The sequence below is a fragment of the Mangrovitalea sediminis genome (assembly GCF_002514725.1).
GTDB classification, from domain to species: domain Bacteria; phylum Pseudomonadota; class Gammaproteobacteria; order Pseudomonadales; family Oleiphilaceae; genus Mangrovitalea; species Mangrovitalea sediminis.
On the sequence record NZ_NTLB01000005.1, the window covers coordinates 519,043 to 576,713 of the forward strand.

Consider the following 57,671-nt stretch of genomic DNA (forward strand, 5'->3'; position numbering starts at 1 on the left):
GATCTTCCGTCCGACGCCAGCAGTCGCGACATCAAATTGTTCCTCGACTTCGTCGGCCCCACCGGCTTTATTCTGCCGCCCCTACCCAACACTGTTTTCACCCGTGACACCAGCTGCTGGATTTTCGGTGGCGTCACCCTGAACCCGATGTATTGGCAGGCGCGCCGGCCCGAAACGCTCCTCACCGCAGCCATTTACCGGTTCCACCCAACCTTTGCCGATTCCGGCATGCATTTCTGGTGGGGCGATCCCGAGATCGATCATGGACCGGCCACCCTGGAAGGCGGCGATGTCATGCCATTGGGCAATGGCGTGGTGCTTATCGGTATGGGTGAGCGCTCCTCCCGGCAGGCGATCGGCATGGTCGCCGACTCCCTGTTCCGCCATGGTGCGGCCAAGCAGGTTATCGTTGCGGCTCTCCCCAAGGCCCGTTCTGCCATGCACCTGGATACGGTGTTTACCTTCTGCGACCGGGACCTTGTGACCATCTATCCGGAGGTCGTTAATCATATTCAGGCGTTTTCCCTGCGGCCGGGCGACCGGGAGGGACATCTGGACATTCGACGCGAAGACAAGCCCTTCCTCGACGTCGTTGCCAAGGCACTTAACCTCAAGTCGCTGCGAGTTGTCCAAACCGGCGGCGACCGTTACGAACAGGAACGCGAGCAGTGGGATGACGGTAATAATGTCGTCGCCCTGGAACCTGGCGTCGTCATTGGCTACGACCGTAATACCTGGACCAATACCCAACTGCGCAAGGCCGGCGTCGAAGTGATCACCATCACCGCCGCCGAATTGGGCCGGGGCCGTGGCGGCGGCCACTGCATGACCTGCCCCATCCTGCGCGACCCCGTCGAATACTAGGAATACGCAAGGCCGCAACACTGCAGCCGATCAAGAGGATATCGAGATGGCTTTTAACGTTCACAATCACCACCTGCTCACCTTGCTCGATTTCACACCCAGGCAGCTCCGCTATCTTCTGGACCTGGCCCGTGACTTGAAACGCGCCAAATACACCGGCACCGAGCAACCGAAACTGTCGGGCAAGAATATCGCGCTGATCTTCGAGAAAGCCTCGACGCGCACACGCTGTGCCTTTGAAGTCGCCGCCCATGACCAGGGCGCCCACGTCACCTATATCGATCCATCGGGTTCGCAAATCGGCCACAAGGAATCCATCAAGGACACGGCGCGGGTACTGGGACGCATGTTCGACGCTATCGAATACCGCGGGTTCAGCCAGCACAAGGTGGAGGAGCTGGCGAATTATGCCGGTGTCCCGATCTACAACGGCCTGACCGATGAATACCACCCGACCCAAATGCTGGCCGACGTCATGACGATGCGCGAGCATAGCGACAAGCCCCTGCACGACATCGCCTATGCCTACGTCGGCGATGCCCGTAACAATATGGGCCATTCTCTGATGATCATCGGCTGTAAGCTGGGCATGGACGTCCGCATCGGCGCGCCCCGCGAACTGTGGCCGGATGATGAACTCGTCAAAACCTGCCGGGAGATTGCTGCCCACACCGGCGCCCGCCTGCAACTCACGGACAATCCCCGCGATGCGGTCAGCGGCGTCGATTTCATCCACACCGATGTCTGGGTGTCTATGGGCGAACCGATGGAAAAATGGGGGGAACGCATCAAGGTGCTGCTTCCCTACCAGGTCAACACCACTCTGATGCAAGCCGCGCGAAACCCCCGGGTGAGATTCATGCATTGCCTCCCCTCCCTGCACAATGCGGAAACCGAGGTCGGCAAACAGGTTTCCGGTCAATACGGCCTTCATGACGGCATAGAAGTGACGGAAGAGGTTTTTGAGTCCGAAGCCTCGATCGTCTTTGAGCAGGCAGAAAACCGGATGCACACCATCAAAGCCATACTGGTTTCCACACTGGGGAGCTGAGATCGCCATGCGTATCGTCGTCGCCCTGGGTGGAAACGCCCTGCTTCGCCGCGGTGAACCCATGACCGCGGACCAACAACGCAGGAACGTCGGTGTCGCCGTCAAACACCTGGCGCGCATACAATCGGGCAATGAGCTGGTCATCGCCCACGGCAATGGCCCGCAAGTCGGGTTGCTCGCCCTGCAGGCTGCAGCCTACGCTCCGGTGAGCCCCTATCCTCTTGATGTACTGGGTGCCGAGAGTGAGGGCATGATCGGTTACCTGATCGAACAGGAGCTGGGTAACGCCCTGCCGACGGAGACGCCCATGGCCACCCTGTTGACGCAGGTTGAGGTCGATCCGGACGACCCTGCCTTCCAGCACCCCACCAAGCCCATCGGCCCGACCTATTCCAAGGAAGATGCCGAGCGCCTGATGGACTCGCGGGGCTGGCAGATGGCACCGGACGGTCCTTACATGCGTCGCGTGGTCGCCAGTCCCCGGCCTCGACGCATCTTTGAGATCCGGCCGATAAAGTGGTTGCTCGAACAGGGTACCGTGGTCATTTGCGCGGGCGGCGGCGGTGTACCGACCTTTTACAACCGGGACGGGAAATTGCAGGGTATTGAAGCCGTTATCGACAAGGACTACTGCGCCGCCCTTCTGGCCCATGATCTGGATGCAGATTGCCTGATCATCGCAACCGATGTCGACGGTGTTTACGAGGACTGGGGTAAACCGACACAGCGCCTGATCGAACGGATCCGGCCGGCTGATATCGACCCTACCGGTTTTCCGGCAGGTTCCATGGGACCGAAGCTGGGCGCCGCCCTGGATTTCGTGAGCAGAACCGGGAAAACCGCGGTTATCGGGTCCCTGGAAAATATTGATGCCATGCTTGAGGGAAAAGCCGGGACCCGTGTCACGCCCTGACGCCCGGGATTGGGCCGCAACAAGTAAGAGGACAACATCAGGGGCTTGCCGATCACCGTCGTTCAGCCCCTGGTCAGGAAGATTCCCACGAAAAATCGGGGGACGTCAGGACGCCTTTGGCGCAGGCTGTAGCGTTACCTCCCGATCAGGCTGACGAATCAGTTGCCAGACCTGATAACTGCGCCACCCTAACATCGCGCAGGCCGTCATCACGCCCCCCATCAAGGCTCCTCCCACACCCGCCGTAACGACGTCGGAACCGGTCAGGTAAAGATCGCGAACTGGGGTGATCGGATGCAGCCACCCCTGTTCGAAACGTTGCACATCGTGGTCGATACCATAGATCTCACCCTCTTCGTTATGCTGGAACCAGCGCGTGGAGAGCGGTGTAGACAGTTCATAGTAGTCAAGCGCGTCCCGCAGCTCGGGATGGTGCTTGAACAACACCTCGAGTAGCTCTTGCGCGATCTGCTCCTTGAGCACCTCATAGTCTTCCCCCCGATGATTCCAGGTCGTCCCCATCCACTTTTCGAAAAGCCGGTTATTGGTCGGCGCGACAACCTCCACCGTGGCCCGGTCCGGATAGCGTTCATCCCAGGCGGGGTCCTTGGCCGACGGAAACGAGATATAAACCAGGGGCATTGGCGCATCAGGATTTTCACGAAACGCCGCCACATTGGCATCGTGATCGAAAGAGGGGTAGATCCAGTCGTTGGTTTTCGGTATTCCCAGTGCGCTGGCAGAGCCCTTGAGACCCACATACAGACAGACATGGGAGGCCGATAAGCGAACGCCTTGCAGATGACGGTCCAAGCCATGACGGCGCACCACCGACTCCGGCAGCAACCGCTTCACCGTGGGGACAATGCCCACGCCGCTGACCACCGCATCCGCTTTCAATTCGTCCCCATTGGCCATACGCACACCGTAGGCCCGATTACCCTTGATCAACACCTGTTCGACGCTGGCATAGGTGAAGACTTCCCCGCCAGCCGCCCGAATAACCGGGATGATGGTCTCGGCGATACTCGACGCCCCTCCAACGGGATAGTTACCACCCGTCAGGTAGTGCTTCGCCACCATCGCATGCATCAGGAACGATGACTCCGAAGGCGGAAGCCCGTAGTCACCCCATTGCGCCGTGAGCACGCCGATCAACGCCTGATTCCGGGTCAACCCTTCAAGCGCCTGCCGCGTGGACTGGAAGCAGTACGCCGGCAACAGGCGCCGCCGGACCTTCTGATAAAGCCGCGCGACCGGTCTTGGCAGCGCCTGGCCGGCAAAGAATGCCGGCACCTTGGAACTGACGGTCTTGATGTAATCGACATAGCGCTCGATCGCCTGTGCCTCATCCGGAAAACGCGACGTGAGTGAAGCCTTGAACGAATCTTCGCCGGCAACGAAATCGTATGTTTCATCCCCAATCATAACCCGGTCATACAGGGGGTCCATCGGCGCCCACTTCAGGTTTCCATCGCTAATGGTGTCGAAGACCCGCCGGATCATGGACCAGGGCTTATGCACCTCTCCAATGTAATGTACCCCGACATCCCACTCATACCCCGCACGCTCATAGCTGTGGGTATAACCCCCGGCGGTGTAGTGTTGCTCAAGGACACACACTTTCCTGCCGAGCTTGGACAACAAAGCCGCTGTGCATAAGCCACCGATGCCGGAGCCGATCACGATGACATCATAATGGCTGTCGGCGCGGTTGGTACGATAGCGACGTCCGGTGCGGGGCATGACGATTCTCCTTATGCAATTTATTGCATAATATTGAGGCGCACAGAGTTATGCAACAATTTGCATATCAGGTACACTAGACTCCAGATATTCGACGGAGTCGTCATGTCACTCAAACACGCCATTCTCGTCCTCCTGGAAACCGAGCCCGCCAGCGGCTACGACCTCTACAAGCAGTTCAAGCAAAGCCTTGGCTATTTCTGGAACGCCAGTCACCAGCAGGTCTACCAGCAACTCAAGCGGATGAGTGAGGACGGCTGGCTGGACTACTCTGCAGAAATCCAGAGCGACAAGCCGGACCGCAAGGTTTATCGCATGACGGACAGGGGCCGGGAGGCCCTGCTCACCTGGCTCAATGCGCCGGTCAAACCCAATAAACTTAATGATGCCCTTTTGGTAAAACTGTTTGGCGGCGACAGTCTGCCCCCTGATGCACTTATCGAGGAGCTCGACCGCCATACGGCCATCCATCGTCATACCCTCGACAAGCTGCTGGCCATCCAAAGCCAGTACGAACGCCTGCCCGAAAACCAGCGGCGCCCATGGGAACTGCCCTTTCTCACGCTGAGACGCGGTATTCTGGGCGAACAGGCCTGGATCGACTGGGCACAGGAAACGCGCGCTGCCCTGGAAAAACGTCGCAATGAGACAGCGGACAAGCGGTCTGATCCACTCGATACCGCAGGGACCGGCAGCGCAAGAAGCGCCGCAGAAAGCTGACCGGGGAATCGTCAGTGAGGGAGGGAGATCCGTGAAAGGTCGGGGCGGACCTGAGACCCGCCCCGAAACCCTTTACACCCGGAAGCGGGCGACCTTGTCATGAAGGGCGTTGCCGACTTCTTCGATCTTGGAGCTGTAGCTGTCGTTTTCCGTCGCAGCCTTAGCCGCCAGCTGGCCCTGATCGGCAATCCGCGTAATCGAGGAGTTCAGTTCCTCCGTAACCGACGTCTGCTCTTCGGAAGCCGTGGCGATCTGGCTCGTCATATTGCTGATGGCATTGATCGACTCGGCAATCCGCTTGAGCGCATCCATCGCATCCTGGGCCTTCTCCATACTGACATTACTCACCGCCCGTGACGCCTGCATGCCCTGCACCGCGTCATGCGCGCCTTTCTGCAGGCGCTCAATCATGCCATTGATCTCTTCGGTGCTATCCTGGGTCCGTTTCGCCAGGTTTCGCACCTCGTCCGCGACAACCGCAAAGCCACGACCGGCTTCACCGGCTCGAGCCGCTTCGATCGCCGCGTTGAGCGCCAGCAGGTTGGTTTGCTCGGCGATACCTTCAATGACTTCCAGGACCGAGGTAATGGACGCCACATCATTGCCGAGACGGTCGATGACCTCCGCCGCCTGACCGACTTCATGGGCAAGTCGTTCCACCGCATCCCGCGACGCCTGCACGGTATTCAGCGAAGCGTTGGCATCCTTATCCGCCGCATTGGCAGAATCCGCCGTCTGTTGTGCGGACTGCGCGATTTCGTTGGCTGCCGCAGACATCTCGTTGATCGCCGTCGCCACCATATCGATCTCGTGCTGTTGCGTCTCGACGCTGTCGCGACTGATCTTGGATGTTTCCTTGAGGGAGTGCACATGGCCGCGTAATTCACCGCCACTTTCCTGCGCCTCACTGACGACGCCACGAATGTTGGCCACGAAGCGGTTGAAGTCTCCCGCCAGCTGCGCAAATTCATCGGAACCCTCGACCGAAAGCGTTTTTGTGAGATCCGCATCGCCGGAGGCAATATCCCGCATGGCATCGCGCAGGCTATAGACAGGACGCATCAGGACCTTGAGCCCGATCTGAAGAATAATCAATGCCACCAACAAGCCAACAACGGCAATGATCAACCCGGTCCAGCGAGCCTGATTAACCGGTGCCATGATCTTGTCGCGGTCGACGAAAATCCCCAGGTACCAGTCAACGCCCCGTGCGGCCGTGATCTTGTTGAAACTGACCAGCCAGGGTGTACCATCAATCTGGTAGGTATGGGTCTCACCATCGAGATTGGCGTCGGCCTTGAGCAGCGTCTGGATATTTTTCCCGATCAATGCCTTGTCGGGATCGAACAATATGGTCCCCGAGGCACTCACCAGCATGGCATAGCCGCTACCGCCCATGGTGATATCGGACAGGACCTGGTTAACCTGGTCCAACGTGATATCGCCAGCCACAACGCCTTGATAGGTACCGGTAGAAACCGGCGCCAGCGACGAGATGATCATGTTACCGGTCGAGGCGTCCTTATAAGGCTCCGTATAGGAAGCGGCCTGTTTCGACATGCCCAGTTTGTACCAGGGCCGGCTTCGCGGGTCGTAGCCCGCCGGCAGCGTGGAAGCCGCTTCAGCGGACTCCATCAACATCTTGCCGGAACCCGTCCCCACATAGACGTCCTTGAAACCACCACCCGTAGTGGCAGTCATAAACAGGCGCTGGGCCTGATCGTCCGTGGTCACTCCCTTCAACTGGTCCGCTACACCCTGAGTAATGTCCAGACGGGTATTAAGCCACTGGGCGATACTGGTCGTACTCTGACGCACCACTTCCTGTTTCATGGCGTTCAGATAATCCTGGGTGGTCGAAGAAAGACGGCGATCATTGATCACCACGTAGACCGTAATCAGTATGATAAGCAACAGCGCAAAGGCTGATAGCAGTTTCTGACCGAACGACAGCTGACGCATGAAAGTTTCTACCTGCAGAAAAAAGTTTTTGTGACGAGCATGAACAACATTTCATGTTGTTAAGTAAACATAGTCCACGCAGGGAAAAACGGTACTCCCTGGACGGCCTATCCACTTAACGGACATACATAAAGTATCGGCAGGGAATCTGTTATTCTGAGAGGAATTTGCCAGACCAGCGCACTATCGAAGGAACTCGTGCGCAAGCCACAACAGCGAGGAGTCGACAATGGCCCATGAAGAACTGCACCTGACGCTTCGAAACCTGACGCTGGACGATTACGATCAGCTCAAGACGCTGATGGACCGGGTCTATGACGATATCGGCGGCGCCTGGCCAAGAGAGACCATCAAGCTCCTGGTCGGTCAGTTCCCGGACGGCCAGATCTGCATCGAAGATCATGGAGAGCTTGTCGCCGTCGCCCTAACGGTACAGGTCGCGTATGAACGTTTCAGTGATCCACACACCTACGACGACCTGATCCTGCGCAACCAGCGCATCTGGCACAACCCCAAGGGCGACGCCCTGTACGGCCTGGATGTCTTTATCGACCCTGAATACCGGGGCTACCGGCTGGGGCGCCGCCTGTACGAAGCCCGTAAGGAGCTGTGCCGTTCCCTGAACCTGCGGGGCATCCTTGCCGGCGGAAGGATCCCCAACTACTCCGAATACGCCGACAACCTGACCCCCTCGCAATACATCGAGAAGGTCGACCGCAAGGAAATCTACGATCCGATACTGACCTTCCAGCTATCGAATGACTTCCAGGTCAAGCGCCTGCTTCACAAGTACCTGCCCGAGGACAAAAAGTCGATGGGCTACGCAACGCTATTGGAATGGAACAATATTCTGTACATGCCGCCGACACCGGTGCTGGCGACGCGCAAGACGCAGGTCCGACTGGGCTCGGTGCAATGGCAGATGCGCGCCTTCGAATCCGTTGAGGAGGTCTTGCGCCAGGTAGAATATTTCGTTGATGCGCTGTCCGACTACAAAAGCGATTTCGCGCTTTTCCCCGAGTTTTTCAACGCACCGTTGATGGGACTGACCGATCAGGTGGACCAGAACAAGGCGATCCGCTTTCTCGCCGGTTTCACGGAGCAGTTCCGGGACAGCATGTCGGATATGGCGGTGAGCTATAACATCAACATCATTACCGGCTCCATGCCACTCCTGGAAGACGGCAAAGTCTACAATGTGTCCTACCTTTGCCACCGGGATGGACAGGTCGACGAGCAGCGCAAAATCCACATTACGCCCCACGAGCGACGCGACTGGGTTATTGAGGGTGGAGACAGCATGCCGGTTTTCCAGACCGACGCCGGCCGTATCGCCATCATGGTCTGTTATGACATCGAGTTTCCGGAACTCGGGCGTCTCGCCGCCGATCAGGACGTCGATATCATCTTCGTCCCGTTCTGGACCGACACCAAGAACGGCTACCTGCGAGTCCGTCACTGTGCCCAGTCCAGAGCTATTGAGAACGAATGTTATGTGGCAATCACCGGCAGTGTCGGCAACCTGCCCCAAGTTGAAAACCTCGACGTCCAATACGCTCAGTCGTCGGTTTTCTCGCCATCCGATTTTTCCTTCCCCCATGATGCCGTGATGGCGGAAACTACCCCGAACACGGAGATGATATTCTTTGCGGACCTCGATCTGGACAAGCTCAAGTTGATTCGTAACGAAGGTTCTGTCACCAACCTCAAGCATCGCCGGCGCGACCTCTACGGTCTTGAGTGGATTAATGGCGGTCAATCGTCAGAAGACACCGCAGCCGGCACCCGATCCGGTAAACCGGTACTGGAAGAGAATAAATGAGCGTGGCAGGATCTGCCCTGAACGAAACGCGCTTCGGCGAGCTTTCGCGCTTAAATCGATAAACAGGTACTCGGAGAACTATGGGACACCATCACGCACATCCCGACGGTCAGTCGCATCATCATGAGCACGGCCACGGGCACGACCATGCACATGGAGCCGCGCTATTAGAAGGCAACGGTCGAGCCTTTGCGATCGGTATCGGGCTGAATACGCTGTACCTGGTCATCGAAACCTTCTATGGCCTGGCCACCGGCTCGATGGGACTGTTGGCCGACGCCGGTCACAACTTCAGTGACGTCCTGACCCTGTTGCTAGCCTGGGGCGCGGCCATCATGGCAAAGAAGAGCGCCACATTCACTCATACATACGGCTTCCGGCGGGGCACCGTGCTCTCCGCGCTGCTCAGTTCCATCTTACTGTTGCTGGCCCTTGGCGCCATCACCCTCGAAGCCTTTCAGCGCCTACTCTCACCCCACCCAGTCAGCGGCCTCGTGATGATCGTCGTCGCCGGCGTTGGTGTCGTCATCAATACGGCAACCGCACTGCTGTTCATCAAAAGCCAGCACCATGACCTGAACATGCGAGGAGCCTTTCTCCACATGGCCGTCGATGCGGCTGTCTCTCTTGGCGTTGTGATCGCCGGTTTGGGCATCTACTTTACCGGCTGGCTTTGGCTGGACCCTGCGATTAGTCTCTTGATCGTCGCGATTATCTTCTGGGGGACCTGGGACATGTTCCGGGAATCCTTGAACCTATCGGTCGACGCCGTGCCGCGAAAGATCGATATTCGTGCGATCAGTGAATATCTGGCGACAGTGCCTGGCGTAACCGGTGTGCACGACCTCCATGTCTGGGCTCTCAGCACGACAGATGTCGCCCTCACCGCCCACCTCGAAGTTCCATCGGATTTTGTCGCACCGGACCGATGGCTGGCGAATATTATCGAAACCCTCGAAGACCGCTATGACATCGGCCACGCGACGGTTCAAGTGGAGCGCGCCGACATTGGATGCCGGCAGAGCCAATGCTGCTGATCGCCGGCTTTTCAAATCAGGCCAGATTCAAGGCATCTAGCGACAACTCCCCGAGCCTCGGCCTGCCGGCCGCGGGACGTTCGCCCATCGCGCGATTGATCGAGAAATAATATTGATATCAAAGCGTTGAGAGATAATTTTAAAGTTACAGGAACTGCAATATCCGGATATTGCTTACCTTTCATTTCATCATCTCAGCTTATCAACATAGTCGCTTGATTAAATTGCCTTTTCAGGAAATGCTGTCTACAGTTTGTACACCAAGCCCAAGAACTGAATGCGACAATCGACTGTCACTGGGGCACTCAGTTTGACGTAAGGACATCATCGGAACGCAGTATGGAACACTTCAGGATCGATCCTTCGTCCCCGGTTCCCGACCTACTGGCCCGATTTACGGTCAAGCGCGGTTTTTTGCGACGAGACAGGGTCGAGGCCCCGGTTTACAGTCTTCAACAACAGGGCTGTGTCATAAAAAGCGACGAAATGTTTAATCCGGGCGACAACGTTCATTTGGATCTCGTACTGGATATGCCTTTCGAAAACATCGAAGCCTCCTCACTGCTTGGGCATGTGACCGAGGTTAGAAAGTATTGCAGCAATTTCTTCTATACCATTGAATTCCATGAATTCTCTTCTGATAAGACCGTCTCCGATCGCATCTCTCGCCTTACTAACGTCATCAAACGCAAGCGGGCGCTTCGGCGAAGACGGAATGGAAAATCGCAGGCAGACAGTATCGAATCCTTACCTGGCGGCCAGGCATTCACGTCGTCAGGATTCTGAAAGGCAGCTATTCTGGCTATCGGACCAGGCGGTACATGTAGGCGTGCAAGTAGGGTAATAAGTGCGGCACCGTAGTTGTAGGGCATTTCATTAAGGACAGGGAACCGGAGACTCAACATCATGGCAAAGAAAGAAAAAATGGGCGTGGACAAGATCGTCAAACGCGTCAACAAGGAATTCGAAAAAACCTCGAATCAGATCGAGTCGCTGCTCAGCGATGCATTGCGGCAGTTGGATACGTTGCAGAACCAGATTCAGGAGCCGCTGCGCAAGTTGGTTGACGACATGGAACGCATTCGTGAACGTGAAATGAAGCGTTTTCAGGACGAGTTCGACCGTCGCATGAGCGAATTCCACGAGCTGCAGCAAACCGTTCTCGACAAGCTCGGGCTCGCTGGCACTCGGGACAAAACGTCCGCACAGACAGGCAAGGCTGCCAAGCCATCCACCAGTGCCGCAACCGCCAAACCCGCAGCACCGAAAGCCAAACCCGCTGCCAAGGCCGCGACCAAGACAGCCAAGGCGCCGGCAAAATCCAAAACTGCAGCCGCCAAACCGGCGAGCACCGCGAGCAAGGCTTCTGCAGCCAAGAAGACACCGGCTCCCAAGAAGGCCGCTGTCAACACTTCGAACCTTGGGCAAATCAAGGGACTTGGTCCTGCAACCGTCAAGAAGATGAAAGAGGCCGGCATTACATCGATCGAGCAAATCGCAAATCCGTCAGCCGAAGAAAAGAAGAAGCTCGACGTGTTTTCCACCATGAAAGGTTACGAAACCTGGCAGGCGCAGGCTCGCAAATTGCTGGGTTAATAACGCTATTGAGATAAACCAAGAAGGGCTCTGTACTTCTCACAGGGCCCGTCATTTTTTGGCCGGAGCGAGATTTACATTTCCTAACAGTGAGTTACAATTTGCAAACCGTAAAATCGCTGTCATATCCCCTTTGAAATGTGACGCAGTTCCACTCGAATGCAGTGCCCTAATCTAAGCTGGCTATACAGTAGGACCAACATCGTAGTAGGAGCGAGCTAGCGGTCGAAATGAGCTAGTTGTAGTAGTAGTAGTAATAGTAGCGGCATCGAATCACGTAGCCGCCAAACAGATTTTGCTGAATAACAAGAACAATACGTACGCAGAACGATCCACTCGTTCATTTCCCTCTTATGTCGTCCTTAGTGCGGAAACAGCTTAATGGCGTTACTGGGCAACGGTCTGTCCGAACAACTTGAAAGCGCCTTTCCCTGGCTCGGTCATGCCGGAAGCGGTTGGGCTCCTGTCGCGGCAGGGTTCGCCCTATTAAGCGTTGCTATCGTCCTGTTTATGCTCGTTCTCGTCTTGAAACAGCGCCTTGCTGACAGCGTGAGGCGGCGCAACGAGGACCGCTATAACCTGGCAAAATTCTCCAGCGCCGTTATGAACAGTGGCTCAATGATCGCAATAACGGATTGCGAGGGACGTATTGAATACGTCAATGAGCGGTTCTGCGCCATTACCGGCTTTGATCGTAGCGACGCCATTGGCAAGCCCCTCAATATCCTGCGCCCTGCGGCCTCGCGCAACGGTAACCCCGAAAAGCGCGGAAACGACATTCTCGACTGCCTTCAACCCTCCTGGGAAGGTGAAATGCTTTGCTCTCGCAAGGATGGCGAAACCTTCTGGTCGACGGTCAACGTCTCTGCCGTCTACGACAACGAAAACGCCATTGCGAACTTTGTCGTTTCCGGCGTCGATATCACGGAACTCAAGGTCGCCAACCAGCGCATGGAACAGTTGGCGCTTTTCGACAGCCTGACAGGGCTCGCCAACCGACGCCTGTTTCTTGACCGTTTGGAACAGGCCATCATTAACGCCAGACGTCACCAATGCCAGGTTGCCCTCCTCTTTCTGGATCTCGATCAGTTCAAACGGATTAACGATACATTAGGTCACGACGCCGGGGACATGCTGCTGCTGACGGTCGCCGATCGCCTGAAGTCCTGTGTCCGTTCCCAGGATACTGTCGCGCGCCTGGGCGGCGACGAATTCACGATCCTGCTCAACGACATTCACGACCCACAGTCCGTTAACGTCGCGGCCAAAAACATTCTCCGCACTCTGAAAGCGCCCATTCGCCTGCAGAACCAGGAAGTCATCGTCTCTACCAGTATCGGCGTCACAGTGGCACCTGGCGACAGCGAAGATCCTGAAAACCTGATGAAGAATGCCGACTTGGCCCTCTATCGCGCCAAGGAAAAGGGTCGGGATCAACACCACTTCTTCACTGAGGAATTAAACCAGCGGGCCATCCGGCAGCTCCATCTGGAACAGGAACTACGCTACGCCCTCCAGTTCGATGAATTCAACCTGATGTACCAGCCGCAAGTAGATTTGCGCAGTGGGGAAATGATCTGTGTCGAGGCACTGATCCGCTGGCACCACCCACAAAGAGGCCTCATCAGCCCGGATGACTTCATCCCCGTTGCGGAGGAAACCGGTCTTATCGTCCCTATCGGCAACTGGGTACTGCGCAACGCCTGCATGCAGATGAAACTGCTGCAGCAGCTCACAGGTTGCGACCTGCGTGTCGCAGTGAACCTGTCGGCACGCCAATTCCGCGACCCCAACCTGGAACTCGTCATCTCAGACGCCCTGGACGCCTCCGGGCTCGAGCCTCGCCATCTGGAAATCGAAGTGACCGAAAGTATGCTGATGGATGACATCACCTCGGTCACGGAGCAGCTGAGCCGCATAAAATCCACGGGAGTCATCATCACCATCGATGACTTCGGCACCGGCTATTCCTCCCTGCGCTACCTCAAGTGCCTACCGGTGGACGTACTGAAGGTTGACAGGGAATTCGTACGCGACATCCCCGAAGACCTCAACGACATGGAGATTACGTCAGCAGTGATTGCCATTGCCCATAAACTGGGATTGAGAGTCATCGCAGAGGGCGTCGAAAATATCGATCAAAAGGATTTTCTGGTCATCAACAAGTGCGACTACGCACAAGGCTACCTGTTCAGCCGCCCCTTGAGTTTCGAGGACCTGTTCAAGCATTTCGGCGACCTCAAGGATAATGCCCTAAAGCGAGCCTGAGCTGAGACCTCGAGCCAGCAACACCGTTAACAACACGCGCCCCCTGGGCGACAGCCAATATTCCTGCCCCATTTCCGCCCCGATGGCCCCGCCGACACCATTTCCCTTAAAACCTTTGTAAATTGTGACGTCGCCCCATTTCCAAGGCACCAGCGCCTAAAGTAACATTTCGTAACACCAAGTAATCTTTCTTATCTTGCCGCCGTTTTGCAAGTCAGGTAACAGATGAATAACTGGATACTCTTTTCATCATCAGCCCTTTTGGTCACGTTGGTTTTACTGTTGGCCCTAAGGATTCTTTACCTCTACAGGGACAGCATGGCAAGCCCGGCTGGAGGTCGCCTCAGCGCAGCCCCCTCCCCCCAACAGCGTTACACCACACTCCGTTCTGAAAATGGCTCCAGCAAGGCTGATAGCCGCTCGGCAAAGGGTTCCCAGGAATACTCACGCGTGGACTGGATGTCCAAGGCACAGATTTTTGCTGGCATTCAACTGTTGGATGCAAAACGTAAGGGATTGATCTTGGCGGATGACAACAAACCCGGTTGCCGGCAGTTAGCGGCGATGTACATGATCGGTGCAGCCAAAGGCATCATTCTCAACATGCAGGGGAACGACCAGGATGCACGGGACGTCGCGGCTTTCCTGATGACACATAACCTGCATTTTGACCGGCTGGATATTGAAGACGCACTAAACGCCGTCACTCGGGATGAGTCGACCCTGAACAGCTATCGGTGTGGCCTGGAAGGCGCCGAGACCTGGTTGGCCCGGCGTTTTGTTCCTGACAGCATCTCGCTCTATGAGGCTGTCTCCAGTAACGCTTTCATCTGAACATCAAGGCGGTCGAGCCAGCTTCTAGCCGACCGTCCACTCCCGCCCCAAATCGACCGGTTCGGCGGCTACCGGCTTCAAGTTCCCATCGAGCAAGACACCGGTGATCTGCGGTTTGCCGAACTGATCGTTCTCGAGACGCTCCATACTGTCGACATCAACCGAGCGGACCTGGTACTGCCTTCCATCCACGATGACACGCGTGCGATGGCTCAATCCGAATACAAATCGACAGTAATCCAGCTTTAGCTGCGAAAGATCCCTTTCGGCCTTGTTGATCTTGCGTACGAGGACGCTACGAAGACTGTCGGCGTATTCCGTCATGATGTTTCCTGCCCGGGATCCTGATCGGTAATGGAACCGGAGAGCGCCACAATCTTGGAAAGGGTTGCGACGGCGTCATCCGATTAACCGCGGCATTATCCCCCAAAGCCAGTAGCCTGTCAGGTCCGAGCACGCCTGTCCGGCATACAAACCTTTCCCCAGATCCGCGGCTTACTCCTGAATACGCTCTGCCACTGCCGCATAACGGGCGAGAATACCCTCTATACGGGCCAGGTTATCCTGGGCATCGCCGCGCCCGCCCGACTCAAACTCCAGGCCATAATGCTTGACTGCATCACGGGACTCAGTATGCCGGATCGCCGCAGATACCTTGTTCACCGTGATATCGCCCACCTCAGTTGCCAATCGAAGCGAAAGCTGTACCCGGTCACCCGTTTTCAACGGATGTGCTGTCACGATCCCAATGCCCAACTGATTGAAGTCAGCAACATCGACTTCCATCCATTCATTGCTAAGGAGGCCCTTGCGGACACGGATTCTCGCCTCCAACTGCAAGCGTGGCAAACGTTGACGGCGGCGGCGTTCATTCATCGAGTGCTCCGAAATTATCAGTTATTTGAAGGGCCTGCAAAAAGCATGGGGCAGAGTTCGGCTTTGCTCAAGGTGGACTTTTCAAAAAGCCAAATACATCTCAAAAAGGGGCAAAAAAGGCCAAAATTGCATCAACTTCCCGTCAAAAAAGCGCCACTTACCGCAATAGGATCCTATACCTCTTGCACCTTCATACCTCTCGGCATGCAATCTAGGAAACGTATGTTTTAGCCGTGTAAAGAGGGCCGTAACGAACACGGTGGGATAACAATAGCCGCGAGAAGCGTGGCGAATCAGCTCTGCCAGTGGCATCGCAGTGAGCAGGAGGCGAGTCTCATTCGCCCCCAGGGCGTTTTCAGTTATGACCACTCAGCATTTCGAGGTTCTGATGATCGATGCTGGACTCTCCCGGGTTTCGTTATTCCGGCAACAAGGCGTGATCCAAGACAACGGAGAAAACCGCCATAGGTGGCACATCCGTATCGTCAGAATCCCTATTAAAAGGAAAGCAGAGTGACCAGACTCTCCGACCGATCCGGTGTCTCAAAGCGGTGACGAATTTCAGCGGGATGAGGACTGGTCAGGGGCATCATGGCGACCCAATCGGTCAAACCGTATTCAGCCAGTATTTTTGCCAGACGACCGGTCTGGCGAAGCTTTCGCAGCCCCTGATCCATCAGCCGTGCCAGTTTTCTGCCTCGGGCATCTGGCGTAAATGCGATATTGACCACATTGTAGGCGGCCGTGTCGGAGATCTTAAGCTGCCCCTGCAAGTGCATCAGCTTGAGGGTGTAATTCAAGACATTGCCGCTGGCAAAGATAGCGTCGATGTAGTGCAGCCTCAGCATCTCGATCAGTTGCCGAAGCGCATGGTCCGTGGCCAGTACAACGACGGAATCGGGGTTGTTCCGGCGGCGATCCGCGAGATACTGATCGATCGGGCCGCCGTTGTTATAGCCGTAGTTGTCGATAATGCCGATTTTCAGTCCGTCCAGGGAGTGAGGCCCCGAATAAATCACCGTACTATTTTCGGCAAAGGCCACAACGGTATGGTCGATGCCCAATGCCTCGTGACCAAATACCAGTCCCCGACCATCCTCGTATGTTGCGCCAACAGCACCGTCGATCACCCCGTTATGGGCTTCCACCAGTGCCCGGGACCAGGGCCGCGTGCGATACTCCACCGAGTATCCGGACTTGACGAGAATCGTCCGCGCCAATTCAATCATGTAACCAGGATGAGCGCTGTTCGGGGCACAGTTGTACGGACACCAGGGATCGGCGGCCAATTTGACCACACGGGACGAGGCAGAGGTTCCTGCAGTCGCAGGGGAGCTGTTCAGCAAAAGCGAACCGCCAAGGCAAGGCAGGAGCAACGCTAACGCCGCCCCCCTAACCTTCTGGCGTAGAGTTTCAAACAACACCATTCAGTAGCCTTCACCGAACTACAGAAGAGATTAACCTTTAAACCATAGTCGGAAACGCGCCACTTCGTCCAATCGAAGCCAGACGGCATACGAAGAGACAACCAGTTCCGCAAACCTACGCGCTTCTTATATCTAACTCAACGACATGCAAAACGGTCAGGATCGGTCTACCGACAGCGAGCGCGAACGACGCACACGAATTACCGTGTTTTTTTTCTCTGAAGGACTGTTTTCAGGAGCCGCAAGAGCGGTACCACACTGGTCGTATTCGGCCGTGAACGCTTCGACCCCCTCGCGAATCAGGCGCACCACCTCTACCGCGTTGAGTCCGGACGGCACACGGCCCGGCGAAACGGAGAAATTGGTTGTATCCGGAACACCCTCGAACTTAAGCATCATCCCCGAGGTGTGAGAAGCACAGGCGGCCGCCAAGTCGACCGACCATTTTGGGTGTGGCATATTAACGATCCCCTACGTCAATTGACGCCAATGGACCTGAGAATACGAGTTCCGGCCCTTTCAGGCAATTGATTGGACTAAAATTTAACGCCACTGTCGTGTTCCCGGTCAACGGCTGGAACGTCAAGACGACAGCTGGTCAAGTGCGGTCCCCACGACGGCGGAAAGCGCCCACCCCAGGATAAAATGCTGGTCCGCGTCGAGATGAACACCATCGACCCGACTGGTGCTCGTCACGGTAGCCGCGTCGAAGAAAAGGCAGTCCATTTGGGCACACACCTGCTCATAGGCCGCCGCCAAACCGATACACTTATGCTCTCCGCCCTGGAATTTGGGCGCAATCGTCCCCTTCGCCGCCTGCTGCGGCGGGGGTGCGACCACCAGAATGGGGGGAACCGGCATGCCCGGTTCGATGGGGGCCTGGCGAATGGCGCGAACCAGCGCAGCTATGCCTTGGGACGAGTGCCACGCATTGTGCTCATGCATGGATTGGAAATCGTTGGTGCCCAGCATCAGCACCACCATCGCCAGGGGTGAATGCATTTCTATCCGTTGTGCGAGACCTTCCAGCCCGTTTCGTCCCGCATTAAATGGGTCATCCCAAACCGTCCGGCGGCCGTTCAGGCAATCCTCCAACACCCGCACATGACGGCCACCTTCGTTAAGCGCTATCTCCATTACTCCCGGCCAACGCTGCTCAAAATCGAGCCGTTGGCGCGTGTTTGGCACGATGCCCCAGGAAAGAGAATCTGCGTAGACCAGGATCTGCTGCATGACGGCTTCCCGAAATATGGCCTGTCGGCAGGAAACGGTATAAGGCCTAGACGGCCACTTCCTGAGACTAAACAGTCGCCCTCCAACATACAAGCGCAGCAACCCTGAATGCAAAGCAGCCTCGTCACCCAGGTCCGTTACCGGCAATCCGCCCAATCATTACAACATCCTCACGCTGTGTGGCCATCGATTCCGGAACTCACCTCCCCAAACGGAGTCTTTAACTCTGCTTTATCAGCCGAAAAGGAGATTGACCGTGGATTACTCACTCGCAGAGCAACAGATGTCTCAAGTACAACAGCAATCTCAGGCGACCCTGGATAAGATGCAGAACCTGGCGCAGAAGCTTCGTATGCAGGCGCCAGACGAAACCACCGGCCGCGAATGGGCGATGGACCTGAGGGAGGTGGCCGTGACGATGCAACAACAGAACCAGGGCACGATGATGTTGCTGCAACAGATGGCCCAGTACATTCATACCCTGGAAAACGAACTGCAGACTCACCCCAGGCCCTCCGTACAGCCGCGCGGCTGGGGTAGCGGTGGAGGCTTTTTGGGCAACCTGACAGCAGGACTTGGTATGGGAGCGGGTTTTGCGGTGGCAGAAGATGTCGTGAATGACATCTTCAACGCCTTCTGATCCAAGCCCTTCGACCTCACGAACACGAGGGAGGCACCGTCAACGATGCTTCCCTTTGCCCGACCACCCAGGCCGTGTCAGGCTGCGTCGTGACTGGCCTTCATATCAGGAAATCACTGACCTCGCGGATAATATGTTCCGGCACCTCTTCCGCGAGATAGTGCCCGGCCGGTAGCGCATGCCCCCGGACATTCCGGGCCACCTGCTGCCATTCACGCAGCGGGTCGAAACACTGGGCTACCGTACCTTTGGCACCCCACAATACCAACAGGGGGCATTCAATGACCCGGTTCGCCTCCCGGTCCATGCGGTCATGTTCCAGATCGATACCTGCACTGGCCCGATAATCCTCGCAAATCCCCCTGGCCGTCCCGGGTAATGCCAGACAACGCTCATACTCCGCCAGAACCTCATCGGTGAAAGGCGCCATGCCGGCGCTGCGACTTCCCATGACGCTACGCAGGTAGAGCGCCGGATCCGCCTTTATGAGTGTTTCCGGCAACGGGGCCGGGCGTATCAGGAAAAACCAGTGCCAATAAGCACGCGCAAATAGTTCATCCGTTTGAGAATACATCGATAACGTCGGTGCGATATCGAGCAATATCATCCGGTTGATCCGCGCCGGATGGTCCATGGCCAGCCGATGGGCGACACGGGCACCCCGGTCGTGCGCCAGGACGCTAAAACGCAGGTGACCCAGCATCTCCATCAGTTGCACCGCGTCACGCGCCATTTCACGCTTCGAGTAGGCAGAATGATCGGCGTTGGCTTCGGGTTTTCCGCTGTCGCCGTACCCCCGCAGATCGGGTGCGATAACCGTAAAGGATTTCGCCAGCGTCGGCGCAACACGGTGCCACATCACATGGGTCTGCGGATGTCCGTGCAGCAACAGTAATGCCGGCCCCTGCCCACCTATCCGGTAGGTCAACTCGATGCCGTTGAACTTCCCCCGGACTTTCTCGAACCCTTCAAACATACAGCCTCCCGACGCCAAACATCACACGTATCAGTCAGTGATCAGGATCACCGATGCGCGAGCAGTGGAAATTCGCGTATATTGAAACCCCAGTCGCTTCCGCCGACAACAACAATGTGGAGGAACTATGTCCAATCTCGTGATCTTGCCACGTATTATGCACGTCGGTGCCAACGCCAGCGAAAAGGTCGCCGAAGTTCTCGTTGATCTCGGCTGCAGCCGGCCGCTGATTATTACTGACAATATGATGGTGAAACTGGGGTATGTCGGAAAGATACAGGACATACTCAAGGGTAGCGGCATTGAGGCTGAGGTGTTCTCGGACACCGTCCCCGAGCCGACCGTCAGCTCCATTCAGGCCGGCGTTCAGGCAGCCACGGCGCGAAATTACGACGGGATCATTGCGCTCGGGGGCGGCAGTGCTATCGACAGCGCCAAGGCCATCGCCATTCTTGCACGCTTTGGCGGCGTACCTCGGGACTACAAGTTTCCCCGCAATGTCAACGAGGCGGGTCTCCCCCTTATCGCCATCCCGACCACGGCCGGCACAGGATCGGAAGTGACCCGGTTCACCATTATCACGGATGACGAAAGCGACGAAAAAATGCTCTGCGTCGGCATCGGATACATGCCGATCGCTGCGCTGGTCGATTACACGTTGACGATCAGCGTGCCCCCGCGCACCACCGCCGACACCGGCATCGACGCACTCACCCATGCGATCGAGTCATACGTCAGCCAGAAGGCGAATCCGTTCAGTGACAGTCAGGCGCTGTCGGCGATGCGGCTGATCGGCCCCAACCTGAAGCGGGCGTACCACGACGGTAACGACCTCGAGGCTCGCGAGGCCATGATGATGGGAGCCACACTGGCCGGCATGGCTTTCTCCAACGCTTCCGTGGCCCTGGTTCATGGCATGAGTCGCCCTATCGGCGCGTTCTTCCACGTACCTCACGGCTTGTCCAACGCCATGCTGTTACCCAGTGTCACCGAGTTCTCGATTCCTGCCGCCGCAGCACGTTATGCCGACTGTGCCCGAGCCATCGGCTGGGCCTCGGAGGAGGACTCTACGGAAAGCGCCAACGGCAAACTGTTAGAGGCACTGAAGGCGCTCAACGAAGAACTTCAGGTTCCGACACCCGCGGCATACGGTATCGAGCAGGAGCATTTCTTCAAACTGATGCCTACCATGGCCGAGCAAGCCCGGGCCTCGGGCTCTCCGGCCAACAATCCCCGGGTCCCGACACTTGACGAGATGGTCGAGATCTACCGCAGCCTCTGGTAACCGGAAAGGCATCCGGCCGCGACGTGACCTTACCAGCAGTCCGTCGCGGTACCGGTAACGGATTGCGCCCCTTGATCGTTGATCTCAAAGGTGCCGCAATCATCGTTCTTTTGCGCGTTTTCCGGCACGGCGTCAGCGGTGAAACCCGTTCCGCCGTTGTTCAGCACCACCGATACCGCATAGAAGGCCTCATTGGCACTCGGCACCTCCAGACACGTCGAGGCCCCACCCGTACAGGTTGTCGAGACTGAGGCATAGCCGAGATTCGCCAGACTGCTCGTGTAGGCATTGTTGGTGGCGTAGAACTTCTCCTCCTTCGACGCGATATCCAACAGGGTCGTTTTCGCGGACGTACGACGGGATTCCTGAACCTGTTTCTCATAGAGAGGCAGGGCTATCGCCGTCAGTATCCCGATGATGACCACCACGATCATCAACTCTATCAACGTAAACCCCTTCTGGTGACGACTGCCGCGTCGCATACATAACTCCTATCGGATTTGTGCCCAGGTCAATTGACCGCCGTTACTGCTGTATTCCGGGTTGATCTGTTGAACCACACCCTGCCCGTTGCTGGTCTGGTTGATCAGGTAGTGATCCACCTTACCGTTGACGTTGGCACTGACCACAGACGGCGAGCCAGTGGCATTGGTGGTCACACCGCTGACAATCGATTCAGAGCTGATGTTGGAGAAGTACGAGACTGGGAGCGCCGCGCCTGTGGCGGGATTCAGCGCCATTGTCCAACCCTCGGCACTTTTCACCGAGCAGGTGAACGGTGAATTGTTTGGCGGTATCACGGTGTTTACGACGAAAGCACCGAACGACTCGATCGGATTGAAGACAACCTGCTCAGTCTGGTTCGATGAGCCAATGCCAGTCACCCCCAGATACCCTGGCAAATCGAGGTACCACCCAAACTGGCCTGATGAGAGCGAGTTGTTGCTTACGGTGCGATACCCTGTCACCGCACCGGCGGACGTGTTGTAGGCACCGGTAATCGTCTGTTCCTGCAATTCCTTGGTAGTAATGGGATTTGTCGGGCTCGGCGCAGACGATAACCCCGTCCAGCTCGCGTATTGTTTCGAGCCCAGACTGTTCCACCCCCCCATATCCCAATCCAGAATGCCGTAAAGCGACTGTTGGCCGGTAGCGTATTTAGCGGAGGAATCCGCGGTTTGGGCGATGGACTGCCCTGTTCCAAAGTCCACCATCAGTTGGCCACGCCCCTTGACAGAGGCCGTACTCAACACCATGACCTTGGTGGTGATCGGCTGATTGTTGGGTGTGGAGAACAGCGGGTTTGGCGTGGTGCCACCAAAGGTCGAGACGTGCCATTTCGAAGGGTCGCTGCTGGTCAGGTCAAAGCGCCACAGGTTGCCGTCAACGTCGCCCGCATACACATAGTCGGTGATATGGTCACCATCCAGGTCCGCGGGCGTGACATAGGCAATGCCGTCAGGCGCCGTCGACGAGCCTGCGCCGGTGTCCAGAAAATAAGTATCCGAGAAGGCGCCGGTCGACGGATCGACCGTCATGGCATACATCCCGGCGTGCCCACCGGCACTGTCCAGGCCATTTCCGAACAGAATCGCCCACTTCCCATTGTGCAGACGACGGATCTGGGGCGTGCCATAGGTTTTACCCAAATACTGACCGCACTGACTATTGTTGGTGCACGAAAGTGTCGACGGCCCCCATTCCCTCAGCACGGAGGTAGCAGAGAACTTACCCGGATCGGTGATATCGAGCGCATAGATCGCGTTGCCCCCCGCGCCCAATCCACCGACCAGCCAGGTGTGCCAGGCTTTGTTGTAGAAAAGATCGCCGGTACCGGGCGTCGCGTCTAAAAAGTAGTTATGGGCATAGTGGACAGAGGAATAGTCCGCAACGCCACTGTTGGCACTATTGTGAATGGCTTTGAGGACAGCCTGCGGCATGTAGGCGACCTCCTCATTGCCGTCATTGGCCGTCGCATCGTAGTTGCCGCTGCTAGTGTAGGCACCGGATTCGAAACCGTGCAGGAAGCCATCGTTGGCGCCGTCATAAACCATATTCGTGCGGGTCGCATAGGTACTCTTGAACGCTGAATAGGCCTCTGCGCTGGTACCATTCTCCGGTACGCTGGCAGCGGAACCTCCCGCCAAGTCGTCCGTCCAGACATCCGGATACGGAGACGCCGGCGGTCCGACCCAGACCGGACTGGAATGGATAATATCGCCGAGCACACTGCTGCGTGCCCGGAACATGCCCGTTCCGGAGCTGTTGATCTCGTTGGAGCGATCTCCCGTCAGGTAGGAAAGACGGTACTGCCCCTCATTGTCATCGTTTAACCAGCCCTGCTCTGTCGACGTGAGACTGGACCAGTTTAGGGGGATCCCCTGTGAACCACTCCAGGTCAGCAGCGTACGACCGCTCTCGGCGGTCATGCCCGTCGCACCAGTCGAGGGACAGACTCCGCCGGTAAGGACACAGGATGCATCCCAATTTGCCGTTGGGCTGATTGATGCCGCGCCAGTGCTGCTGTTAACCAGCAGGTCGTGCGACGTCAGCTGCCCCCACCAGTTATCAGTGTGGTAATAGGCCAGATAGACCTGAGTACCAGTCTTGACCTCGCCGGATTGCTGTACGTTCAGACTCGCAGAGCTCGCGGACTGGTTGGCGGGAGCCGCCTGGAAACAGGTAATCTCGTGCACGTTATCGCTGCCGCCGGTCGAACCCCCGAAGCCGAACTTGAACGAACTGGGCAGCGGACCGTTCGCCGATGTAATGCTCTGCTTCGTCAGGACGGGTACATAGCTGCCGCCGTTATAGCTGTACCAGAGACTCAACAATCCATCGTGGGTGACTTTCAGCTTGTAACTGACCGGCGTGGCCTGCGTTCTCTTGGTTGCGCTTTCGTTGGCAATCGGCGTATTCGAAGGCAGCACGACGTACGAATTGGGGATGACATCGTAGTCAGCAACAGCCTTACCCGTGTCCTGCGGGTCGAGGTAGGTATAGGCCTTATTGTGGTAATACTGGGTCGTATAGTTGTCGTAATTCCACAGATCACCGCTTTTACAGGTGTTTTTTACGGCGTTCAGTTTATCGCTATATGAAAGCGTCGACGGATAATCATCGGGATAGTTGGCGTTCAACCATGACCACGCAATGTTGCCATATCCCCGCATGCCGATACGTCCCGGCTGATAGCCGGGCCCTGTGTGCGTGTTATCCGACGGATTGAGGAAGTTACCGTACTCGTCGATCCCCAGACCGAGATAGGCGCCGACCATGCCTTTATAGGGATTGTTAGAATTGGAGCAGCTGTAGCCGAGACTCCCGCCCCAGGCCCCCAAGTTGGCCGCCTGAGTCCCATCGATCAAATAGAAACCGATACCATCCGCACCGTGCCCACCCTGATTGTCACCGCCATAGGTATAGGTGGTGAAGGTCACCTGGACACCATCGTTGGTGGGATAGGTCGTGTTCGAGATAATGGCGCCCGCCTGATGGTAATAGCAGGTGCCGTTGGCGCAGCCATTCGTCAGTCGTAGCGCACCATATCCGGGGGAATCGGCGTTGTTCGTGAGCCCCGTCTGCTGCTGAGAACCGTAATAACTCAACCCCTTGCAGGCCGGGATGGTGCCGGAATTATCCCCCGCCGTCAGGCAGGCGCCTTCAAGTGCCGTCCAGTCCATCGTGGATGAGGTGCCGGTAAAGTTATCTTCCAGGGTCACCGCGACGGCTGTCTCCGCGATAAGCGATAGCCCCACAAGCAACAGAGGGAAAACGAAACGCATGGCCATCTTCATCAGAGTGCTCCCAGATCAACAACGCCGCTGGAAAGTTCGAACGTGCTTTTGATGATGGATACAGCGTTGGCATTGCCACCGAATCCCAGCGCTGTAATTTCGTAAACCTGTCCTTGACCATTCGAGGACAGCCCCAGGTATTGGATATAGAACTGTGGATAGGCGTAGTAGGTTCCCTTGCCGCCGGAACTGGAGATATCCGACGCATTCACTCCTGGCGCGGAAGTATCCGTGTAGCCGTTGGTCAGCGCCGCTAACGGCGCATTCTTTATGCTCACCGCGTTCGTGCAGATCGTTGCTGCCGTCAAGGCCGCCGCGCAATTGCTGCTCTGAGGCAACGGCGATGTAACGGATTGATCGATCAACGATTCCGCGTGATGTAGCGCTACCTGTGCCATCTGCAACGCCCGCGCCTTTTCCTTGACGCTGCCGGCGACCTTCTCCTGTAACCCCGCACCGCGGAACATGCTTACCCCGAGAATACTCAGGACCAGCAGCAGCAAAATGCTTGCTATGAGAACGAACCCCGATTGCCGACGAGTTGGTTGGCCCATGACACTCCCCCTCAACGCACGTTTTGCATGAGTGCTAAGACACTATGAATCGGCGGCAAGGTACTGTTCTGACCAGCCTGCCCCGCCAGCGGGTTATCGAAGGTGAGTGCCAACTTGACGGAGTTCACCAGAGACCATTCCTTGCTGCTCAGTTGGTCCGCCGGCAAATATTGCAGCGCCGATCCACTCCCTGTTGTATCCACGCCGTAGAGCACCGTCATCGCCTTCACGCCAGAGACAATGGTCTCCGGCGCCTTACCGTTGACCGAACACTGGAAATCCCCACTGTTGCTCACGGAAAAAGTATTGGTGACCAATGTCCCGGTGGTCTCGGCCTGCCCCAGACAATCGAGGGTATTGACGTTGCTATCGGCGATGAAGCGTACCGACAGGGTATCGCCCGGCGCTGCAGCAGCATGGGTGCCGCTGATAACCTGACCGATGGCAAAGGAACCGCTGGCCGCAAAATCGTTGGTCGAATACGGAGAAGCCGGGGCCGGCGTTTGGTAGTTCAGGTAAACCGGATAGTAACCCGCCATATGGACGGTATTCGCGGCGACCGTCAGCGCGAGGCGCTCACTCCCCTGCAAATCGCTAAGGCTGTTTTCCGTCGAAAATGTGCCTCGCGTCGATTGCCAGATGGTAAAGAGGATCAGCAGCAGGAAGGTGCTGAGCAGAATGGCGATCATGACCGAAATCAGGCTGAGTCCGGACTGCCGGCCACAACGGTTGCCGTGAATTCTTGCGGAGGTCTTCATAGCACGCTCACCAAGCTATAGGTCTTGGCCGTCGCCGTTGTTGAGTTTGTCGCCTGGGTTCCGGTGTTCACCGCAGCCGCAATCTTCATTCGCCAATTGATGGTGATTTTGCAGGTATCCGGCGTGCCGATTTGACAGGCGACGATTCCGGACGCGCCTGGAATTTGCTGACGTAAATCGTCTCCCCATTGCCGCAGGTCGTAACTGGCCAGTTCCGTGGGGCTGCAGGTCGAGGAGGAACAGTCCTTGGTGATGGAAGACAGGGTCGGATCGCTGAGGACGGTCGTACTGTTCTTTGATGTGACCGAAATAGGCGTGGTGGAAAACAGGCCATCGGCCCAGTAACCGGGATTAGCCGTGATGGCATCCGCCATGCTTTGGGCCTCCACCGCGACAATGGATTCGTAACGAGCGCCCGATGTGGTGCTCAGCGTATTGGCCTGCAGGGCGGCCATGCCCAACAGGCCAAAGGCTATCACCACAAGGGCAACCAGGACCTCGACCAGAGTGAACCCTGCGGAAGCTCTCGCCGTCATGGACAGACTCCCGGATTGTTGGTTTCAGTGTCGGTATAGGTTTTCCCCGTCATGGGAACAATAAGGCAATGGCGCCACTGGGGATCGTTGGCAGCGTTGTGCAGCGACAGTACGCCCGGAGTGGTCGCGCCCATGCGGTTGATGGTCAACCAATCGAGATTACCGGAGAAATTGCCGGGTTGACCCGCCGTCCCCGTGAGCGTATCCGCCTGAGTACCACCGGCGAGGGGCGAATGCACCCGCAACAAGGCATCACCCTGGGTGGACTGCAGTGTGTGATCACCATTGAAGTCGCTGAAAATGATCCAGCCTGTGCCCCAAGAGGCGCTGTCGCTGCAGGATTGCAGATCCTTCGACGCACAGATAGTGACCGGGATACCGCGTGAAACAGCGGAGATACGGGCAAACTCGACGTCACCGTTGAGATCGTTCATCTCGCTGGCAATCCGGTCGCCGGTCTGAACGTTTTCGTAGGACGGCAGCGCAAACATCAAGAAGATGGCGATGACAGCCAACACCACCATCAATTCGATCAGCGTGACGCCCTGATAACGAGTCAGCGGTCGAAGAGCTCTTTTCATCGGCATTCCCAAGGCACCGGTGCGCCTACCACTAGGAAAACTTGCACTCATCATTACCCGAATGTTTGCGATTGGCTTGGCAGGCACAGTAGTTGTCGTATTAACGCCTCGCGCTTCCTGCCGCAGCTACGACGACCTTCGCCGAAACTTACGCCAGGCTGCATTGGTGATAGAAAAGGGTTGGAGTTTGATCAATGTGAAAAATGAGCCAGATCAACGTCCCAGGGCATCATTACTCGTGCCACATCCCATTGATTCTTCCGTTTTTATTTGAATATCCGTGGATTAGTGGCCCATTAATTTTTTTTCACCCTGAAGACATCTAACGGCAAAGACCTCGCTGGCAACATGGCAGCCGCATCTTGGCTCTACCGTGACAGCTATCTCGGCAAAGAGTTCCGGAGCGACCTCTGTTCCAGATTGATTGAGAGGTTTAATCCAGCGCGGACAGCGCGAAAACCGGAGGGGTGCCTGAGCAGGGGCGTCAAGAAAACTTGACGTAGGTCATCGGCCAAACAGCGTTGTATGGGTATGTTTGTCCGGACATAATAGAGAGGGACCGACCGGGCATCCGATCGTCCATTACGATCGATCAAGGACCGTCGTCAGTCTTAGTCCTCAGCTTTGGTGTAAACGTAACGGCATGGATATGCCACAACGCTAGTCAGAATCGCCGCCATGGAAACGCCTGTCGACCGAAACAAACTTTACGCGCTCAGCGATTACATCATCCGCTATTCCGTCAAAAACGGAATTCCTGTCAACGTCATCAAGGTACAACGACTGCTTTATGTCGCCTATGCCTGGCATTTGGCGTTTTTCGGCAAGAAAACGCTCTTTACTGAAACCTTCGAAGCCTGGAAATTCGGTCCGGTATGTAGAACCCTCCATGACCGTTTTCAGGGACAACGGGATGTACGACAACCCCTGACATTATCCGACTGCTGGTATTCCTCCCCGCCAGAGACGGTGATCGGTCGCCGCGAGCGACTCCACCTCGACAATGTACTCAACACCTATGCGGATATGTCGGCCGACGAGCTCGAGGACATGCTTCGTTATGAAACGCCCTGGCGCGAAGCCCGTGCCGGCCTTGCCGCCCACGAGGACAGTAGCCGTCCGATACCCCAGGAAGTGATCTACAGCTATTACAAGAGCAGAGTTCACTTGTAATCGGATACCAGAGACCTCAAGGCGTCGGCAACGGCCTCTACCCGGGGGGAACGACGGACATCCGGGTGAATCACGAGCCACGCTGTGCGTGAAACCGGGCATGGAAGGTGAGGGACAGGCACCAGTTCAGGCGCGCCTTCCCCCAGGAAATGCGGCAGCACAGCCACGCCATACCCCTCGCGGCAAGCCTGAAAAAGGACATTCAGGTCATTGCTGCGCAGCGAAAAGGAACGGTTCCCTGCCAAGCTCTCCAGCCAACGCTGTTGCGGTGTCTGGCTAAGGCTCTCGTCATAGCCCAGAAACTGCCAGGTCGCTTCATCCCCTGCCAGCCATTCCTCACGGGCATATAGCCCAAACTCGAAGGTGATCAGAGGACGTGCGGCCAGTCCGGGCGTTACCGGGCGATCGAAGCGCACCGCGATGTCGGCTTCGCGCCGGTTAAGATCGGCTTCACGGTTTTCGCCAATCAACTCCAGACTGATACCAGGCCAGCGCTGATGAAAGGCCGTCAGTCGCGGTACCAGAAAATGCGCTGCAACGGCCGGCGGAGCGGATACGCGAACACGCCCACTCACCGCTCCCACGCCCAGCGCGGCTCGTCCGAATCCCAGCGCTTCAGCCTCCATGCGCCTGGCCTGCTTGAGCAACGTTTCACCTTCCTGCGTGAGCATCCAACCCCGCGCCATACGATCGAACAACCGTAAGCCCGTGGCAGCTTCCAAGCCGCCAATGCGGCGGGCCACCGTGGAATGTTCAACATTCAACACCCTTGCTGTCGCCGACAGGCTGCCTTGACGGGATAGTTCAATGAAGTAACGGATGTCATCCCAGTTCATTTGCCGAACGGTCAACGCAGATTCTGTGTTTTTTTGCACACTGAATGGCTCTTTTTTTGGAATTCCATTCATTTTTGCTCAGTGTAATCTGTCCACTCAAGCGAAACTGGAGCCTCAGCCATGAAAGCCATCCTTTTTTCACGCACAGGTTTGCCAGAAGAGGTCCTGAGCCTGGGAACCGCACTGGAACCCACCCCTGCCCCGGACCAGGTTCTGATCCGAGTCACCACCCGCTCCATCCAGCCTGCTGATTTACTGTTTATCGAGGGCCGTTACCGCTATACACCGAGCTTTCCCCAGATCGCCGGTTTCGATGCTGTCGGCACCGTTATCGATACGGGCCCTGGCGTGACGGACCTTGCACAGGGAACCCGAGTGGCCTTCCGGGGCGTTGGGGCCTGGGCCGAGATGGCTGTTGCGTCCAGATCAAGGGTCTATCCGGTACCAGAGGCCCTATCTGATGACGTGGCAAGTCAGTTCGCGCTGAATCCGTTGACGGCCTGGGGCTTGATCGATGAGTGCAGGCTTGCGCCAGGCGCCCGTCTACTGATTACGGCAGGACGTTCAATTGTCGCGAGCCTGCTGACCCTCCTCGCCCGACGCCAGGGACTGAACCCTGTACTGCTGATCCGGAATGAAGACGGCTATGTCACCGTTGATGGCAATGACGGGAGTGTGATTGCCCACGCGGCGAGCGTCGCCCAGGTTCTGCAGGGCACCTTAAAGGGCGAAGGCTTCAACGCCGTGCTGGATGCGGTGGGAGGCGTCGATAGCCTGGCACTGATCGACGCATTATTGCCGGGAGGTCGCCTGGTCACCTATGGCCTGTTAAGCGACACTGATATCACGCTGAAGGGATCTACGCTGCTCCGCAAAAACCTTATCTGGCAAGGCTTCGGTATCGAAAAGTGGGTTAGCGAAAAAACGCCGGAAGACATGCACGAAGCAACCCGTGAATTATGGGCGGTGCTCGCCGAACACCCCCATGTCATGCCGGTGATCGGACGCTTCCCGCTGGAGCGGTTTCAGGAAGCCCTGCAGGCCGTACGCAATGCGACACGGCCGGGAAAGGTGCTCCTGACGAACTGAGCCGGCTCAACCCGGAAAACCTGAATCACATCATGCCGGAGATGGCTTGCGCAATAACCGGCATGAGCCAACAGCCAACCATCAATCGCAGTGAGCAACTGCTCCGGGGTGTCACCATGCAAGCGATGCAATACAGTTTCACACTTCCAGCGGACTACGACATGTCAATCATCAGCCGGAGGGTGAACGACAAAGGGTCTGCGCTGGACAACCACGCGCCGTTGATTTTCAAGGCTTACCTCAGCGCGCGGAGAAACTCCACGGAAACACCGAGCCACGAAAACCTATACGCCCCCTTCTACCTATGGCATGACAACGACGGCATGACGGACTTCCTGACAGGACCTGGTTTTGAGGGCCTCGTCAACGCCTTCGGCTGGCCAGCCGTCAATACCTGGCCCGGCATGATCGCCTGTAAAAGCGGCTCCGGTTTCAAAGAAGCACGATTCGCCAGCCGGGAAGTCCTGCATATTCCCCCTTTCACCACGATGGAAAACCTGAGGGCCGAAGAACGCCGCCTGGTGGAAAAGGCTACCGACACCCAGGGGGCACTTCTGGCGTTGACGGCCTTTGAGCCGTCCCACTGGACACTCGTTCGCTTCCGGCTCTGGCCAGAGGACACAACACTCACCAATGATCCAAACATTCAGCTGTACGACGTACTGCACGTTTCACATCCGGCAGGATAGTCAGGTTCCCGGCGCGGCGGGACCTGACATCAGGCCTGCCGCTGTTCGTTAACGGTCGACCTCACGGGAGCAGTTTCTGTCACTCCTATCAAAACCCTGTACGCCACACCGCCAAACGAATGCCGAGCCCGATCATCAGCGACGCAAAGACGAAACTCTGTAACCGCTGCACGACAGGGCTGCGCGTCAACCATTTGCCGATATTATGACCCGCCATGGCATAGGCGGCGTCGAAACCCAGTCCCAAGGCCACCAGTACAACGCCCAGCAGCGCGAATTGGGTCCCCATCGAGCCACCGCCCGGCTGCACGAATTGCGGTAGGAGCACCGAACAGAAGACCAGCGCTTTGGGGTTGAGCAGGTTGGTCAACAGCCCTCTACGCACTGCTGTTTTATAGCCAACCGCTTTCAGCGCCGGAGATGATGTCTGAGAGCGTTCCTGCGCGGACGCCCCCAGCCCCCCCGAAAAAAACATCCGCCCACCAAGCAGGATGAGGTAGGCGCCGCCCAATATACGAACCGCGTCGAATGTCCAGGGGGTCGATTTAAAGAGCGCCGCCAGCCCGAGCGCCGCGAGAATGACATGCGTCATACGGGCAATACCCAGGCCGAAAGCCACAGCCAGGGCCTTGCCCCGGCCCAATACGACGCCCGTTTCCAGAACCAGAAGCATATCCGGTCCCGGTACCAGATAGACCACAACCAATGCGGCGATGAACATCCAAAGGTTTTCCATGAACTCGGCCCTGCCCGAATAGCTTTAGCGACGCGCCATTCTAGCGCTCCCCCAGCAGTACCCGATTGCCAACTTGCCCCACGAAACGGCATTTTGCGATATATTCTGCCAATACTTTCGGCAAAGGTTTGCAGTTATGCCAAAACATGACATAGACCGTTTTGATCAAAAGATCCTTGAGGCCTTACAGAAAAACGGGCGCCTCACAAACGTCGAGCTTGCAGAGGAAATCGGCCTGTCTCCCTCCCCCTGCCTTCGACGGGTACGGGCGCTGGAGAAATCCGGGGTGATCAAACGCTACGGTGCGGTCCTGGACAGGGATGAAGTTGGGCTGGGACTTACGGTTTTCGTTGGCGTCAAAGTGGAACGCCATAATGACAGGGAGGCCGCCGTTTTCCGCGAGGCCGTGGAGTCCCTGCCCGAAGTGGTCGCCGCCCACCTGGTCTCCGGCGAATCGGACTTCCTGCTGCAGGTCGTGGTTCCCGATCTCAGGGCATATGAGCGTTTTCTCACGGGCACTCTGCTGAAGCTGCCGGGCGTGAGCGACATCCGCAGTAACTTTGCCATTCAAACCGTGAAGCAGGAAAGCCCCTTACCGCTGAGCCATTTGCCCCGTTAAAGACTTACTTGGATACCCGCTCGAGTTGCGGTCAATAGGCTCGGGACTCGGGCCGTCATTCATTCCCCAGCCGATCGATCAGGAAGTCGATCAGGACCCTGACTTTGTGGGGCAGGAAACGTCTGGCCGGATATAGGGCATAGATCGTTGTGCTGGGCTTTTCCCAGTCGGGCAGCAGCTCCACCAGGCGCCCGGCCACAAGGTCATCCGCAACCAGGACCTGCGGCTGCAGGACGATACCCAGCCCCTCCCGCGCCGCGTCGATCAAAACTGCCGTGTCGTTAACCACCAGGGAGCCTTTGACGGCCACCTCGACCGGATCGCTCTCCGGACCGAAAATCCAGTGTCCGGTCTCGAATCGACGTTTGTTATAGAGACAGTTGTGCGCCACCAGATCCATCGGCGTTCGCGGTGTGCCGTTGGCTTCGAGATAACTGGGTGCCGCCAGCAACATATTGTTCAATGGCTTCATCAAGGGCCGGCCTACCAGCTTCTCATCAACGGAATGCAGGTTGACCCGCAGCGCCAGGTCGTACCCCTCCTCAACCAGGTCGGTATGCCGATTACTGAGCGTCAGGTCGATATCGATCTCCGGGAATTCCCGCCGGAACTCTGCCAACAACCCGCCCAGGCGGCGTTGCCCGAACTCGACACTGGATGTCATACGGATGAGGCCGTTGGGTGTGCCGTTCTTACAGCTGACGACCGACGCGGCTTCATCGACATGCTCCAGGATCGTACCCACGCGAACGAGGTAATCGGCACCCACTTCTGTCAGGGTCAACCGGCGGGTCGTACGGTACAGAAGGCGCGCACCGAGTTGTTGCTCCAAGGCAGCCACATGCTTTGTCACCATACCGCGAGACAGTTGCAGATGGTCTGCAGCGGCGGCGAAGCTGCCTGAGTCGACGACAGCCTTGAAAACACGCATGGAGGTGAACGTATCCATAATTCCCCGTCAATAAACAGTAGCAACCAAACTTCCGACATTACCCCTCAAAACAAAAATAGTCGAACACAACGAACCGATTGATCCCCAAACTGCCGATCGCCCCCGTGGTAACCCCAACCCCAAATTGTCATAGAGCTGCCACATAACTTTCATACGAAACCTGGATACTCTCCCTCGAAACAAAAAACGCCTATTGGGTTAAACGGTCGAAATGCAGCTATCCGAACGACAGAGCATTATTCTTCAACGTCTCAGAGACGAAGGCGGCACCTTATCCAGCGCCGTGATCAGCGATCTGTTCGATGTGTCCATTCAGACAATTCGCAAGGACCTGAATGCGCTGAGCGACGCGGGACTGGTGAAGCGGGTCCACGGCGGCATTACCTTACCAGTACAGACACACAACCTCTCTTTTCATAACCGGCAGGTGATCAACCTGCAGGCCAAGCGGGCCATCGCTGCTCGTGTCGCCGCCGCCATTCCAGAGGGAGCGAGCCTGTTTCTGGGCATAGGAACCACCCTTCAGCAAATTGCCCAGGCGCTCACACAGCACTCGCACCTGACCGTGATCACCAACAACCTGAATGCAGCCATGACCCTGTGCCAGAACCCGTCCATCGACACCTATCTTTGCGGCGGCAAGCTGCGGCCATCCGATCAGGACCTGATGGGCGAGGACGCCACCCGTTTTCTGCGCCGCTTCCACGTCAACTTTGGCATTTTCGGGGTCGGCGGTTTGGGCGAAGACGGCACCCTGTTGGACTTCTCCCCGGAGGAATCCCATATCTCGACCGCCATCATGGACAACAGTGAACAACGCATCCTCGTCGCCGACAGAAGCAAGTACCTGCGCAGCGCGCCCATCAAGACCGGCGTTCTCGACGACGTGGACAGCTTTTACACCGACAGCCTGCCTAGCGCCCTGCAAACCACCTGTGCGGCGGCCGGTCTTCATGTCGTCGAATGTCTTGGGAGGATGTCTGCATGAGCTTCCTCTCGGTAAAGGGTCTATCCAAGCAATGGGCCGATACACAGGCTGTCAGCGATCTCAGTTTCGACGTCGACGAAGGCGAGTTCATCGCCCTGCTCGGTCCGTCCGGTTGCGGCAAGTCGACCACGCTCAAGATGATTGCCGGGCTCGACACACCCTCTGCGGGCCGGATACTGCTCAACGGACAGGACATCACCGATCGGGCACCGGGGCAGCGGCGCCTGTCCATGGTGTTTCAGTCCTATGCCCTGTTCCCACACTTGAGCGTGAAAGAGAACATTCTCTTTGGCCTGAAAGCACGCAAAGTCGCTGCGAACGAACAAAAACAGCGACTGGATCGGGCGGTGGAGCTGGTCAACCTTGGAGATCAGCTCCATAAGAAGCCTTCCCAGTTGTCCGGCGGTCAATGTCAGCGGGTAGCCCTGGCGCGAGCCATCGTTTCCCAGGCGCCGCTCTGCTTGATGGACGAACCGCTGTCCAACCTCGACGCCAAGCTGCGCAATGAAATGCGCAGCGAGATCCGGGCCCTGCAGAAGCAGCTCGGCCTGACAGTGCTTTACGTTACCCATGACCAGATAGAAGCGATGAGCATGGCGGACCGCATCCTGTTGCTCAACGATGGCAAACTGGAGCAAAGCGGTGCACCTGAAGCCCTTTACAACCAGCCCGCAAGCCTTTTCGTTGCACGCTTTATCGGCCATCCACCGATGAACATCCTGGAAAAAGGCGACCGTTTGGTCGGCATCCGCCCCGAGCACATCCGGCTGACCGGCCACAGCCAGTCCCCGAACGCCACCGTAATGCACTGCGATTACCAAGGTTCCGACACGCAGATCTGTGTCGATCACCAAGGCGCATCGATAACGCTGAGTTTGCAGGGTCACCACCTGCTCCCCCAGGGACATCCGCTGGATATCACCTGGGACCGTCAACACGAGCACCACTTCTCAACACAAACCGGCCTACGCCAAACCGCTCCCTCACAACCGAAGGAAAGTTCTCATGTTTAAGATTGGCAAGAAGCGCCTTCTGGCGGCTGCACTGGCAACACTCGTCTCCGGCATCGCCCAGGCGAAAACGGACCTGACGATGTATTACCCCATCGCCGTCGGCGGCCCGCTCACCAAAGTGGTTGACGGCATGGTCAGCGACTTCGAGAAGCAAAACCCCGACATCCACGTCAACGCCATCTATGCCGGTAACTACAACGATGCCCGCGTTAAGGCGCTGGCAGCCCTGAAAAGCGGTCAGCCCGCCCAACTGGCAGTCATGTTCTCCATCGACGTACATGAGCTGATGGATCTCCATGCCATCATCCCGTTCGATGAAATGGCGAAAACACCCGAAGACAAAGCCTGGCTACACAGCTTCTATCCGGCGCTGATGAAGAACGGCGAAGTGAACGGTAAAACCTGGGGCGTTCCCTTCCAACGTTCGACCATCGTGATGTACTACAACAAGGATATGTTCCGCGCGGCCGGCCTCGATCCGAATCACCCGCCCGCGACCTGGAAGGAACTCGTCAGCATGGGTGAAAAGCTGACCCATAAGGATGCCAACGGCGACGTCACCCAATGGGGTCTGATGATTCCATCCACAGGCTATCCCTATTGGATGTTCGGTGCGCTGACCAAGGAAAACGGCCAGGTTCTGATGAACCAGGCAGGCACCAAAACCTACTTCGACAAACCCGCTGTTGTTGAAGCACTGTCATTCTGGAAATCCCTCGGCACCCAATATCACATCATGCCGAAGGGGACGATCGACTGGGGTACCCTGCGCCAGAACTTCCTGGACCAGAAAACCGCAATGATGTGGCACTCCACTGGTAACCTGACGGCAGTGAAGAACAACGCCAAGTTCGACTTCGGTGTCGCCATGCTGCCGGCGAACAAGGAACCCGGCTCGCCGACCGGTGGTGGTAACTTCTACCTGTTCAAGCATTCGACGCCTGAACAGCGCGAAGCGGCCTTCAAACTGGTGAAATTCATGACATCGCCGGAAGAAGCGGCCAAGTGGAGTATCGCGACAGGCTATATGGGCGTCAGCCCGGCCGCCTACAAGACGCCGGCCCTGGAATCCTATGTGAAAACCTTCCCCCAGGCTGCCGTTGCCCGCGACCAGCTCAAATATGCCACAGCAGAGCTTTCCACCCATCAGTCCGGTCGTGTGAGAAAGCTTCTGGATGATGCGATCCAAGCCGCCCTCACCGGCGAGGAATCGCCCAAGGCGGCCCTCAGCTCCGCCCAGAAACAGGCAACTCGCATCCTGCGCCGTTACCACTAACGACGTAGCGCAAGGCGCGAGACACACCGGGGCGGGTGCCACCCAAGGCACCTGCCCTTTTTCTACCGCCAAGGGTCCAACCACGACAGTGACAATGACACGCAACCAACAGCTCTACGCCTGGCTGCTTCTGCTGCCGGCCCTGGCGTTGCTTACCGCCTTCACCTACATGCCGACCGTCGCCACGATCTGGCACAGTTTCACCGGCTCTGGCATGCAGGATAATGTGGGATTCAACCTGGATAACTACCGGGACCTGATAGACGACGACGTCTTCTGGCAGGTGCTGCGTAACAATCTGATTTACGCGGCGGTTACGGTGCCTGTATCGATCGTGCTGGCACTGGTGATGGCCCTGTGGGTCAACAGCAAGATCCGCGGCAAGGGCGCACTTCGTCTCGCCTATTTTACGCCGACGATTCTGCCGATGATTTCCGTCGCCAACATCTGGCTATTCTTCTATACCCCGGAAATCGGACTGTTCAACACCATCCTCGGCTGGTTCGGCCACAAGGGCTATAACTGGCTGGGCGATCCCAACCTGAGCCTGTATAGCCTGATGCTGATGGCAATCTGGAAAGAAGCCGGGTTCTTCATGATTTTTTATCTGGCCGCCCTACAGGGCATCAGCCCGGACCTTTACCAGGCTGCGGAACTGGAAGGCGCCGGGCGCTGGACGCGTTTCCGCCGGATTACATTGCCGCTGTTGATGCCAACGACGCTGTTCGTTCTCATCAATGCCTTCCTGAACGCCTTCAAGCTGGTGGATCACCTGTTCATCCTGACCAAAGGCGGCCCCAACAACGCCAGCAACCTGTTGCTGTACTACATCTACGAAAACGCCTTCAGCTTCTTCGATACCGCCTACGCTTCCGCGCTTACCGTGGCGCTGTTACTGATTCTGGTGGTCATTGCGCTGATCCAGTTCGGCGTTATCGAACGTCGCGTGCATTACCGGTGAGGCCCGCCATGTCCCAACGCTCGACTCAGTCCAAGCTCCTTTCCCAAGTGACCCAAAGCCTGTCCACTGCCAGCGCCTGGGTACTGGGTCTGCTCTGGATTTTCCCGTTGCTTTACGCCTTCTGGGCCGCCTTTCACCCGCCAGCCTATGTCACGCATTTCAGTCTGACGGCACCGCTGACCCTGGCCAACTTCGTCAAGGCGTGGCACCAGGCGCCGTTTATGAGCTATATGGTCAACACCGTCGCCATCACCCTGTTGATCCTCGCCTTCCAACTCGTACTCTGTACCCTGGCCGGCTACGCCCTCGCCCGCATTGCCTTCCGGGGACGGGGACTGGTTTTTGCACTGATCCTGATGCAGCTGATGGTGGTCCCGGAAATCCTCATCGTCCAGAACTACCAGACCATCGCCAGCCTGCATGCCGTCGATACCTATTTCGGTGTGGGGCTGCCCTATTTCGCCAGCGCCTTCGGCATCTTCCTGCTGAGGCAGACCTTCAAAACGATTCCGCAGGAACTGGAAGACGCTGCCCGCATCGAGGGCTGCTCCACCCTGCAGATCATCCGCAAAGTTTATGTGCCACTGGCTAAGCCCACCTATGTGGCTTTCGCACTGGTCTCCATTAGCTATCACTGGAACAACTTTCTCTGGCCCCTGGTCGTCACCAACACCGCCAACAGCCGGCCGCTCACCGTCGGTATGGCGATCTTCGGAGCACCCGAATCCGGCGTCGACTGGTCCGTCATCTGCGCAGGCACACTGATCTCCATCGCACCGTTGCTGATCGCCTTCCTGATGTTCCAGCGTCAGTTCGTGCAATCCTTTATCCGCGCCGGTGTGAAATAATCCTCCACCCTTTTTGGCCCATCGGGCTAAGGAAACCTTTTCATGCAAGACAGTACTCCGACCCGCCTACCGGCATCGTTCGATACTCCGGTTAAGGTCGTTTTCACCGATGTGGACGACACACTGACGTGGGAAGGCAAATTACCGCCCGAAACCTTTCTGGCGCTTGAGCGTCTTCGTCGCAGCGGGATTAAAGTCGTGCCGGTGACCGGCGCCAGCGCAGGATGGTGCGACTGTATCGTTCGCACATGGCCGGTAGAGTCTGTTATTGGCGAGAACGGCAGCTTCTGGATGCAGCGTAACGCATCAGGCCACGTTATCCGTACCTTCCGCGAGACAGAGAGCCGGAGAAACGATAACAACCGCCGCCTTAAAGCCCTGGGATCGGAAGTCATGCACCGATTCCCCGAGATCGGCTATACCCAGGATCAACCGTTCCGCTTGACGGACATGGCCTTCGACATCGCACAGCAGGCCCAGGTACCCCTCGATGTGGCCCACGCCGCCACGGAGTGGCTCAAAGCACAGACGGAAGTCTCCGCGCGGCTCAGCTCAATCCACCTGAATGTCTGGATCGGCGACTACAACAAGGCAGATACCGCCCTCGCCTGGCTGAATCAGCATCACCCCGAGCTGTCAGCGGAACATTGTGCCTTTATCGGTGACTCCCCGAACGACGAAGCCATGTTCGAGCATTTCCCCCGATCCATCGGGGTTGCCAATATCCAGCGCTTTCTCGCGCACATGCAACACCAGCCCCGTTACATCACGGAGAACACCGGCGGTTACGGTTTTGTAGAGTTGTCGGAATGTCTTTTGAAAGGATTAACGGAAGATACGACGCTGTAGGTCAAGTGGTTGAGGGCAGCCGGAAGACGGCTGCCCCTGCGATCAGTTGCCGCCGCGCTCAGAAGCGATAGCCCACACCCAGGGAATAGAACCAGGGGTTCAGCGTCATTTTTACATTTTGCTCAATCATGCCGGTCAGTCGGGCTGTCGTCTTCATGTGCACATAACGCGCGCTGGTCGTCAGGAGCCAGCGATCGTTCAGATTAAGATCCAGGCCGGCTTGAGCCCCCATTCCCCAGGCGTCGTCAACAGAGACGTTCAGGCCATTAAAGGCATTCTTCTCATCGAAGAAGTGGGCGTAATCGACGTCCAGTCCCACATAAGGCTGCCATTTCGAGTTCGGCATGAAGTGGTAAGTCACCGCAGCGCCAACCGGTAATTGGCTGACATCTGCCAGGCGGTGCAGTCCCAACCGGCCGAGCCGGTCGTTGCCTTTGACTTCCTGATAGAAAGGCCACGCCGTGTACAACCCCACCCCCAGATGGGAATCGAGGCGTCGCGTGACCGAGAAACCGACGGAGGCGGCCTCATCCAGGAAAATCTCGCTGTTGGATATGTTGTTCAAGCCGTCGCTGGATTTGTCGGGAACGACGCCGGTAAGGGTTCCCTTCACGACCCAGTTGCCTTCAGGGGCGGCTGAGGCTATGCCAGGTAGCGCTAGAGCGGTGCTGATGGCTACAGCCGGGGCCAAGCGATAAAAGATTTTTTTCACGTGTGTCTCCGTTGTTTGAACGGTATCGAGTCAATAACCTGTCCTGACGATTGGCCCGCCTATGCCGGCAAACTCTTAGGACTTTCTATCACTTTAGAGAAGCTGATAGCGGCTTTCAGCAGAACTTTTGCGAAATTAGGCTATTCCTGACTCAAATCAAATGTCACTCGCCCGCGACAACAACCCAAACCAATTTTGATAAGCGTCAATATTTAGTACTTATCCCCCGCTTACAGTATCCACTTATTGAAAGCTTCACGTTCAATGATGACGTTTTACGCTCTGCCTGACGGAAAAGGCTCTAGTGAAAATGCCTCTAGGTATTGCCTTGGGCAATTGGAGATACAGCATGATAACGACAAGGTTTACAAGCGCTTGGCTATTGGTCATCGCGGCTGGCCTCACCAGTCTATTGAGTGGCTGCAATAGTGGCGGGGACACGACAACACTCGACGCCCAGACAGCGATTGAATCGAATATCACCACCCAGACAGACCAGATCGGCGGTGCCTCGACCAGTGCAGTCCGTTATGTAGACGGTTCCGGCACCAACTGGGCCCTCTTCAACATGTCCGATTACCTGAAGATTACTCCCATCTCCACCACCAAGGGGTCCGAGTACACCTTATCGATGGGCTCCTATATCCGCGACATCAAACTCGTGGATTACGGCGGTAACCACTATGCCCTGGTCGCGTTGGGGCGTGGCGGGATCGGCGTCGTCAACATCAACGACCCGGCCAACATGCAGTATCTCTACAGCGTAAAGGTGCATTACGAGCAGACCGGCATCACCTTTACCGAAGGTGGTGGTGACATTCTCACCAACCAGACCATCTCGAGTACCGATGCGCCGATCTCGTCCCTGGAAACGGACGGCACTTCGCTCTGGATCGGTGACGAAGGCTACGGCATCCAGAAAACAGCGCTGAGCAACCTGATCGGTAGCAGCCCGGTGACCAACGCCGATGGCACCCTGAAAATCGATTCCGGCGTCTACACCCTGCAATATGCCGGAGAGAATCCCTGGGGCGGCCCCCTGGACCTGAAACTGGTTAATGGTCACCTCTATGCGGCCTTGGGTTTCCTGGGTATTGGCATCTACAACCCCACGACTCTGGCACGCGAAGGCGGTTATAACCTGTATACCGATACTTCGGTCTCTGAAGACTGGGATGTCAACATGAACGTCGCCACCCAGGTCCAGTCTCCCAGTGCGAATTACCTTGATCCGGTCACCGGCATGCCTAACTATGAGCAGGCCGCTTTCGAGATCAATCAGGTTTGGCGCGACGGCGTCAGCGCCCCCACCCCTTGGGCCGACTTCGACCGTTACGGCAAGTACTACTACAACGCCCGTAAGCTGGATGTAGCCACCAATGTCGGTGCCGGCAACAACCAGACATACGTTTATATCGCGTATGGTCTGGGCGGTCTGGTGGCCGTCAACGCCACCAACCCTGCCAGCGTTTCGTATCTGGGCTATGCTCCCGCCGTCCCTGCCCACGGGCCGGATAAAGCGACCGGACAGCAGTCGAAAAGCATCTTCCCCCACTTCGGTTCAGGCATGTTGAAAGAAGCCGGTGTGGTGGATGTCGATGTCGATGTCGCCAACAACACCGTCTATTACGCCGATCACTTTGCCGGTCTGGTGGCCCTGAGTTCCGCCACCGATCCCAGCGCATGGCACGGTCCCAATGGGCTGCACGCCTATAACAACAACACCTCCGGGACTTTGGGTGACCACTGGCCGGACTATGAGTTCGTTACCTCCTATGACATGTCACCGGCTGATCCCACAGTAGAGGAATCGCTACCCAAATGGCTGACGGAGTCACCCGCATTGCTGGCGACCGGCGAAATCAGCGGCCACGGCGGTCCCATGTTCCTGATGCCCGGCATCTCTAGCGCGACCGGCAGCGTGGATCTGGTTCAGACCACGGGTGCAGGCGGCGTGAATTTCATCGACCTCGGCAATACGAGCGCAACTGCCATGGCAGACCGTTTCTCGGTCCCCGTGAAGTTTGCCAGCACCACCGAAGTCGCCGCCGGTGCGGGCGGTTCAACCGTTACGGCTTCCATCGGACATACCTCCGGCATTACCGCGGACGGCCGCTACCTCTATGTCGCTGACGGCCCCCACGGCATGAGTGTCTGGCAGATCGCCGATGACAATGGCAACCCGATCGACCAGCCTCACATCGTCGCCAATACGTTACAGAGCGAGGACCCCGTGACCGTCGGTGGCGTCACGATTCTGCCGACACCTCACGCCTACGGTGTGGTCTTGAATGGCAACGATGCCTATGTGATGTCGCAGAGCCTGGGTGTCCGCCGGGTCGACATCGCCGACGTCCTTAATGGCAATGCCAAGGCGGGCGCCCCCTTATTGTTGGCGCCTACAACGGCCGGCATCTATGAGCACAGCGCTGAAACCGGCAAATACGGCGGCCTCAAAGGCCAGGACCATGCCTATGACATGGTCATCTATGGCAATTACGGTATCGTTGCCGATGGCAGCAACGGTCTGACGGTCTATAACCTGAGCGTGAATCCCTCGGTCAGCGATCCCGTCGTCGCCAACCTGGGCGGCACCAGCGGCCAGCCTGAACTGGGCAGAGCGCTAGCGGTGAAACTCTGGACCGACACCTCGACCGGCAAGATCTATGCCCTGGTGGCCGCTGGTTCCTCCGGGATCGCCGTCGTCGACATGACAGGGCTGCTGGTGAATGGTCAGGCCAATGGCATGACGCTGATCAAACGCTTCGAGCCCATCAAGATGGAAGGCACCAAAGTGGGCGCCGCTGACGGCCATAGCGTCGACATGAAAATCGTTGGCAACTATGCCTACGTCAGTTACGACAGCTTCGGCATCCTCTGCTACAAAATGTCCGACCTGATCGCGCCCCTGCCCTCCGGCATCAGCGCGACCGCAGTGTGGGACAAGGCCGGCAGCTACGACTATCGCCCCCACGCCATGGCTCACTTCCGCCTGCAGGATCAAGCCGGCTATGCCAGCGCTGACGGCTCGGCGCAGTACATGACCGCTCAGTACTTCCCGGCCGACAAGCCGCTGCTGGACGCCAACGGCCACATCTATGTGCGTGACACGCCCAAGCTGATCATCTATGCCGCCTACGGTACCAGTGGCGTCGTCAAGCTGGACTGGACCGACCCGGCGAACCCGGTCATGCTGCAGCACAAGGAGACCGTGGGGACTGCAGAGGCGACCGCCATCGCCTATGGCAGAGTCTATGTGGCGGATAGCGACGGTGGTGTCGTCGTCCTCAAATAACAGACTCAAATGGCACTGAAAAGCCGGGCTCAATGCCCGGCTTTTTTGTTGAGCTTATTCTCTCCTGCCAAAAGTCACTGGACCGATTGGGGCTACCTGCCGGTAAAATCAGCGGTTATACGCCGCGAACGGGCGATACATTCCCAAAGGAAGAAACCTCATGACGACACCCTGTGTGGCCATTGTCGGCGGCGGTTTAAGCGGCCTTTATGCAGCGTTACGTCTCACCCAGGCCGGTATCGATTTCCGCCTGCTGGAAGCCAGGGAGCGCCTCGGCGGCCGCATTCATTCCGGCTATTCATCCGCCGGAGCGACCGACACCGCTTCGGCATTCGATCTTGGCCCCTCCTGGTTTTGGCCGGATTTCCAGCCACTGATGACCCGGCTAACGGCAGACCTGAACCTGGCCACATTTCCTCAATATACCGACGGCGATATGGTCGTGGAGCGCGCCCAATCACTGCCGCCGCAACGGATGGCTGGTTTTGACCAAGGCAATCTGTCGCTGCGCATCGCCGGAGGAACCAGCGCACTCATTCAGGCACTTGTGGCCAGGATTCATCCCGAGCGTCTCCTGCTGAATCACCCTGTGACCGCTGCCCGCCTGGTGGGGGACAGCATCCACCTTGACGTCGATAACAGGCCGGAGGCTGGGGCGCCGTTAGCGTTTTCCCACCTGCTCCTGGCAGCCCCACCCCGCTTGTTGGCAGGTAGCCTGGATATTCAACCACCGCTCAGGCCACAGGAACGAAATCATTGGGTTGATATGCCCACCTGGATGGCGCCCCATGCCAAGTATGTCGCGATCTATGATGCGCCTTTCTGGCGCCAGCAGGGGCTGTCGGGCATGGCCAGAAGCATGGTTGGTCCCCTTGCAGAGATTCACGATGCCACCAGTGCAAAGGGTCAGGCCGCGCTGTTTGGTTTTGTCGGTGTCCCGGCCGACGTCCGCCAGCGCCTGGGTCCCGAGGCCTTGAAGCACCACTGCCGGACCCAGTTGGAACGCCTGTTCGGCCCTCAGGCTGGAGCGCCTCTCGACGAACATCTCAAAGACTGGGCCAGCGATCCCTTCACGGCCACAGCGGCGGACCGGGAACCCGGTGACCATCCCGTTGCCACCGTGGATCTATCACAGGTCACAGGGCCTTGGGCCGGCCGAATGATGCTGATCTCCAGCGAGGCTGCATTGGAGCAACCCGGCTATATGGAAGGTGCCTTGCAGGCAACCGCCAGGATTTTGCCCTTGCTGGAAAGACTCAATGCAGGAAGCAGCCGGTTCTGAACATCGGTGACGGGCAAGGCTGGCGTATTGCCGATGACCCGGTTCATTCAGAAAGGTGCGAATGGACGGATTTTCTCCGCTGAGGGCGACGAAACGGTGCTCAGGATCTCCCCATACCGGCCGCTGGCTTTCAGCATTCGCAGCCCCCGATCCAACTTGGAGATCAGTGCTTCCGATTGCGGGATTTCGCGGGAGAACATGACGAACGCATCCGCTTCATGCAAGGGCGTGGGATCGTGGGTGAACAACGCCGCCTGGGTCGGGCTGAACAACTTGTGGATCAGGTAATAACCCACTTCACGCGTGGTCGCATAGACATCCACACGGCCACGCAGCATTTTCTCGAAATTCTGTTCCTCGCTGGACACCTTATCGACCGCCACGCCATGCTGCTCCAGCAGACTGGTGTCAAAAAAGCCTAGCGTGCCGCCAACCCGATAGCGCTTAAGATCGTCAAAGCCGCGCCAGCGGAAGTCCAGCGTCTTCAGGTGGAAAAACACTTCCTGCCCGTGCAGCAGGGGTTCATGATTGAAAAGAAAGGCCTCGGTGCGCGCCTTGCTTTTGTACCAGGGGAACGTCGCGTCGACGTGCCCTTGCCTCACCTCTACATAGGCACGCTTCCAGGGGAAATACCGATACTCGACATGGACGCCCTCCAGCAGGAAAGCAGCCGTGACAATTTTCTGCGCAACCTGCGCACTCGGAACCACCTGCGAGGTATAGGGTGGCCATTCGCCAACGGCAATCGTCACCGTTTCTGCCGCCACGGACCGATACAGGAAAAGCAGCACTACCCCAATCAGTGTGGCGGTTTTCTTCATCGGTTCGATCCAGTCATGCGCTTTTCGGAGATGGGCATTCTACCTTTCATCCCACCATGACGATACCGGTGCCGTTCAAGCCACAAGCGTCGATTCAGGCCTGAGCCCCTCTTCACAGTGCGCGGTACTGGACAAATCAAAACCTCAAAGTTGCAACAAAAGGCAAGAGACAGAGCCCAGTTCCAGCAGTAAAACCTCAACATACCCCGCTGTCCGTCAAGGCGACACGGAATTATCGCTTTCAGCGGCTCCCTCCGTGTCCAGTTTTTGGTATGTTGGGGGTTTGTTTCTGGTGATACCACAACGAGGACCCTAGGATGACAAAAGCACATTATGGCCCCATGCCAGACGATAAGGGCTTCTTTGGCGACTTTGGCGGCGCACTGGTACCCGAGCCTCTGGACCGTATCATGCGCGAGATTGCCGAAGCCTATGTCGCCATTCGGGACACCCCCGCTTTTCAGGAAGAACTCAAAGACCTCCAGATCCATTACGTCGGTCGCCCCAGCCCGGTTTACCACGCCAAACGTCTCACCGCGCATTGCGGTGGCGCGCAGATCTATCTCAAGCGAGAGGATCTGAATCACACCGGCGCCCACAAGATCAATCATTGCCTGGGCGAGGCGCTGCTGGCCAAACACATGGGCAAGACCAAGGTCCTGGCCGAAACCGGTGCCGGTCAGCACGGCGTGGCCCTGGCAACGGCTTGCGCCCTGGTCGGTATCGATTGTGAGATCCACATGGGACAGGTGGATGTGGAAAAAGAAGCGCCCAACGTCGGGAAAATGAAAATCCTGGGGTGCCGGCTGGTTCCCGTTACCCGTGGCACAGCCACGCTCAAGGACGCGGTGGACAGCGCCTTCGAAGAGTATCTGAAGGACCCCGAAAATTCCTTCTATGCCATTGGCTCCGTCGTCGGTCCCCATCCCTTCCCGATGATGGTACGGGACTTCCAGCGCATCATCGGCGAGGAAGCCCGCGCCCAGTTTCTGTCCATGACCGGACGACTGCCGGATACCATTACCGCCTGCGTCGGCGGCGGCTCCAATGCCATCGGTCTGTTCAGCGCCTTCCTGGAAGATGAGTCCGTTCGCATTGTGGGCGTGGAGCCTGCCGGTGAAGGCCTGGATACGCCTCGCAACGCCGCCACCCTGACCCTTGGCACTCCCGGCGCCATCCACGGATTCAAATGCTATGTGCTGCAGGACGACAAAGGCGAGCCATTGCCCGTGCACTCCATCGCCTCCGGTTTGGATTACCCGGGCGTCGGCCCCCAACACAGTTACCTGAAGGAACTGGGAGCGGTCGACTATGAGTCCGTCACCGATACGGAGTGCCTGGACGCCTTCATGAAGCTCTCCCGCCTTGAGGGGATCATCCCTGCCCTGGAAAGTGCCCACGCGGTTGCCTATGCCATGAAACTGGCGAAGGATCTGCCGGCGGACAAAACCATTCTGGTCAACCTGAGTGGTCGCGGGGACAAGGATGTGGATTTCGTCGCCGAGCGGCTGGGCCTGTAATCCGAGGAGCGGCATGCCAGCGAGGAATTGCTCAGGCAAGCCGCCGTTTGGGGGTGTTTATCGGCGTTTTCTAATGGGTGTCCAGACGAGCCCCCATCCTGCGATCGCTGCCAGCCCCAACGCCCCCAGCATTACCCAGGCAGCGGGAGCATCGATGGCCAGCAGACAGAGGACGCTGTAAAAACACCAAAGAACCGGGATGACCATCAGGACCCCGCGCCATCGACTCTTTTTCCAGCCCAGAAGGGCTCCCAGAGTGGCGATGGCGGTGGGGTCCGGCAACAGGCCCGGCAGTTCCGCAGCAGACCATGCCCCTCCCAATAGGGCTGTCACCAAAGGGTGGCCCGCCAGGGCGTAACACAACAGGACCAAGCCCAGGCGCCTGCCCGCCCCGGGGCGGACGTCCGTCGGTCGACGGGCCGCCAGCACCAGAAGCAACAGTCCTTCGAGGAAGAAAACCGGCACCATGTACTTAACGGGCCAGTTGATGGCCGCATACCGCTGATCCAGGTAGCCCCAGCCCACGAAAAACCAGCCGCAAGCCAGCAGCGCCCAAGCCGCCCGCCAGGTGCGGGGCTGCCGGCGCAACAAGCCGTAAAGAACCACAAAACCGAGAAGCAGGACCGGAATCTGCAAGGGCCAGAGCGACTGATTGTAGTGTTCGATCAGCCGCCAATAAACGCGTGGCGAGAACAGCAGGAAGCTGTGCAAACTATAGGTCCACCATTCGGTCATCACAACGCCCTGACGTAGGCCGCCATCCGCCGGCGCAGAGCCTCATCGGGTAGCACGGATCCGGCCACCGCAACATTTTCCTGAACATGATCCACTCGGGTGGTGGCGGGGATGACACAGGTGACGGCCGGGTGCGACAGGATGAACTTGAGAATAAACTGTGCCCAGCTGCCGGCGCCGATTTCATCTGCCCAGGACGGAAGTGGACGCCCCCGAAGGCGCTCTATCAGCCCCCCCTGCTGAAACGGGCGGTTGACGATCACCGCAATACCCCGGTCCATGGCCAGGGGCAGCAGTCGCTGCTCGGCCTCCCGGTCCACGATATTGTACGTGAACTGAACAAAATCCAGGGGCCGGGTGCGCATGACCTGCGCCAACTCTCCGTGACGACGGCCATCCGAGGTGGTGATCCCCACATAGCGCAGGTCGCCAGCCGCTTTCATGGCGAACAGCGTCTTCAGGTGCCCCTCCCAGCTCAGCAGGTTATGGACCTGCAACAGGTCGAAGCGCGGTATCCCCCATTTGCGGCGCGAGGTTTCGATCTGCTCCCGGCCCTCCGCCACAGACCATGTCCAGACCTTGTCGGCGGCGAAAACGGCACCGGGACGCCCAAGCTTGTTCAGGCCGTAGCCGATGGTGTCCTGGGAAGAGCCATACATGGGCGACGAGTCGATCAGACGGCCGCCAGCTTTCACGAAATGAGCGATCACATCGGCACACTGATCCAGCAGCTGTTGATCACCGCCTACATTGAACGTGGTCCAGCTGCCCAGCCCCACCATCGGCAGACGTTCGCCGGTGGAAGGGATAAGGCGCATCCGTGGGTCAGCCGCTGACAGGGCGGGTGCCGGAAAGGCGGTGGCGAGGGCCAAAGCGCCCAGGCCCTTGAGCAGTATCCGCCGGCTGAATGTGGGGCGGTGAATGGACATGGCTCTTCTCCTGTGCTCCCTGCCCTCAGCTTACCGCGACTGGTGCCCGGTCAGGAATCCTCGCTGCCCGACGAACACCCCGGACCCATCGTTCACCCCAAGAATGAATACCCATACCCGTGCCCGGTTTGCCAGGCCCGAAGGTCGGTTGCTGCCTCACAGGCCCCGGCTGAATGGATTGTCCCGGTTTTATCGGGGAATAATGATCGAGCGCGAAAGAAACGGGGCTTTCCCAACAGTCGGGGCACACGAGCCATCCACGAGACGATTCAAACGGACATCGTTGGACACCACCCGCCAGTCAGCGGTAACTGGGTGATGAAGCGGTGGTTCACGGACCTATATGTCCGCTTGAGCTTCTTTTTAGCGGTTTAAGCGCTAACAGGAAGTTCAAACCAAGACCGCAAACGTCATGTAGAATGTCGTGCTTTCGAATCTGCAGAAGGCACTGTCGTCATGATCGATTTCCGTAGTGATACCGTCACCCGCCCCACCCAGGAGATGCGCCAGGCCATGGCCAGCGCGGAGGTCGGTGATGATGTGTACGGTGACGATCCCACGGTTAACAGTTTGCAGGACTATGCCGCTGACCGGCTTGGCTTCGAGGCGGCCCTGTTCACGCCCACCGGCACCCAGGCCAACCTGCTGGCCATCATGAGCCACTGCGGCCGTGGCGACGAATACCTGTGCGGCCAATCCGCACATAACTACCGCTATGAAGGCGGCGGCGCTGCCGTGTTGGGCAGCATTCAACCGCAGCCCATCGAAAACGAGCCTGACGGCAGCATCGATCTGGCCAAGGCGCGCGCCGCGGTCAAGGCGGACGACTTCCATTTCGCCATGACCCGCCTCCTGTCTCTGGAGAACACCATCGGCGGTAAGGTGCTGTCACTGGATTACCAGCGTCAGGCCCGGGCGTTTTGCGACGAGCATCAGCTCAGGCTCCACCTGGACGGCGCCCGGGTATTCAACGCCGCCGTCAAATCCAACTGTGACGTCACGGAAATTACCCGTTACTACGACTCCGTCAGCGTCTGCCTGTCAAAAGGACTCGGCGCTCCGGTCGGCTCGATACTGGTCGGCTCGAAGGAATTTATCGCCCGCGCCACCCGTCTGCGGAAAATGCTGGGCGGCGCCATGCGCCAGGCCGGCATTTTGGCCGCCGCGGGCCGGATTGCCCTGGAGCAGGGCCCGCTCCGGTTACACGAGGATCACGAAAATGCCGAATACCTGGCGGCCGGCCTGGTAGAGATCCCGTCAATGGCCATCAATCCGGCCAATACGCAGACCAATATCGTCTACGCCCACTGCCGCCACGGCAAGGCCGCCGCGTTACGCGACTTTCTGGCCACCAGAGGCATCCTGATAACCGCCGGGGATCCCATCCGTTTCGTCACCCACCGGGATGTGGGACGCACCGATATCGACCGGTTGTTGGGCGAGATCCGGCAGTTCTATCAATCGCATCAGTGAACGGATGCGGATAGGCTATGAGTGGAGCGCCGACTCGATGCGCGGCAACGGGCCCGGAGAAAACTCCCCCGGTGACCGTCTGGCATAGGGACGTCAGGCTGTAGGGGTCGGGAAACCAGCCATCAAGGCGCGCCCTTTCCGCCTCCCGGGATCCCTGCAACGACAACTCGGTTTCGGCCGGCGCGTTTTGCGTCATACAGGGCCGCATCGGCCGCCGTCATCGTGTCTTCCAGCGTGTGCAGAAAGGGCGACAGCCCGATGCTGACCGTCACCGAAAGCCTTTCCGGCAGGTTGAATTCCGCGTCAGCGATCACCTGCCGCAGACGCTCCGCGACCGGGATTGCTTCGGCAACCGTCATCTCCGGTAGCCAGCAGGCGAATTCCTCTCCCCCCGTACGCGCAAACAGGTCGTTACTGCGAACCTGCTGCCGCCCCAGCGAGGCTACAGCCTTGAGCACGTCATCACCGGTCTGGTGCCCAAACCGGTCATTAATCGACTTGAAGTAATCGATATCGAGCATCATCACCACCCCCTCGGCATTGTCTGGGGGCGTTGCCGCCATGAAATGCCGCCGATTGGGAATGGATGTCAGATCGTCGGTACGCGTCAGCGCCTGCAGGCGTTGATTGGCCTCGCGCAATGCCAGGGTGCGCTTCGCCACCTGATCCTCCAGCATGGATTTCGCCGATCGCAGTTCCAACTGTTGCGCCGCCACAAACAACGCCGCGACACCGCTGGCGAAAACGAACAACAGCAGATTCGCCAACTGAGCCCAATGGGACGCACCACCAAAGGGGCTATGTCCATACACAGTCAACGAGGTTAGCGTGATGGAGCTGACGGTAAGAAACAGCGAAACACCCCGGACATGGGCACGCAGCGCCAGGATCATGAACATCGGAATCAGCAGGTACACAGCGCCGCCAAGCACGGTATACCCAAGCAGGATGATCACAGCGAGCACGCCGAACATTCCCACCATCAGCCAGGGATTGAGTGCACCGCGCTCCCGATAGGCGCCCATCCACGAAAGCGCGAGCGGCACGATCAGCAGCATGCCGTGGATGTCCGCCAACGAGAAGGAAGCCCATATCGACAGGGCCCCCATCATTCCCGTCTCCGGGGTTTTCGGCAGAAAGCCCAGCGCTGCAGAGAGCGCCACCAGCAGCATGACGGTAACCGCACTCACGGGAATCGCCACCCAAAAGCTGAAGCGCAACACCTGATAACCCGCCACGAACCGGGGGCGACCAACCAGACGCTGGAACAGCCAGGCCGCCGCAAACGACTGAAAGGTATCGACAGCGCCTGCCCCAACACCGGCCAGCAAGGCCGCCCAGTGTTGCGACATCAATGCATCCGGAAGCCCGGCGGGTGTATTGATCAACAGCGACGCCAGCCAGATGGCCGGCAGCATACGCCACCCGCGTAGCATCACCGCCGCCGCACCTATCCCGGAAGGCAACCACAACAGACTCAGCGACGAGTCCGGCATGCTCGAAAACACCACACCCAGCCGAGCAAACAGGTAATAGACAACAAACACAGCGAGCGCAAAAAGCCAGGGGTAACGACGAAGCGAGGACACGGGCGGCATCAGTCAGGCGTTCATTTCAGATGACATCGAGGACCGATACAAGATAGCAGCAATTGCCCTTGGGCAGATGATTAATATTGTGAAAACTGGACTTGCCGGATGACGGACGTCACCGGGCCTCAACGGACGAAAGGGCACTCTTTCCCGGACTGCCCCCCTGTCTTCTCGATGAACTGATCGCCGTTATCAATAACCCGATCAACGAAGATAACCGGTAAACCTGCAATAGCTGGCCCGTTGCAGGCCAGCCTCAGTGCTCGTCAGGCTATGCCTTATTCAACCAGCCTGTAGACGGCCGTTGCCCAGGACAAGCCGACCCCAAAGCCTGACATCAGGATGGTCCGGTGCTTATTCTCCAGCTCATTGACCAGCAACAACGGAATGGAAGAGGAAACCGTGTTCCCCGTCTTATCCAGTCTCACCGGAGCCTTTTCCAGGGGAATGCCCGCTCGCTTGATGGTGCTTTCCAGCATGTAGCGACTGCCCTGATGGAGCAGGAAAAGATCGATATCGTCCGTCGTCAGGCCGCTATCATCAAGCAGACGATTAATCTGTTTGGGAACGTCCTGCAGGGCGAAGTTGAACACCGCACGCCCGTTCATCTCCAGCATATTGTTTTTCCGCCGCAACGCCTGGCTGCCGGCGCCCTTCGTCGAAAATTTCGCGCGGTCGAGGACGTAACGCGGAGTTTCGCTGATCAAGGTGACCGAGGCGGCATCCCCAAACAGGAGGCAGGTGTTCTTATCGTCCTGATTCAGGATCCTGGAATAAGGATCGCAGGTGAAAAACAGCCCTTTCCTTAGCCCGTTGGCAGCCATAAACGACTGGATGACACTCAGCCCGTAAACATAACCGGAACACGCCAGACCGATATCAAAACAGGCACAATCTTCAGACAAACCCAGCTCGCCATGAAGCAGTGCGGAGTTATGGGGCAGCCCGCCGTTGTCGGGGTTCTGCGTGCACAACACAACACAGTCGATCTGCTCCAGGTCGATGGCTTCTTTGCTGCTGAGATTCTGGAAAGCATTCAGGCAGGCACTGACGACGGTCTCATCCTTGCCCAAGCGCGGCAGCGTGGATACACCGATTTTCTGCTCCACAAATTCCCGGTTTGTCTCAAACCTGTCAGCTTGCTGAAAGTTATCAACGAAGTCTTTCGGGATATAAGTGCCGATATTCTGAATACCTAACATGAGGACTTGACCCTTAACCATAAAATTTCGTTATGAAAAGCATGTGTCCCCGACTTCTTGCTGACCCATCAGGACGTCACTGCAGGTAAAACGCACACCAAGCCTGTTCGATATTTCAGCTCCACGCTGTCAGGCTCGGGAAAGGAAACAGACCATGGTGACGAGAGAACACTCACTTACTCGGCGCGCCGACGCGTGCCAGATACGTTCGCTTGCACAGTGGCATCAACCGCCCAATCACTCCCTGATAATACGGCGTCACCTATTTAATGCACTTATCTATTAGGATAGTGTCGCGACACGGAGTCACCTCCACACTCCAATAAAGTATTTATTTTTCAGAAAGTTAAAACCAGAAAGAAACAGAATACCTCTGCCCTGTCTTCACCCGGTTAATAGGCAGACACAGCATCATCGGCAAGGAAATTCATCATTATCCGGCTGCCGCCGTAGCACGCACCTGCGCACAATTCAGCGCGGAGGGTATCCGGTGTGACGGGTTTCGAATCGAGGAGAAACGCAGATTGGCGGGAATAGCGAGCCAGGTTTCAAGGCGCAGTGGTCAACGGGCCATTGCTTTAAAAGGCACCCATTGGGACGATCATACAGAGGGCTTACACCCTCCTGGGGTAGACGGATAACCCGCCGATGTCCCAAGAGGCAGTATAGGATCGGAATTGAATGGTTTCAGGAGGGCCCGACGCAACCCAGTCGTTGCAATCGACGCCCACCCGTTAACTTCCGGAACACGATACAAGGCGATCGCCGTTACTAGGCGCCAGCCTTTCCTGAGCGTCGCAGGCGTGCTCCCCAGAACCCCACCAATCCAAGACCCAGCAACGCAAGGCTGGAAGGCTCAGGGACAGGAGCGGCGCTGGATACAAAGGTCCAACGCGCAAACGTCACCCGCGCCGCCGAGTTGTGCGACGGATCGGATTCATCGTAGCTGGCACTCAGCGTCGGTGCCACGACGACGTCTCCCGATTCAGAGTAGTCATTCCGGGCAGCCTCGTTGGAGGCCAAATTGCCATCACCGGCATAGACCGTCGTGACAAAACAAGGTCCCGCGGTGCAGCCATTGGTCAAGGAAGGGTTACTGTCGAACGCGCCCAGACCAGAGTCGATAAAAACCGAGTCCAACAGCGCCTGGCTTGCGGCTGTCGCATCGGCACTGGTGTGAAAAGTGAAGTCGGAAGGCGCGTCACAGCCGTTGAACAGCGAGGTGCAGGAGCCATCTACAAACTGGACATCGTATATCGACCCGCCTACCGCAATGCCCGTCGCCCCCATCAGCTGGCCGCCGACGACATTGAGCACCGGTGCAGCGTTAGCGGATAGGGATCCCAGAAGAAGCGTCATTCCGAAAAGGCCGAGAAATCCTTGCAGGGTAAACATTCTGTGTTTGGTCACAGTTATCATTATCACTTCCTTAAGCGCGCTACAGTTCTTGATGAATTTGTTCGCTCCCAGATTCGAGGCGCACGATCAGAGATCACAAGCACTTATAGCGCCATTTCATAAAAATCAATTAGAAATCATTTTTCTGTATAAACCGAAGCCAAACAAAAGCCCTTCCTAATTACATGGGATGCAAAATATCTCGACACCCTTTCGATTGATTTGGAGACGTTAAGGCCAATGTGCGGAACAGACCTGTGCCGGCGAAGAGATCGATAGCCTAGGCAACGAATACGGCTAAGGGACGCTTCGGTATCCAGGTCAAAGGGCGCTATGGATTAGTCGCCTGCACCGCCGGGTTATAAATCTACCCAAACAGGCCAAAGCCCAGCACGGTATGTTGGGCTGACGAAGGAAGGCCAACATACGACTTCTCGGGAAATGTCGGGCCTGTCAGCCCAATCTACGGGGCGAGCGGCAATGACGTCGGCATCCATCCGAATAGCGTTGATCTTTGTTTTTCTCAGACTTGACGGCTAGGTCATCCAGGCGCAGTTTAATAAAAATGCCGATCAAGGAGTTGATCGATGGTCACTTCGAACCGCGCCACCCTGTCCCATCCCATGGCCATTTTCGGCGGCTTTCTGGGAGGCTTCTTCGCCACGCTGATCTTCCACCAACTGGCCGTCGCCCTGCTCTGGTGGCTTCATCTGGCTCCATTTCCACCCTATCAAATGGCACCACAGCCACCGTTCGGGGTTCCAGCCGTTTTTTCGCTGGCATTTTGGGGCGGCGTCTGGGGCATTTTGTTTGCCTATCTGACCCCCTACTTTGGCGTCGGTTCGCGCTATTGGCTGAAGGCCTTTGTCTTCGGGGCCATTTTCCCCACGCTGGTCGCCCTGCTGGTGGTATTACCCCTGAAAGGTAAGCCCGTCGGTGCTCACTGGCAGCTGAGCATCTGGACTTTCGCACTCGTGGTAAACGGCTGCTGGGGGTTGGGTACGGGTGTTTTTTTGCGAGTCGCTCAGGGGCTTGTGCCCGGGACTTCCAGGGCGCCGGGATAAACACGAGAAGTTAGGCTGACGAAGGAAGCCCAACCTGTGGCTTCTCGGGAAATGTTGGGCTTGCCAGTCCAATCTACGCGGCTTGGTGATCGCCGCTGGCTGCAATCATATGTGGTCCCGAAATCGGCTGATCCTTGCGAAAATGCCAGGGCCGGCCTGCACGATAGGCTTTTAGGCGGTTTTCGTAATACCGCAGTTTCCAAGCAACATCACGGTGCTGGGCGATGTCGTGCCTGAGCTGTGATAGGGCCTTTTCCTCTATCTGCACCGCCGTATGGAATTGGTCATTCGCTGCATAGACAGCAGCCACAGTGTCCAGCTTTTCTGTCCGCCAAGGATCATCTTTATCAATGCTTTCACCTTTTACCAGCGACAGAGCCCGCGGTCCGTCACGAAAGTCAGCATCTGCCGAAACGGCCAGCCACCAAGCATAATCAAAGACAGCCATATGATGAGACCCCCACATTGGCTCAGAGGAAATTGCTCTCTCGAAAAGGAGCTTGGCGATACCGGTATTACGTTGTACGCCCTGCCCGGTGGCATAGCACAGCGCGAGGATGTCCAGATTCGGGGGATCATCCTTGTAGCGGTCCCCACGTAGAATCGTGGTAGCGGCAACATCATTGTCGGGATTGTCGTCTGCCAGCATCAGCCGCGCTTTCACTTGCGGCATGAAATAGTCGAGATACTGGTCGTATGGCTGAGGCGCCATTGTTTGAGCCCGATGATAGTATTCCCGCGCCTTCGCCAGATTCTCTGGAACCGTGCAGTCGCAAAGATAGATGAACGCGAGCTCAATGGCTGCTGCTTTGCTCCCGTCGTCGACGGCCTTCTGCAAATGTGGAATCGCGTCCGCCACCCGGTTGTCGTCGAGCAAGTCATTGGCCTTGCCCATCTGGGTATAGGCGCACCCCGATGCAAAAGCGACTATGCCCGCCAACAACATCATCGTGAAAAACCTCATCTTCGCTCCCTCGATATTACGTATACCGCCTCAACGCGGTGTCCCTGCGGCAAGCGCCATTATGCATAACTCATCGATAGAAGAAATGCTCTAGCGGGGATATAGGCATATCAATGGGATCTGCAGATAAACAGGTCAAAGTCATGGATCGTTGATTGCCCCGTTATTACTTCAAGCGCCCGCAAAACGAGAATCCGTTACCCTCATAACGCATAGGGCCACTGTCTCCTTCCTCACTTACTCATACCCAGGTAGTGAAAATAAATCTGTCCCGGTTTCGGATTTTGCTCCATTTTTGTCCCATTGCTGACGCACATCACACGGCACGATCAGTCTAATATCACTTTCTCAAATCGCTTCCTCAAGTGGTCTCTATTTGTTTGAGTCAGCGCCAGGCGTGTGCGGTCTTGATGTTGTCCAGGTCATCGTATCGGTACAAATCCATTGCCTGGGACGCCACGGCGCTAAAACGCGCAATAAAGACCATGAGAATCTGCGAGCCGATTTAATGAAAATTTACGCTCAAAAAGGTTATGAGCGCTTCAGTAACCGACATGCGGCGAAGATTCTTTATGAGGAAAACCAGGCAGAGGTAGAGCGGATTTTGAGATCGGACGACCCAGCACATCAGATTGCGAAGTGGATCAGCAAGCACAAAAGAACCCCCGCACCGGCAGATCCACAGCAATAAAAAATCAGGGCTACCGCGCTAGTGGGCGCGGTGACGCCCCATATCTTCAGCCAGAATGGACGCTACCAACGCATTCATGCTGACGCCTTCCTGTTTTGCTCGACTCACCAAACGAGCGTGCAGGCTTTTGGGCAAACGAGCAATGAACTTGCCGCTGGCACCACCTCCAGGCACAGGAATCTCTCTTCCCTCTTCAATATAAACACCCATCCATGCGTCAAACGCGTCTCGACCATTTTCTATGGCTTCAGCAGGTGTTTCCCCATCCGACATACAGCCGGGAAGATCCGGCCAGGAAATCAAATAGCCGCCGCCTTCATCAGCGCTCAATCGCCGAATTTCAAAGGGATAATCATCAAATTTTGGATATTCCATATTTCACTCCCCCACATCATCGATGAGGTCTATCAGTTGCCGTACATAGATCGGCTTAATAGGTCGATGCGCTGGCACCGTAACAACAACCGGAGAGTCTGGATGACTGAACA

At 57.3% G+C, this 57,671-nt stretch carries 54 protein-coding genes (2 of these 54 only partly in view); 27 read left to right on the forward strand and 27 right to left on the reverse strand.

The features are described 5' to 3' along the window. The 3 genes in view from arcA to arcC are tightly spaced (at most 46 nt apart) and all read left to right on the forward strand, a layout consistent with a single transcriptional unit that may run on beyond the window. Window positions 1-864, forward strand: partial view of an arginine deiminase gene (arcA, locus tag CLR77_RS14805; RefSeq protein WP_097461429.1) — the 3' portion only. Its footprint begins 387 nt before the window's first position; the window shows 864 of its 1,251 coding nt (coding positions 388-1,251); its start codon lies beyond the left edge, outside the window; the stop codon is at window positions 862-864. A gap of 46 nt (window positions 865-910) precedes the next feature. Further along, the gene (locus tag CLR77_RS14810) at window positions 911-1,915 is read left to right on the forward strand and encodes an ornithine carbamoyltransferase (protein ID WP_097461430.1); all 1,005 of its coding nucleotides are present in this window, start codon (window positions 911-913) and stop codon (window positions 1,913-1,915) included. Window positions 1,916-1,922: 7 nt separating this feature from the next. Beyond that, window positions 1,923-2,828 carry a carbamate kinase gene (gene arcC / locus CLR77_RS14815; protein ID WP_097461431.1) on the forward strand — a complete coding sequence of 302 codons (906 nt, stop codon included), beginning with the start codon at window positions 1,923-1,925 and terminating at the stop codon, window positions 2,826-2,828. 105 nt (window positions 2,829-2,933) lie between these two features. On the opposite strand, the gene CLR77_RS14820 is transcribed toward arcC, so the two are convergent. After that, window positions 2,934-4,574: a phytoene desaturase family protein gene (locus tag CLR77_RS14820; protein WP_097461432.1), complete on the reverse strand. Its 1,641-nt coding sequence runs from the start codon at window positions 4,572-4,574 to the stop codon at window positions 2,934-2,936. Between the two features lie 105 nt (window positions 4,575-4,679). On the opposite strand from CLR77_RS14820, the gene CLR77_RS14825 reads away from it, so the two are divergent. Next, a complete protein-coding gene (locus tag CLR77_RS14825) occupies window positions 4,680-5,294 on the forward strand; it encodes a PadR family transcriptional regulator (RefSeq protein WP_097461433.1) in 615 nt (204 codons plus the stop codon). A gap of 72 nt (window positions 5,295-5,366) precedes the next feature. On the opposite strand, the gene CLR77_RS14830 is transcribed toward CLR77_RS14825, so the two are convergent. Next, window positions 5,367-7,256 carry a methyl-accepting chemotaxis protein gene (locus CLR77_RS14830; protein ID WP_097461434.1) on the reverse strand — a complete coding sequence of 630 codons (1,890 nt, stop codon included), beginning with the start codon at window positions 7,254-7,256 and terminating at the stop codon, window positions 5,367-5,369. Window positions 7,257-7,485: 229 nt separating this feature from the next. Here CLR77_RS14830 and CLR77_RS14835 point away from each other — a divergent pair, with 229 nt between their 5' ends. The 6 genes from CLR77_RS14835 (at window position 7,486) to CLR77_RS14860 (ending at window position 14,813) form a co-directional block, all read left to right on the forward strand. Next, a complete protein-coding gene (locus CLR77_RS14835; protein ID WP_097461435.1) occupies window positions 7,486-9,078 on the forward strand; it encodes a bifunctional GNAT family N-acetyltransferase/carbon-nitrogen hydrolase family protein in 1,593 nt (530 codons plus the stop codon). 80 nt (window positions 9,079-9,158) lie between these two features. Next, a complete protein-coding gene (locus CLR77_RS14840) occupies window positions 9,159-10,115 on the forward strand; it encodes a cation diffusion facilitator family transporter (protein ID WP_097461436.1) in 957 nt (318 codons plus the stop codon). A gap of 339 nt (window positions 10,116-10,454) precedes the next feature. After that, a complete protein-coding gene (locus tag CLR77_RS14845; RefSeq protein ID WP_097461437.1) occupies window positions 10,455-10,901 on the forward strand; it encodes a hypothetical protein in 447 nt (148 codons plus the stop codon). Window positions 10,902-11,021: 120 nt separating this feature from the next. Next, window positions 11,022-11,711 carry a helix-hairpin-helix domain-containing protein gene (locus CLR77_RS14850; protein WP_097461438.1) on the forward strand — a complete coding sequence of 230 codons (690 nt, stop codon included), beginning with the start codon at window positions 11,022-11,024 and terminating at the stop codon, window positions 11,709-11,711. 381 nt (window positions 11,712-12,092) lie between these two features. Beyond that, entirely contained in the window at window positions 12,093-13,979 is a 1,887-nt protein-coding gene (locus tag CLR77_RS14855) for a putative bifunctional diguanylate cyclase/phosphodiesterase (protein ID WP_097461439.1), read from the forward strand. 450 nt (window positions 13,980-14,429) lie between these two features. Then, window positions 14,430-14,813, forward strand: coding sequence for a hypothetical protein (locus CLR77_RS14860; protein WP_097461440.1), 384 nt, complete (start codon window positions 14,430-14,432; stop codon window positions 14,811-14,813). Between the two features lie 24 nt (window positions 14,814-14,837). On the opposite strand, the gene CLR77_RS14865 is transcribed toward CLR77_RS14860, so the two are convergent. The 5 genes from CLR77_RS14865 to CLR77_RS14885 all read right to left on the reverse strand — a co-directional run bounded on the left by CLR77_RS14865 (window position 14,838) and on the right by CLR77_RS14885 (window position 18,349). Then, window positions 14,838-15,137, reverse strand: a complete 300-nt coding sequence (locus CLR77_RS14865; protein WP_097461441.1) for a hypothetical protein — start codon at window positions 15,135-15,137, stop codon at window positions 14,838-14,840. A gap of 171 nt (window positions 15,138-15,308) precedes the next feature. Beyond that, window positions 15,309-15,689 carry a PilZ domain-containing protein gene (locus CLR77_RS14870; RefSeq protein WP_097461442.1) on the reverse strand — a complete coding sequence of 127 codons (381 nt, stop codon included), beginning with the start codon at window positions 15,687-15,689 and terminating at the stop codon, window positions 15,309-15,311. Between the two features lie 497 nt (window positions 15,690-16,186). Beyond that, window positions 16,187-17,116, reverse strand: a complete 930-nt coding sequence (locus tag CLR77_RS14875; RefSeq protein ID WP_097461443.1) for a substrate-binding periplasmic protein — start codon at window positions 17,114-17,116, stop codon at window positions 16,187-16,189. Window positions 17,117-17,272: 156 nt separating this feature from the next. Then, a complete protein-coding gene (locus tag CLR77_RS14880) occupies window positions 17,273-17,575 on the reverse strand; it encodes a hypothetical protein (RefSeq protein WP_097461444.1) in 303 nt (100 codons plus the stop codon). A 123-nt stretch (window positions 17,576-17,698) separates the two neighbouring features. Beyond that, window positions 17,699-18,349 (reverse strand): SGNH/GDSL hydrolase family protein, encoded by a 651-nt coding sequence (locus CLR77_RS14885; protein ID WP_097461445.1) that lies wholly within the window; start codon window positions 18,347-18,349, stop codon window positions 17,699-17,701. 256 nt (window positions 18,350-18,605) lie between these two features. On the opposite strand from CLR77_RS14885, the gene CLR77_RS14890 reads away from it, so the two are divergent. Next, window positions 18,606-18,989, forward strand: coding sequence for a hypothetical protein (locus CLR77_RS14890; protein ID WP_097461446.1), 384 nt, complete (start codon window positions 18,606-18,608; stop codon window positions 18,987-18,989). Window positions 18,990-19,089: 100 nt separating this feature from the next. Here the strand turns inward: CLR77_RS14890 and CLR77_RS14895 are convergent, their stop codons facing one another. After that, on the reverse strand, window positions 19,090-19,965 hold the full coding sequence (locus CLR77_RS14895) for an alpha/beta fold hydrolase (RefSeq protein ID WP_097461447.1): 876 nt from the start codon (window positions 19,963-19,965) through the stop codon (window positions 19,090-19,092). Between the two features lie 127 nt (window positions 19,966-20,092). Between CLR77_RS14895 and CLR77_RS14900 the strand changes: the two genes are divergently transcribed. Continuing rightward, window positions 20,093-21,250, forward strand: a complete 1,158-nt coding sequence (locus CLR77_RS14900; RefSeq protein ID WP_097461448.1) for an iron-containing alcohol dehydrogenase — start codon at window positions 20,093-20,095, stop codon at window positions 21,248-21,250. Window positions 21,251-21,279: 29 nt separating this feature from the next. Here the strand turns inward: CLR77_RS14900 and CLR77_RS14905 are convergent, their stop codons facing one another. Genes CLR77_RS14905 through CLR77_RS14930 form a run of 6 tightly spaced genes read right to left on the reverse strand, consistent with a single transcriptional unit; the run spans window position 21,280 to window position 27,476 of the window. Next, window positions 21,280-21,732, reverse strand: a complete 453-nt coding sequence (locus CLR77_RS14905; RefSeq protein WP_097461449.1) for a type IV pilin protein — start codon at window positions 21,730-21,732, stop codon at window positions 21,280-21,282. 9 nt (window positions 21,733-21,741) lie between these two features. Then, window positions 21,742-25,047 (reverse strand): PilC/PilY family type IV pilus protein, encoded by a 3,306-nt coding sequence (locus CLR77_RS14910; RefSeq protein WP_097461450.1) that lies wholly within the window; start codon window positions 25,045-25,047, stop codon window positions 21,742-21,744. Then, window positions 25,047-25,601, reverse strand: coding sequence for a pilus assembly PilX family protein (locus CLR77_RS14915; RefSeq protein ID WP_097461451.1), 555 nt, complete (start codon window positions 25,599-25,601; stop codon window positions 25,047-25,049). Before CLR77_RS14915 ends, CLR77_RS14910 begins: the two co-directional genes overlap by 1 nt. A gap of 11 nt (window positions 25,602-25,612) precedes the next feature. Continuing rightward, the gene (locus CLR77_RS14920) at window positions 25,613-26,359 is read right to left on the reverse strand and encodes a PilW family protein (protein ID WP_097461452.1); all 747 of its coding nucleotides are present in this window, start codon (window positions 26,357-26,359) and stop codon (window positions 25,613-25,615) included. Then, window positions 26,356-26,895, reverse strand: coding sequence for a type IV pilus modification protein PilV (pilV, locus tag CLR77_RS14925; RefSeq protein WP_097461453.1), 540 nt, complete (start codon window positions 26,893-26,895; stop codon window positions 26,356-26,358). The genes CLR77_RS14920 and pilV overlap by 4 nt, the downstream gene beginning before the upstream one ends. After that, a complete protein-coding gene (locus CLR77_RS14930) occupies window positions 26,892-27,476 on the reverse strand; it encodes a GspH/FimT family pseudopilin (RefSeq protein WP_158227218.1) in 585 nt (194 codons plus the stop codon). Before CLR77_RS14930 ends, pilV begins: the two co-directional genes overlap by 4 nt. A 678-nt stretch (window positions 27,477-28,154) precedes the next feature. On the opposite strand from CLR77_RS14930, the gene CLR77_RS14935 reads away from it, so the two are divergent. Then, the gene (locus CLR77_RS14935) at window positions 28,155-28,649 is read left to right on the forward strand and encodes a Panacea domain-containing protein (RefSeq protein ID WP_097461455.1); all 495 of its coding nucleotides are present in this window, start codon (window positions 28,155-28,157) and stop codon (window positions 28,647-28,649) included. Here the strand turns inward: CLR77_RS14935 and CLR77_RS14940 are convergent. Beyond that, window positions 28,640-29,524 (reverse strand): LysR family transcriptional regulator, encoded by an 885-nt coding sequence (locus tag CLR77_RS14940; protein ID WP_198962781.1) that lies wholly within the window; start codon window positions 29,522-29,524, stop codon window positions 28,640-28,642. The genes CLR77_RS14935 and CLR77_RS14940 overlap by 10 nt on opposite strands. An 81-nt stretch (window positions 29,525-29,605) precedes the next feature. On the opposite strand from CLR77_RS14940, the gene CLR77_RS14945 reads away from it, so the two are divergent. Together CLR77_RS14945 and CLR77_RS14950 are read left to right on the forward strand one after the other, a co-directional pair. Continuing rightward, entirely contained in the window at window positions 29,606-30,574 is a 969-nt protein-coding gene (locus CLR77_RS14945; RefSeq protein WP_097461456.1) for a zinc-dependent alcohol dehydrogenase family protein, read from the forward strand. A 62-nt stretch (window positions 30,575-30,636) separates the two neighbouring features. Continuing rightward, on the forward strand, window positions 30,637-31,263 hold the full coding sequence (locus CLR77_RS14950; RefSeq protein WP_198962782.1) for a DUF4865 family protein: 627 nt from the start codon (window positions 30,637-30,639) through the stop codon (window positions 31,261-31,263). An 88-nt stretch (window positions 31,264-31,351) separates the two neighbouring features. Here the strand turns inward: CLR77_RS14950 and CLR77_RS14955 are convergent, their stop codons facing one another. After that, window positions 31,352-31,999, reverse strand: a complete 648-nt coding sequence (locus CLR77_RS14955) for a LysE family translocator (RefSeq protein WP_097461457.1) — start codon at window positions 31,997-31,999, stop codon at window positions 31,352-31,354. Between the two features lie 136 nt (window positions 32,000-32,135). Here CLR77_RS14955 and CLR77_RS14960 point away from each other — a divergent pair, with 136 nt between their 5' ends. Beyond that, complete coding sequence (locus CLR77_RS14960) at window positions 32,136-32,618, forward strand: Lrp/AsnC family transcriptional regulator (protein WP_097461458.1); 483 nt, start codon at window positions 32,136-32,138, stop codon at window positions 32,616-32,618. A gap of 55 nt (window positions 32,619-32,673) precedes the next feature. On the opposite strand, the gene CLR77_RS14965 is transcribed toward CLR77_RS14960, so the two are convergent. Next, on the reverse strand, window positions 32,674-33,567 hold the full coding sequence (locus CLR77_RS14965) for a LysR family transcriptional regulator (RefSeq protein ID WP_097461459.1): 894 nt from the start codon (window positions 33,565-33,567) through the stop codon (window positions 32,674-32,676). A 214-nt stretch (window positions 33,568-33,781) separates the two neighbouring features. Here CLR77_RS14965 and CLR77_RS14970 point away from each other — a divergent pair, with 214 nt between their 5' ends. The 6 genes from CLR77_RS14970 to CLR77_RS14995 all read left to right on the forward strand — a co-directional run bounded on the left by CLR77_RS14970 (window position 33,782) and on the right by CLR77_RS14995 (window position 39,505). Then, complete coding sequence (locus tag CLR77_RS14970; RefSeq protein ID WP_097461460.1) at window positions 33,782-34,558, forward strand: DeoR/GlpR family DNA-binding transcription regulator; 777 nt, start codon at window positions 33,782-33,784, stop codon at window positions 34,556-34,558. Next, entirely contained in the window at window positions 34,555-35,571 is a 1,017-nt protein-coding gene (locus CLR77_RS14975) for an ABC transporter ATP-binding protein (protein ID WP_097461461.1), read from the forward strand. Before CLR77_RS14970 ends, CLR77_RS14975 begins: the two co-directional genes overlap by 4 nt. Next, entirely contained in the window at window positions 35,564-36,847 is a 1,284-nt protein-coding gene (locus tag CLR77_RS14980; protein WP_097461462.1) for an ABC transporter substrate-binding protein, read from the forward strand. Before CLR77_RS14975 ends, CLR77_RS14980 begins: the two co-directional genes overlap by 8 nt. A 94-nt stretch (window positions 36,848-36,941) precedes the next feature. Then, window positions 36,942-37,808 (forward strand): carbohydrate ABC transporter permease, encoded by an 867-nt coding sequence (locus tag CLR77_RS14985; RefSeq protein WP_097461463.1) that lies wholly within the window; start codon window positions 36,942-36,944, stop codon window positions 37,806-37,808. Window positions 37,809-37,816: 8 nt separating this feature from the next. After that, complete coding sequence (locus tag CLR77_RS14990; RefSeq protein WP_097461464.1) at window positions 37,817-38,656, forward strand: carbohydrate ABC transporter permease; 840 nt, start codon at window positions 37,817-37,819, stop codon at window positions 38,654-38,656. Window positions 38,657-38,698: 42 nt separating this feature from the next. Further along, window positions 38,699-39,505 carry an HAD-IIB family hydrolase gene (locus tag CLR77_RS14995; protein WP_097461465.1) on the forward strand — a complete coding sequence of 269 codons (807 nt, stop codon included), beginning with the start codon at window positions 38,699-38,701 and terminating at the stop codon, window positions 39,503-39,505. Window positions 39,506-39,563: 58 nt separating this feature from the next. On the opposite strand, the gene CLR77_RS15000 is transcribed toward CLR77_RS14995, so the two are convergent. After that, window positions 39,564-40,217, reverse strand: a complete 654-nt coding sequence (locus CLR77_RS15000) for an OmpW/AlkL family protein (RefSeq protein ID WP_097461466.1) — start codon at window positions 40,215-40,217, stop codon at window positions 39,564-39,566. Between the two features lie 349 nt (window positions 40,218-40,566). Between CLR77_RS15000 and CLR77_RS15005 the strand changes: the two genes are divergently transcribed. Next, window positions 40,567-43,512 (forward strand): LVIVD repeat-containing protein, encoded by a 2,946-nt coding sequence (locus CLR77_RS15005; RefSeq protein ID WP_143269426.1) that lies wholly within the window; start codon window positions 40,567-40,569, stop codon window positions 43,510-43,512. A 160-nt stretch (window positions 43,513-43,672) separates the two neighbouring features. Beyond that, entirely contained in the window at window positions 43,673-44,794 is a 1,122-nt protein-coding gene (locus tag CLR77_RS15010; RefSeq protein ID WP_097461468.1) for a flavin monoamine oxidase family protein, read from the forward strand. Between the two features lie 47 nt (window positions 44,795-44,841). On the opposite strand, the gene CLR77_RS15015 is transcribed toward CLR77_RS15010, so the two are convergent. Further along, entirely contained in the window at window positions 44,842-45,615 is a 774-nt protein-coding gene (locus CLR77_RS15015; protein WP_097461469.1) for a substrate-binding periplasmic protein, read from the reverse strand. A gap of 317 nt (window positions 45,616-45,932) precedes the next feature. Here CLR77_RS15015 and trpB point away from each other — a divergent pair, with 317 nt between their 5' ends. Beyond that, a complete protein-coding gene (gene trpB, locus CLR77_RS15020; protein WP_097461470.1) occupies window positions 45,933-47,135 on the forward strand; it encodes a tryptophan synthase subunit beta in 1,203 nt (400 codons plus the stop codon). 57 nt (window positions 47,136-47,192) lie between these two features. Here the strand turns inward: trpB and CLR77_RS15025 are convergent, their stop codons facing one another. Both CLR77_RS15025 and CLR77_RS15030 read right to left on the reverse strand, forming a co-directional pair. Then, window positions 47,193-47,870 (reverse strand): DUF6064 family protein, encoded by a 678-nt coding sequence (locus tag CLR77_RS15025; RefSeq protein ID WP_097461471.1) that lies wholly within the window; start codon window positions 47,868-47,870, stop codon window positions 47,193-47,195. Next, complete coding sequence (locus tag CLR77_RS15030; protein WP_097461472.1) at window positions 47,870-48,799, reverse strand: aldo/keto reductase; 930 nt, start codon at window positions 48,797-48,799, stop codon at window positions 47,870-47,872. The genes CLR77_RS15025 and CLR77_RS15030 overlap by 1 nt, the downstream gene beginning before the upstream one ends. Window positions 48,800-49,255: 456 nt before the next feature. Here CLR77_RS15030 and ltaE point away from each other — a divergent pair, with 456 nt between their 5' ends. After that, window positions 49,256-50,272, forward strand: coding sequence for a low-specificity L-threonine aldolase (gene ltaE / locus CLR77_RS15035; protein WP_097461473.1), 1,017 nt, complete (start codon window positions 49,256-49,258; stop codon window positions 50,270-50,272). 122 nt (window positions 50,273-50,394) lie between these two features. Here the strand turns inward: ltaE and CLR77_RS15040 are convergent, their stop codons facing one another. The 3 genes from CLR77_RS15040 to CLR77_RS15050 all read right to left on the reverse strand — a co-directional run bounded on the left by CLR77_RS15040 (window position 50,395) and on the right by CLR77_RS15050 (window position 54,485). Next, window positions 50,395-51,861 (reverse strand): sensor domain-containing diguanylate cyclase, encoded by a 1,467-nt coding sequence (locus CLR77_RS15040; RefSeq protein ID WP_158227219.1) that lies wholly within the window; start codon window positions 51,859-51,861, stop codon window positions 50,395-50,397. Window positions 51,862-52,142: 281 nt separating this feature from the next. Next, complete coding sequence (locus CLR77_RS15045) at window positions 52,143-53,066, reverse strand: ketoacyl-ACP synthase III (protein WP_097461519.1); 924 nt, start codon at window positions 53,064-53,066, stop codon at window positions 52,143-52,145. A 771-nt stretch (window positions 53,067-53,837) separates the two neighbouring features. After that, window positions 53,838-54,485, reverse strand: a complete 648-nt coding sequence (locus CLR77_RS15050) for a PEP-CTERM sorting domain-containing protein (RefSeq protein ID WP_097461475.1) — start codon at window positions 54,483-54,485, stop codon at window positions 53,838-53,840. 566 nt (window positions 54,486-55,051) lie between these two features. On the opposite strand from CLR77_RS15050, the gene CLR77_RS15055 reads away from it, so the two are divergent. Then, window positions 55,052-55,528, forward strand: coding sequence for a hypothetical protein (locus CLR77_RS15055; protein WP_227519935.1), 477 nt, complete (start codon window positions 55,052-55,054; stop codon window positions 55,526-55,528). Between the two features lie 73 nt (window positions 55,529-55,601). Here CLR77_RS15055 and CLR77_RS15060 read toward each other — a convergent pair whose 3' ends face one another. The 3 genes from CLR77_RS15060 to CLR77_RS20570 form a co-directional block, all read right to left on the reverse strand. Continuing rightward, window positions 55,602-56,492, reverse strand: a complete 891-nt coding sequence (locus CLR77_RS15060) for a tetratricopeptide repeat protein (protein ID WP_097461476.1) — start codon at window positions 56,490-56,492, stop codon at window positions 55,602-55,604. A gap of 709 nt (window positions 56,493-57,201) precedes the next feature. After that, window positions 57,202-57,558: a type II toxin-antitoxin system HicB family antitoxin gene (locus CLR77_RS15070; RefSeq protein WP_097461478.1), complete on the reverse strand. Its 357-nt coding sequence runs from the start codon at window positions 57,556-57,558 to the stop codon at window positions 57,202-57,204. Between the two features lie 3 nt (window positions 57,559-57,561). After that, on the reverse strand, window positions 57,562-57,671 hold the 3' portion of the coding sequence (locus CLR77_RS20570) for a type II toxin-antitoxin system HicA family toxin (protein ID WP_406564961.1). It continues 28 nt past the right edge of the window; only the last 110 of its 138 coding nucleotides appear in the window; its start codon lies beyond the right edge, outside the window; its stop codon occupies window positions 57,562-57,564.

Bases quoted from the DNA above. Each gene is read 5' to 3' on its own strand.
- CLR77_RS14905 (WP_097461449.1), bottom strand. From the start codon at position 21,732: ATGCGACGCGGCAGTCGTCACCAGAAGGGGTTTACGTTGATAGAGTTG.
- CLR77_RS14955 (WP_097461457.1), bottom strand. From the start codon at position 31,999: ATGGAAAACCTTTGGATGTTCATCGCCGCATTGGTTGTGGTCTATCTG.
- CLR77_RS14825 (WP_097461433.1), top strand. From the start codon at position 4,680: ATGTCACTCAAACACGCCATTCTCGTCCTCCTGGAAACCGAGCCCGCC.
- CLR77_RS15050 (WP_097461475.1), bottom strand. From the start codon at position 54,485: ATGATAACTGTGACCAAACACAGAATGTTTACCCTGCAAGGATTTCTC.
- arcC (WP_097461431.1), top strand. From the start codon at position 1,923: ATGCGTATCGTCGTCGCCCTGGGTGGAAACGCCCTGCTTCGCCGCGGT.
- ltaE (WP_097461473.1), top strand. From the start codon at position 49,256: ATGATCGATTTCCGTAGTGATACCGTCACCCGCCCCACCCAGGAGATG.
- CLR77_RS15010 (WP_097461468.1), top strand. From the start codon at position 43,673: ATGACGACACCCTGTGTGGCCATTGTCGGCGGCGGTTTAAGCGGCCTT.
- CLR77_RS14850 (WP_097461438.1), top strand. From the start codon at position 11,022: ATGGCAAAGAAAGAAAAAATGGGCGTGGACAAGATCGTCAAACGCGTC.
- CLR77_RS14920 (WP_097461452.1), bottom strand. From the start codon at position 26,359: ATGAAGACCTCCGCAAGAATTCACGGCAACCGTTGTGGCCGGCAGTCC.
- CLR77_RS15055 (WP_227519935.1), top strand. From the start codon at position 55,052: ATGGTCACTTCGAACCGCGCCACCCTGTCCCATCCCATGGCCATTTTC.
- CLR77_RS14845 (WP_097461437.1), top strand. From the start codon at position 10,455: ATGGAACACTTCAGGATCGATCCTTCGTCCCCGGTTCCCGACCTACTG.
- CLR77_RS15070 (WP_097461478.1), bottom strand. From the start codon at position 57,558: ATGGAATATCCAAAATTTGATGATTATCCCTTTGAAATTCGGCGATTG.
- CLR77_RS14965 (WP_097461459.1), bottom strand. From the start codon at position 33,567: ATGGATACGTTCACCTCCATGCGTGTTTTCAAGGCTGTCGTCGACTCA.
- CLR77_RS14975 (WP_097461461.1), top strand. From the start codon at position 34,555: ATGAGCTTCCTCTCGGTAAAGGGTCTATCCAAGCAATGGGCCGATACA.
- CLR77_RS14810 (WP_097461430.1), top strand. From the start codon at position 911: ATGGCTTTTAACGTTCACAATCACCACCTGCTCACCTTGCTCGATTTC.
- CLR77_RS14935 (WP_097461455.1), top strand. From the start codon at position 28,155: ATGGAAACGCCTGTCGACCGAAACAAACTTTACGCGCTCAGCGATTAC.
- CLR77_RS14880 (WP_097461444.1), bottom strand. From the start codon at position 17,575: ATGCCACACCCAAAATGGTCGGTCGACTTGGCGGCCGCCTGTGCTTCT.
- trpB (WP_097461470.1), top strand. From the start codon at position 45,933: ATGACAAAAGCACATTATGGCCCCATGCCAGACGATAAGGGCTTCTTT.
- CLR77_RS14945 (WP_097461456.1), top strand. From the start codon at position 29,606: ATGAAAGCCATCCTTTTTTCACGCACAGGTTTGCCAGAAGAGGTCCTG.
- CLR77_RS14865 (WP_097461441.1), bottom strand. From the start codon at position 15,137: ATGACGGAATACGCCGACAGTCTTCGTAGCGTCCTCGTACGCAAGATC.
- CLR77_RS15030 (WP_097461472.1), bottom strand. From the start codon at position 48,799: ATGTCCATTCACCGCCCCACATTCAGCCGGCGGATACTGCTCAAGGGC.
- CLR77_RS14830 (WP_097461434.1), bottom strand. From the start codon at position 7,256: ATGCGTCAGCTGTCGTTCGGTCAGAAACTGCTATCAGCCTTTGCGCTG.
- CLR77_RS14970 (WP_097461460.1), top strand. From the start codon at position 33,782: ATGCAGCTATCCGAACGACAGAGCATTATTCTTCAACGTCTCAGAGAC.
- CLR77_RS14840 (WP_097461436.1), top strand. From the start codon at position 9,159: ATGGGACACCATCACGCACATCCCGACGGTCAGTCGCATCATCATGAG.
- CLR77_RS14900 (WP_097461448.1), top strand. From the start codon at position 20,093: ATGTCCAATCTCGTGATCTTGCCACGTATTATGCACGTCGGTGCCAAC.
- CLR77_RS15060 (WP_097461476.1), bottom strand. From the start codon at position 56,492: ATGAGGTTTTTCACGATGATGTTGTTGGCGGGCATAGTCGCTTTTGCA.
- CLR77_RS14990 (WP_097461464.1), top strand. From the start codon at position 37,817: ATGTCCCAACGCTCGACTCAGTCCAAGCTCCTTTCCCAAGTGACCCAA.
- CLR77_RS14910 (WP_097461450.1), bottom strand. From the start codon at position 25,047: ATGAAGATGGCCATGCGTTTCGTTTTCCCTCTGTTGCTTGTGGGGCTA.
- CLR77_RS14995 (WP_097461465.1), top strand. From the start codon at position 38,699: ATGCAAGACAGTACTCCGACCCGCCTACCGGCATCGTTCGATACTCCG.
- CLR77_RS14870 (WP_097461442.1), bottom strand. From the start codon at position 15,689: ATGAATGAACGCCGCCGCCGTCAACGTTTGCCACGCTTGCAGTTGGAG.
- CLR77_RS14930 (WP_158227218.1), bottom strand. From the start codon at position 27,476: ATGAAAAGAGCTCTTCGACCGCTGACTCGTTATCAGGGCGTCACGCTG.
- CLR77_RS14855 (WP_097461439.1), top strand. From the start codon at position 12,093: ATGGCGTTACTGGGCAACGGTCTGTCCGAACAACTTGAAAGCGCCTTT.
- CLR77_RS14885 (WP_097461445.1), bottom strand. From the start codon at position 18,349: ATGCAGCAGATCCTGGTCTACGCAGATTCTCTTTCCTGGGGCATCGTG.
- CLR77_RS14950 (WP_198962782.1), top strand. From the start codon at position 30,637: ATGAGCCAACAGCCAACCATCAATCGCAGTGAGCAACTGCTCCGGGGT.
- CLR77_RS14960 (WP_097461458.1), top strand. From the start codon at position 32,136: ATGCCAAAACATGACATAGACCGTTTTGATCAAAAGATCCTTGAGGCC.
- CLR77_RS15015 (WP_097461469.1), bottom strand. From the start codon at position 45,615: ATGAAGAAAACCGCCACACTGATTGGGGTAGTGCTGCTTTTCCTGTAT.
- CLR77_RS14985 (WP_097461463.1), top strand. From the start codon at position 36,942: ATGACACGCAACCAACAGCTCTACGCCTGGCTGCTTCTGCTGCCGGCC.
- CLR77_RS15045 (WP_097461519.1), bottom strand. From the start codon at position 53,066: ATGTTAGGTATTCAGAATATCGGCACTTATATCCCGAAAGACTTCGTT.
- CLR77_RS14915 (WP_097461451.1), bottom strand. From the start codon at position 25,601: ATGGGCCAACCAACTCGTCGGCAATCGGGGTTCGTTCTCATAGCAAGC.
- CLR77_RS14895 (WP_097461447.1), bottom strand. From the start codon at position 19,965: ATGTTTGAAGGGTTCGAGAAAGTCCGGGGGAAGTTCAACGGCATCGAG.
- pilV (WP_097461453.1), bottom strand. From the start codon at position 26,895: ATGACGGCGAGAGCTTCCGCAGGGTTCACTCTGGTCGAGGTCCTGGTT.
- CLR77_RS14875 (WP_097461443.1), bottom strand. From the start codon at position 17,116: ATGGTGTTGTTTGAAACTCTACGCCAGAAGGTTAGGGGGGCGGCGTTA.
- CLR77_RS15005 (WP_143269426.1), top strand. From the start codon at position 40,567: ATGATAACGACAAGGTTTACAAGCGCTTGGCTATTGGTCATCGCGGCT.
- CLR77_RS14820 (WP_097461432.1), bottom strand. From the start codon at position 4,574: ATGCCCCGCACCGGACGTCGCTATCGTACCAACCGCGCCGACAGCCAT.
- CLR77_RS15025 (WP_097461471.1), bottom strand. From the start codon at position 47,870: ATGACCGAATGGTGGACCTATAGTTTGCACAGCTTCCTGCTGTTCTCG.
- CLR77_RS14980 (WP_097461462.1), top strand. From the start codon at position 35,564: ATGTTTAAGATTGGCAAGAAGCGCCTTCTGGCGGCTGCACTGGCAACA.
- CLR77_RS14835 (WP_097461435.1), top strand. From the start codon at position 7,486: ATGGCCCATGAAGAACTGCACCTGACGCTTCGAAACCTGACGCTGGAC.